55 protein-coding genes (1 of these 55 cut by a window edge) are annotated in these 56359 nt (G+C 70.9%); 27 read left to right on the forward strand and 28 right to left on the reverse strand.

Going from position 1 to position 56359, the window contains the following annotated elements:
• Both MYF83_RS17865 and MYF83_RS43805 read left to right on the forward strand, forming a co-directional pair.
• Nucleotides 1-348 (forward strand): alpha/beta fold hydrolase family protein (locus MYF83_RS17865; protein WP_248961591.1); only part of this gene is annotated, 348 nt, incomplete at its 5' end.
• A gap of 382 nt (nt 349-730) precedes the next feature.
• Nucleotides 731-1951 (forward strand): sensor histidine kinase, encoded by a 1221-nt coding sequence (locus MYF83_RS43805; protein ID WP_248961592.1) that lies wholly within the window; start codon nt 731-733, stop codon nt 1949-1951.
• A 197-nt stretch (nt 1952-2148) separates the two neighbouring features.
• Here the strand turns inward: MYF83_RS43805 and ychF are convergent, their stop codons facing one another.
• Nucleotides 2149-3225, reverse strand: a complete 1077-nt coding sequence (gene ychF, locus MYF83_RS17875; protein WP_248961593.1) for a redox-regulated ATPase YchF — start codon at nt 3223-3225, stop codon at nt 2149-2151.
• 82 nt (nt 3226-3307) lie between these two features.
• Here ychF and MYF83_RS17880 point away from each other — a divergent pair, with 82 nt between their 5' ends.
• From MYF83_RS17880 to MYF83_RS17890, 3 genes are read left to right on the forward strand one after another with little or no spacing between them, the layout of a single operon-like run.
• Entirely contained in the window at nt 3308-4834 is a 1527-nt protein-coding gene (locus tag MYF83_RS17880) for a DNA recombination protein RmuC (protein ID WP_248961594.1), read from the forward strand.
• Nucleotides 4835-4876: 42 nt separating this feature from the next.
• Entirely contained in the window at nt 4877-5434 is a 558-nt protein-coding gene (locus MYF83_RS17885) for a DUF6542 domain-containing protein (RefSeq protein WP_248961595.1), read from the forward strand.
• 8 nt (nt 5435-5442) lie between these two features.
• Nucleotides 5443-6036 (forward strand): AAA family ATPase, encoded by a 594-nt coding sequence (locus tag MYF83_RS17890; protein ID WP_248961596.1) that lies wholly within the window; start codon nt 5443-5445, stop codon nt 6034-6036.
• 53 nt (nt 6037-6089) lie between these two features.
• Here MYF83_RS17890 and MYF83_RS17895 read toward each other — a convergent pair whose 3' ends face one another.
• Entirely contained in the window at nt 6090-7061 is a 972-nt protein-coding gene (locus MYF83_RS17895; protein ID WP_248961597.1) for a 4-hydroxy-3-methylbut-2-enyl diphosphate reductase, read from the reverse strand.
• Nucleotides 7062-7246: 185 nt separating this feature from the next.
• Between MYF83_RS17895 and MYF83_RS17900 the strand changes: the two genes are divergently transcribed.
• From MYF83_RS17900 to MYF83_RS17910, 3 genes are read left to right on the forward strand one after another with little or no spacing between them, the layout of a single operon-like run.
• A complete protein-coding gene (locus tag MYF83_RS17900; RefSeq protein WP_248961598.1) occupies nt 7247-8206 on the forward strand; it encodes a hypothetical protein in 960 nt (319 codons plus the stop codon).
• A gap of 26 nt (nt 8207-8232) precedes the next feature.
• On the forward strand, nt 8233-9444 hold the full coding sequence (xseA, locus tag MYF83_RS17905) for an exodeoxyribonuclease VII large subunit (protein ID WP_248961599.1): 1212 nt from the start codon (nt 8233-8235) through the stop codon (nt 9442-9444).
• A gap of 36 nt (nt 9445-9480) precedes the next feature.
• Entirely contained in the window at nt 9481-9720 is a 240-nt protein-coding gene (locus tag MYF83_RS17910; RefSeq protein WP_248961600.1) for an exodeoxyribonuclease VII small subunit, read from the forward strand.
• Nucleotides 9721-9805: 85 nt separating this feature from the next.
• Here the strand turns inward: MYF83_RS17910 and MYF83_RS17915 are convergent, their stop codons facing one another.
• Both MYF83_RS17915 and MYF83_RS17920 read right to left on the reverse strand, forming a co-directional pair.
• Entirely contained in the window at nt 9806-10363 is a 558-nt protein-coding gene (locus MYF83_RS17915; RefSeq protein ID WP_248961601.1) for a DUF4245 domain-containing protein, read from the reverse strand.
• Between the two features lie 61 nt (nt 10364-10424).
• Nucleotides 10425-11021 carry a TetR/AcrR family transcriptional regulator gene (locus MYF83_RS17920; RefSeq protein WP_248961602.1) on the reverse strand — a complete coding sequence of 199 codons (597 nt, stop codon included), beginning with the start codon at nt 11019-11021 and terminating at the stop codon, nt 10425-10427.
• Nucleotides 11022-11165: 144 nt separating this feature from the next.
• Between MYF83_RS17920 and glpX the strand changes: the two genes are divergently transcribed.
• Nucleotides 11166-12200 carry a class II fructose-bisphosphatase gene (glpX, locus tag MYF83_RS17925; RefSeq protein ID WP_248961603.1) on the forward strand — a complete coding sequence of 345 codons (1035 nt, stop codon included), beginning with the start codon at nt 11166-11168 and terminating at the stop codon, nt 12198-12200.
• 151 nt (nt 12201-12351) lie between these two features.
• On the opposite strand, the gene MYF83_RS17930 is transcribed toward glpX, so the two are convergent.
• Nucleotides 12352-12981, reverse strand: coding sequence for a DUF1707 SHOCT-like domain-containing protein (locus tag MYF83_RS17930; protein WP_248961604.1), 630 nt, complete (start codon nt 12979-12981; stop codon nt 12352-12354).
• Between the two features lie 257 nt (nt 12982-13238).
• Between MYF83_RS17930 and MYF83_RS17935 the strand changes: the two genes are divergently transcribed.
• From MYF83_RS17935 to MYF83_RS17950, 4 genes are all read left to right on the forward strand, one after another.
• On the forward strand, nt 13239-13640 hold the full coding sequence (locus MYF83_RS17935; RefSeq protein WP_248961605.1) for a hypothetical protein: 402 nt from the start codon (nt 13239-13241) through the stop codon (nt 13638-13640).
• Between the two features lie 231 nt (nt 13641-13871).
• Nucleotides 13872-14753, forward strand: coding sequence for an ABC transporter ATP-binding protein (locus MYF83_RS17940; protein WP_248961737.1), 882 nt, complete (start codon nt 13872-13874; stop codon nt 14751-14753).
• Between the two features lie 51 nt (nt 14754-14804).
• Nucleotides 14805-15608 (forward strand): ABC transporter permease, encoded by an 804-nt coding sequence (locus MYF83_RS17945; protein ID WP_248961606.1) that lies wholly within the window; start codon nt 14805-14807, stop codon nt 15606-15608.
• A gap of 342 nt (nt 15609-15950) precedes the next feature.
• Nucleotides 15951-17234 (forward strand): MFS transporter, encoded by a 1284-nt coding sequence (locus MYF83_RS17950; RefSeq protein WP_248961607.1) that lies wholly within the window; start codon nt 15951-15953, stop codon nt 17232-17234.
• A gap of 91 nt (nt 17235-17325) precedes the next feature.
• Here the strand turns inward: MYF83_RS17950 and MYF83_RS17955 are convergent, their stop codons facing one another.
• From MYF83_RS17955 to MYF83_RS17990, 8 genes are all read right to left on the reverse strand, one after another.
• Nucleotides 17326-18135, reverse strand: a complete 810-nt coding sequence (locus MYF83_RS17955; protein WP_248961608.1) for an SAM-dependent methyltransferase — start codon at nt 18133-18135, stop codon at nt 17326-17328.
• A gap of 86 nt (nt 18136-18221) precedes the next feature.
• Entirely contained in the window at nt 18222-20063 is a 1842-nt protein-coding gene (iolD, locus tag MYF83_RS17960; protein WP_248961609.1) for a 3D-(3,5/4)-trihydroxycyclohexane-1,2-dione acylhydrolase (decyclizing), read from the reverse strand.
• Nucleotides 20060-20989: a 5-deoxy-glucuronate isomerase gene (gene iolB / locus MYF83_RS17965; RefSeq protein ID WP_248961610.1), complete on the reverse strand. Its 930-nt coding sequence runs from the start codon at nt 20987-20989 to the stop codon at nt 20060-20062. Before iolB ends, iolD begins: the two co-directional genes overlap by 4 nt.
• Nucleotides 20989-21870 carry a Cgl0159 family (beta/alpha)8-fold protein gene (locus MYF83_RS17970; protein ID WP_248961611.1) on the reverse strand — a complete coding sequence of 294 codons (882 nt, stop codon included), beginning with the start codon at nt 21868-21870 and terminating at the stop codon, nt 20989-20991. The genes iolB and MYF83_RS17970 overlap by 1 nt, the downstream gene beginning before the upstream one ends.
• Entirely contained in the window at nt 21863-22807 is a 945-nt protein-coding gene (gene iolC / locus MYF83_RS17975) for a 5-dehydro-2-deoxygluconokinase (RefSeq protein ID WP_248961612.1), read from the reverse strand. The genes MYF83_RS17970 and iolC overlap by 8 nt, the downstream gene beginning before the upstream one ends.
• Nucleotides 22804-23739, reverse strand: a complete 936-nt coding sequence (locus tag MYF83_RS17980) for a TIM barrel protein (RefSeq protein ID WP_248961613.1) — start codon at nt 23737-23739, stop codon at nt 22804-22806. Before MYF83_RS17980 ends, iolC begins: the two co-directional genes overlap by 4 nt.
• Nucleotides 23736-24719 (reverse strand): Gfo/Idh/MocA family protein, encoded by a 984-nt coding sequence (locus MYF83_RS17985; RefSeq protein ID WP_248961614.1) that lies wholly within the window; start codon nt 24717-24719, stop codon nt 23736-23738. Before MYF83_RS17985 ends, MYF83_RS17980 begins: the two co-directional genes overlap by 4 nt.
• A gap of 202 nt (nt 24720-24921) precedes the next feature.
• The gene (locus tag MYF83_RS17990; RefSeq protein WP_248961615.1) at nt 24922-25224 is read right to left on the reverse strand and encodes a hypothetical protein; all 303 of its coding nucleotides are present in this window, start codon (nt 25222-25224) and stop codon (nt 24922-24924) included.
• A 206-nt stretch (nt 25225-25430) separates the two neighbouring features.
• On the opposite strand from MYF83_RS17990, the gene MYF83_RS17995 reads away from it, so the two are divergent.
• From MYF83_RS17995 to MYF83_RS18015, 5 genes are all read left to right on the forward strand, one after another.
• On the forward strand, nt 25431-27086 hold the full coding sequence (locus MYF83_RS17995; RefSeq protein ID WP_248961616.1) for a fumarate hydratase: 1656 nt from the start codon (nt 25431-25433) through the stop codon (nt 27084-27086).
• A 147-nt stretch (nt 27087-27233) separates the two neighbouring features.
• Nucleotides 27234-28466 carry a serine/threonine-protein kinase gene (locus MYF83_RS18000; RefSeq protein ID WP_248961617.1) on the forward strand — a complete coding sequence of 411 codons (1233 nt, stop codon included), beginning with the start codon at nt 27234-27236 and terminating at the stop codon, nt 28464-28466.
• A 42-nt stretch (nt 28467-28508) separates the two neighbouring features.
• A complete protein-coding gene (locus tag MYF83_RS18005; RefSeq protein WP_248961618.1) occupies nt 28509-30794 on the forward strand; it encodes a serine/threonine-protein kinase in 2286 nt (761 codons plus the stop codon).
• 15 nt (nt 30795-30809) lie between these two features.
• Nucleotides 30810-32216: a class II fumarate hydratase gene (locus MYF83_RS18010; RefSeq protein WP_248961619.1), complete on the forward strand. Its 1407-nt coding sequence runs from the start codon at nt 30810-30812 to the stop codon at nt 32214-32216.
• Nucleotides 32217-32576: 360 nt separating this feature from the next.
• On the forward strand, nt 32577-33674 hold the full coding sequence (locus tag MYF83_RS18015) for a winged helix DNA-binding domain-containing protein (protein ID WP_248961620.1): 1098 nt from the start codon (nt 32577-32579) through the stop codon (nt 33672-33674).
• A 162-nt stretch (nt 33675-33836) separates the two neighbouring features.
• On the opposite strand, the gene MYF83_RS18020 is transcribed toward MYF83_RS18015, so the two are convergent.
• Together MYF83_RS18020 and MYF83_RS18025 are read right to left on the reverse strand one after the other, a co-directional pair.
• Nucleotides 33837-35816: a glycosyltransferase family 2 protein gene (locus MYF83_RS18020; protein ID WP_248961621.1), complete on the reverse strand. Its 1980-nt coding sequence runs from the start codon at nt 35814-35816 to the stop codon at nt 33837-33839.
• A 149-nt stretch (nt 35817-35965) separates the two neighbouring features.
• The gene (locus MYF83_RS18025) at nt 35966-36703 is read right to left on the reverse strand and encodes an aggregation-promoting factor C-terminal-like domain-containing protein (RefSeq protein ID WP_248961622.1); all 738 of its coding nucleotides are present in this window, start codon (nt 36701-36703) and stop codon (nt 35966-35968) included.
• 381 nt (nt 36704-37084) lie between these two features.
• On the opposite strand from MYF83_RS18025, the gene MYF83_RS18030 reads away from it, so the two are divergent.
• Genes MYF83_RS18030 through MYF83_RS18040 form a run of 3 tightly spaced genes read left to right on the forward strand, consistent with a single transcriptional unit; the run spans nt 37085 to nt 39749 of the window.
• Nucleotides 37085-37759 (forward strand): response regulator, encoded by a 675-nt coding sequence (locus MYF83_RS18030; RefSeq protein WP_248961623.1) that lies wholly within the window; start codon nt 37085-37087, stop codon nt 37757-37759.
• Entirely contained in the window at nt 37756-39195 is a 1440-nt protein-coding gene (locus MYF83_RS18035; protein WP_248961624.1) for a sensor histidine kinase, read from the forward strand. The genes MYF83_RS18030 and MYF83_RS18035 overlap by 4 nt, the downstream gene beginning before the upstream one ends.
• A complete protein-coding gene (locus tag MYF83_RS18040) occupies nt 39192-39749 on the forward strand; it encodes a hypothetical protein (protein WP_248961625.1) in 558 nt (185 codons plus the stop codon). The genes MYF83_RS18035 and MYF83_RS18040 overlap by 4 nt, the downstream gene beginning before the upstream one ends.
• Before the next feature lie 100 nt (nt 39750-39849).
• On the opposite strand, the gene phoH2 is transcribed toward MYF83_RS18040, so the two are convergent.
• From phoH2 to abmR, 4 genes are all read right to left on the reverse strand, one after another.
• Nucleotides 39850-41178 carry an RNA 5'-3' helicase PhoH2 gene (gene phoH2, locus MYF83_RS18045; RefSeq protein WP_308201468.1) on the reverse strand — a complete coding sequence of 443 codons (1329 nt, stop codon included), beginning with the start codon at nt 41176-41178 and terminating at the stop codon, nt 39850-39852.
• 251 nt (nt 41179-41429) lie between these two features.
• Nucleotides 41430-42191, reverse strand: a complete 762-nt coding sequence (locus MYF83_RS18050) for an isoprenyl transferase (RefSeq protein ID WP_248961626.1) — start codon at nt 42189-42191, stop codon at nt 41430-41432.
• Between the two features lie 280 nt (nt 42192-42471).
• Nucleotides 42472-44256, reverse strand: a complete 1785-nt coding sequence (locus MYF83_RS18055; protein ID WP_248961739.1) for a phosphoenolpyruvate carboxykinase (GTP) — start codon at nt 44254-44256, stop codon at nt 42472-42474.
• Between the two features lie 382 nt (nt 44257-44638).
• Nucleotides 44639-45142 (reverse strand): ATP-binding transcription factor AbmR, encoded by a 504-nt coding sequence (gene abmR, locus MYF83_RS18060; protein ID WP_248961627.1) that lies wholly within the window; start codon nt 45140-45142, stop codon nt 44639-44641.
• Nucleotides 45143-45338: 196 nt separating this feature from the next.
• Here abmR and MYF83_RS18065 point away from each other — a divergent pair, with 196 nt between their 5' ends.
• Nucleotides 45339-45950, forward strand: coding sequence for an acyl-CoA-like ligand-binding transcription factor (locus MYF83_RS18065; RefSeq protein ID WP_248961628.1), 612 nt, complete (start codon nt 45339-45341; stop codon nt 45948-45950).
• A gap of 9 nt (nt 45951-45959) precedes the next feature.
• On the opposite strand, the gene MYF83_RS18070 is transcribed toward MYF83_RS18065, so the two are convergent.
• A complete protein-coding gene (locus tag MYF83_RS18070) occupies nt 45960-46319 on the reverse strand; it encodes a hypothetical protein (protein ID WP_248961629.1) in 360 nt (119 codons plus the stop codon).
• Between the two features lie 77 nt (nt 46320-46396).
• Here MYF83_RS18070 and MYF83_RS42840 point away from each other — a divergent pair, with 77 nt between their 5' ends.
• Nucleotides 46397-46771, forward strand: a complete 375-nt coding sequence (locus MYF83_RS42840; protein WP_279339704.1) for a phosphatase PAP2 family protein — start codon at nt 46397-46399, stop codon at nt 46769-46771.
• 205 nt (nt 46772-46976) lie between these two features.
• Here MYF83_RS42840 and MYF83_RS18080 read toward each other — a convergent pair whose 3' ends face one another.
• From MYF83_RS18080 to MYF83_RS18105, 6 genes are all read right to left on the reverse strand, one after another.
• Nucleotides 46977-48059: a TIGR04500 family putative peptide maturation system protein gene (locus tag MYF83_RS18080; protein ID WP_248961630.1), complete on the reverse strand. Its 1083-nt coding sequence runs from the start codon at nt 48057-48059 to the stop codon at nt 46977-46979.
• Nucleotides 48056-49030: an MvdC/MvdD family ATP grasp protein gene (locus tag MYF83_RS18085; RefSeq protein ID WP_248961631.1), complete on the reverse strand. Its 975-nt coding sequence runs from the start codon at nt 49028-49030 to the stop codon at nt 48056-48058. The genes MYF83_RS18080 and MYF83_RS18085 overlap by 4 nt, the downstream gene beginning before the upstream one ends.
• A gap of 119 nt (nt 49031-49149) precedes the next feature.
• Complete coding sequence (locus MYF83_RS18090; protein ID WP_248961632.1) at nt 49150-49299, reverse strand: hypothetical protein; 150 nt, start codon at nt 49297-49299, stop codon at nt 49150-49152.
• Between the two features lie 201 nt (nt 49300-49500).
• Nucleotides 49501-50916: a C40 family peptidase gene (locus tag MYF83_RS18095; protein WP_248961633.1), complete on the reverse strand. Its 1416-nt coding sequence runs from the start codon at nt 50914-50916 to the stop codon at nt 49501-49503.
• Between the two features lie 226 nt (nt 50917-51142).
• Entirely contained in the window at nt 51143-51643 is a 501-nt protein-coding gene (gene greA, locus MYF83_RS18100; RefSeq protein ID WP_248961634.1) for a transcription elongation factor GreA, read from the reverse strand.
• 89 nt (nt 51644-51732) lie between these two features.
• The gene (locus MYF83_RS18105) at nt 51733-52170 is read right to left on the reverse strand and encodes a DUF4307 domain-containing protein (protein WP_248961635.1); all 438 of its coding nucleotides are present in this window, start codon (nt 52168-52170) and stop codon (nt 51733-51735) included.
• A 133-nt stretch (nt 52171-52303) separates the two neighbouring features.
• Between MYF83_RS18105 and mca the strand changes: the two genes are divergently transcribed.
• From mca to MYF83_RS18120, 3 genes are all read left to right on the forward strand, one after another.
• Nucleotides 52304-53188 carry a mycothiol conjugate amidase Mca gene (gene mca, locus MYF83_RS18110; RefSeq protein WP_248961636.1) on the forward strand — a complete coding sequence of 295 codons (885 nt, stop codon included), beginning with the start codon at nt 52304-52306 and terminating at the stop codon, nt 53186-53188.
• Nucleotides 53189-53222: 34 nt separating this feature from the next.
• On the forward strand, nt 53223-53465 hold the full coding sequence (locus MYF83_RS18115; RefSeq protein WP_248961637.1) for a hypothetical protein: 243 nt from the start codon (nt 53223-53225) through the stop codon (nt 53463-53465).
• Between the two features lie 94 nt (nt 53466-53559).
• Nucleotides 53560-53874, forward strand: a complete 315-nt coding sequence (locus MYF83_RS18120; protein ID WP_248961638.1) for a GNAT family N-acetyltransferase — start codon at nt 53560-53562, stop codon at nt 53872-53874.
• Between the two features lie 114 nt (nt 53875-53988).
• Here MYF83_RS18120 and MYF83_RS18125 read toward each other — a convergent pair whose 3' ends face one another.
• Together MYF83_RS18125 and MYF83_RS18130 are read right to left on the reverse strand one after the other, a co-directional pair.
• The gene (locus MYF83_RS18125; protein WP_248961639.1) at nt 53989-55134 is read right to left on the reverse strand and encodes a hypothetical protein; all 1146 of its coding nucleotides are present in this window, start codon (nt 55132-55134) and stop codon (nt 53989-53991) included.
• Nucleotides 55135-55567: 433 nt separating this feature from the next.
• Entirely contained in the window at nt 55568-55873 is a 306-nt protein-coding gene (locus MYF83_RS18130; protein WP_248961640.1) for a hypothetical protein, read from the reverse strand.
• Between the two features lie 137 nt (nt 55874-56010).
• On the opposite strand from MYF83_RS18130, the gene MYF83_RS18135 reads away from it, so the two are divergent.
• Nucleotides 56011-56359, forward strand: the 5' end (the start) of a protein-coding gene (locus tag MYF83_RS18135) for a cation-translocating P-type ATPase (RefSeq protein WP_248961641.1). Its footprint extends 4019 nt past the window's final position; 349 of the gene's 4368 nt are visible here — the first part of the coding sequence; the start codon lies at nt 56011-56013; the stop codon falls past the right edge of the window.

Consider the following 56359-nt stretch of genomic DNA (forward strand, 5'->3'; position numbering starts at 1 on the left):
GCCTTCATCACCAAACTGCCGCACTGGTATCTGCGCATGGCGTTTCGTGCCGGCTTCCGCGGGCCGGCCTGGCAGCGAATGCGGCCCCTTCTGGGTGCCTGTCTGGCCGAGCACGAGCAGCTCGCAGCCCAACAGGGCCGGCTCCCCGAGTTCGCGGACGTCACCGCCCCGGTGCTGCTCCTGGTGGGCGGCCGCTCGTCGCGCGAGCACCAGGAGGGGTTCGCCGCGCACCGCGACACCCTTCCCCACGCCACACTCGAAACCATGGACGGGCTCAACCATTTGAGCCCATCGGAGCGGAAATCAGGCCCGGTTGTGGCCGAGCGGGCTCTGGCGTTCTTCCTGTGATGGTTCAGCCAAGCAATCTCGTGATTGTTCCGGAGTCGGCGTTGCCCCCGACGAAACCCCCTGGTCCGTCGCACGGACTAGACAGCTAGACACGCGAGCCCGCCTGGTCGGCCCGTCCTTCCCTCCACACCCGCCTCCGGCAAGGGAACGGTGTGATCCTTGATGTGGAGGGAACCTCGCGTACCCAGCGTGGACCGAGAGGCTGACAGGGTTCTCTTTTCTTAAAGGTTCCAGTCTGGGTGTAACGCCCTCCCCGATATGCGACATATAGTCGTAAAGTGGACATAGATCGACTACTTGGAGACCAAGCCCGGCGGCCCGTCCGAGGAGCGCTGGCCCTGCTGGCAGCCGCGAAGCTAGTGGGTATCGAGGTGAAGCGCGGGTGACTGACTCAGCAGTCGACTACGGGGCGGTGTTCAAGGCCCTCGTGGCCCCATTGCTGGTACTGACGCCGGCCTTCGTCATCGTGGCGGCCAGTGACTCCTATCTGAAGGCGACCGGGCGAGGCCAGGCGGACCTGCTCGGCCGGAGGATTTTCACTGTCTTCCCCCGCAATCCAAACGCCCCCGATGATCTTGACGCGCAGGGGCGGGAGGGTCTGCGTGCTTCGCTGGAACGGGTTGTCGCCACCGGCGAGCGGGACGTCATGGCCATGCAAAGGTACGACGTCGAGGCCACCGGCAGACCGGGCGAGTTCGAGGAGCGGTACTGGAACGTGACCAACTCGCCCGTCCTCGGCCCGGACGGTGAAGTGGAACTGATCATTCACCGTACAGAGGAAGTCACTGACTTCGTCCAGCAGCTCGGGCGGTCCGGCGAACGCGGCGTCACGGGGACGCGGGCGGAGCTGGAGGCGACGAGAACCGACGTCTACGTTCGCGCACGCGAGCTCCTGGACGTCAACGAGCGACTCAAGCTGACCACGTCGGGGCTTCGAGAGGCCATCGAACGGCAGCGGCGGTTTGTCTTCGACGCCTCCCACGACCTGCGCAACCCGATCACCGGGCTGCTGACCGAACTGGAGGTCGCGCTCTCAGAATCCGGCACCGACCTGCACCCGGTCCTGCGCAAATCGCTGCGAGATGCCGAGCGACTCAACGACATTGTCGCCGATCTGCTCGAACTCGCCCGCCTGGACACCGCGACGCCCGCCACCGCCGAACCGGTCGACCTGGCCCACCTCGTGATGGACGAACTGGAACGCCGCGCTCTGACCACCACCGTCCGTACCCATCTCGATGAGCAGGTGGTGGTGCACGCCTCCCGGATCCGGCTGGCCCGGCTCCTGGGCAATCTGCTGGCCAACGCCGAACGGCACACCACTACCAAGATCGAGATCCTCGTCACCACCGACCCCCCCAATGCGGTCCTTGAAATCATTGACGACGGACCCGGCATTGCCCCAGCTGACCGCGAAAGAGTCTTCGAACGCCTCTGCCGCCTGGACGATGCCCGTCGCCAGGACCCCGGAGGCTCCGGGCTCGGTCTGCCCATCGCCCGGGAGATCGCGCAGGGCTACGGCGGTCACCTGTACGCCGCCGACCACCCCACCGGCGCCCGTTTCGTTCTCCGCCTCCCGCTCGCCGCCTCTAGGATCTGTTGAGCGAAGGTGGATCTTGGCGACGTCGTGGCTGAGCGGCTGGGGCACGAGAACGCCAACCTCGTTCTGTCGACCTATGGGCACCTGATGCCAGACTCGGAGGAACGCACCCGTCGAGCGGTGGACGACGCTTGGTCGTGTGCCCCGGATGTGCCCCATGATGAGGACCCAAACGCATGAGCAGGGGGAACAGGGCAGATTCAGACGTTGAAGCGGAACTCCACCACGTCGCCGTCGCGCATGACGTAGTCCTTGCCCTCGATGCGGGCCTTGCCGGCCGCGCGCGCCGCCGCCATCGAACCCGCCTCGACCAGGTCGTCGAAGGAGATGACCTCGGCCTTGATGAAGCCGCGCTGGAAGTCGGTGTGGATCACTCCGGCGGCCTCCGGCGCCGTGGCGTCCTTGCGGATCGTCCACGCCCTGGACTCCTTGGGCCCGGCCGTGAGGTAGGTCTGCAGGCCGAGGGTCTCGAAGCCCACGCGGGCGAGCTGGGTCAGGCCCGACTCCTCCTGGCCGACCGACTGGAGCAGCTCCAGGGCCTCCTCGTCCGACAGCTCGACCAGCTCGGACTCGATCTTGGCGTCGAGGAAGACCGCCTCCGCCGGGGCCACCAGCTCCGACAGGCGGGCGCGCAGGCCCTCGTCGATGAGCTCGTCGGCGTCCAGGTTGAAGACGTACAGGAACGGCTTGGCCGTCAGAAGGTGCAGCTCGCGCAGGTCGGCGAGATCGAGACGCGAGGCGTACAGGGTCGTGCCGCCGTCGAGCACCTTGGACGCCGCCTCCGCCGCCTCCAGGACGACCTTGCGGTCCTTGTTGAACTTCGACTCCTTGGCGAGCCGGGGAAGCGCCTTCTCGATCGTCTGCAGGTCGGCGAGGATCAGCTCGGTGTTGATCGTCTCGATGTCGCGGCGCGGGGAGATCTCGCCGTCGACATGGGTGACGTCGGGGTCGGTGAACACCCGGATCACCTGGCAGATCGCGTCGGTCTCGCGGATGTTGGCCAGGAACTGGTTGCCCCGCCCCTGCCCCTCCGAGGCGCCCTTGACCAGGCCCGCGATGTCGACGAACTCGACCTTCGCCGGGAGGATCTTCGCGGAGCCGTAGATCTCGGCCAGCTTGGCGAGCCGAGGGTCGGGCACGCCGACGATCCCCACGTTGGGCTCGATCGTGGCGAACGGGTAGTTCGCCGCGAGGGCGTTGCCGCTCTTGGTCAACGCGTTGAAAAGCGTGGACTTGCCGACGTTGGGCAGGCCGACGATGCCGATGCTCAGGCTCACGTTCGCCGAGTTTACGGTGCCCCGGCCGCGGCACTGACACCCACTGGGCCGAGGGGACTGGAATCATGCGGAGGTGGACGTCATGGCACTCGCCTTCCAACTGGCCGTGGGGCTGGCCGCCGGGCTCGTCATCGGCTTCGCCCTCGGGCGGTCCCGGGCGGGCGCCCGGACGGCCGCCGCCGAGAGCAGGGTCGCGCTGGCCGAGGCCCGTGCCGAGGCGGCCGAGGAGAAGGTCGCCTACGTCGAGGAGCAGATGACCCAGCGGTTCCAGTCGCTGTCCAACCGGGCTCTGGACGTCAACAACCTGCGCTTTCTGGAGCTGGCCGAGAGCCGGTTCGCCGCCTCGCGCGCCGACGCGGCGGGCGACCTGGAACAGCGCAGGCAGGCCGTCGAGAACCTCGTCGCCCCGCTGAGGGAGACCCTCGCCAAGGTCCAGGAGCAGCTTCGCGAGAGCGAGACCGGCCATCGCGTCGCGCAGGCCGAGCTCGGCAAGCAGATGGAGTTCGTACGCCAGAGCTCCGAGCAGCTCAAGACGCAGACGAGCGCCCTGGTGCGGGCCCTGCGGCGCCCGGAGGCGCGCGGGCGGTGGGGAGAGCTGCAGCTCCGCAGGGTCGCCGAGATCGCGGGCATGTCGAGGTTCTGCGACTTCGACGAGCAGGCCGGCGCCGCCACCGCCGACGGGACGCTGCGGCCCGACATGGTGGTGCGCCTGGCGGGCGGCAAGAACATCATCGTCGACTCCAAGGTCTCGCTCGCGGCCTATCTCGAGGCCGCCGAGGCGGGTGAGGAGGGCGCGCAGGAGGTGCGTCTGGACGCCCACGCCCGCCACATGCGCGACCACGTCGACAGGCTGGCCTCCAAGGCGTACTGGCAGGCGTTCAGCCCCGCGCCCGAGTTCGTCGTGCTCTTCATCCCCGGGGAGGCCTTCCTCGCCCCCGCGCTCGAGCGCGATCCCGGACTGCTCGAGCACGCCATGCGCAAACGCGTCCACATTGCGACCCCGACGACGCTGATCACCATGCTCCGCACCGCGCAGTACGCCTGGCAGCAGGAAGCGCTGAGCGAGAACGCCCGCGCGGTGTTCGACCTCGGCAAGGAGCTGTACGAGCGGCTCGGCGCCATGGGCCGCAACGTCGACGCGGTCGGCAAGGCGCTGAGCCGGGCCGTCGTCGCCTACAACAAGACCGTCGGCTCGCTGGAGAGCCGCGTCCTTGTGACCGCGCGCAAGCTGAACGACCTCGGGGTGATCGACGAGGCCCTCCCCCAGCCCGAACTGGTCGAGGAGCTGCCGAGACGGCCCTCCATGCCCGAACTGGTCGGCGACGGCACCGAACCGGGGGACGTCTTCGACGCCGCCGGGCGGACCACCCGCGGCGATCACGGCGAACCCGCCGGATGGGCCGCCTCCGGCGATGACGGCGAACCCGCCGCCGGCGATGAGCACGACGACGCCGGCGGCGATGGAGATGCCGCCGAGGAGCGGGATGCCGGTGAGGCGGGCTTCCTGGCGCCGGAGGAGGCAGAGACCCCGCAACCGGCTGGTGAAGAGACGGCAAGCCCGTACCCGGCCCCTCGCGTGAACGGTAAGTTGACGCGAGACTTGTCGTAGGGCCGGGACGGCCCCGAGGCCGCGGGCCCGGAGGAGGCGACGGTGGTGACACAGGACCGAGCGCGATCGGGGGTCAGGCTGACCGCCCGGGGCGCCGTCGCGCTCATTTTCGCGATCACGCTCGCCTCCAGGCCCACCGGGTCGATGATGATCATCGGGCTGGTCTTCTGCGCCGCCTGCCTCGCCGCCGTCCTGCTCGTCCAGCCGCGCGACCTGCTGTCCCTGGTCGTCACACCGCCGCTGATCTTCTTCGTCGCCAGCCTGATCAGCGCCGTGTTCGGCACGTTCGGCGCGCCGTCGGTGGTCCAGGCGCTCGGCCTCGGCCTGTTCACCGGGCTGTCGGCGGCCGCGCCCTGGCTGTTCGGCGGCTCGGCGCTCGTGCTCGCCGTCGCCTGGTTCCGCGGCCTGCCCGCGGGCGTCAGCGAGCTGCGGGCGGAACTTCGCGCCGGCCGGGCCCTGGCGAACGCCGGAGTGCCGGGCCCGCGGCCGGGCCGGTCGGCGGCCGGGCCGCGCTCAGGGGACGAACCGGCCTTCGCCCCTGAGCCGGAGGGCTACTTCGAGCCCCGCGTGTACGGGTCTCCGCGCGAGCCGAAGGACTGACCTGCTCCATGCCCGCCCGCCTACCCGTGCGCGAGGCCCAGGAGGCCCCTGCGCCACGCGTGGCGGCGGGCGGGGTCATCGTCGTCGACGGGCCCTCAGGGTCCGGCAAGACGACCCTGGGGCGCGCGCTCGCGGCCGAGCTGGACGCGACCCTGGTCCACATGGACGACCTGTACCCCGGCTGGGACGGGCTGCGCGGCGGCGCCGAGCGGCTCGTCGAGTGGATCCTGCGTCCGCTCGCCGGAGACCGGCCCGCCCGCTGGAGGCGTTACGACTGGACGCTGGCGGCGTACGCGGAGTGGCACGAGGTGCCGCGGACGCGGCCGCTGGTGGTCGAGGGCGCCGGAGCCGGAGCAGCGGCCGCCGGGCCGTACATCTCGCTGCTGATCTGGATGGAGGCGCCGCTCGCCGTACGCCGGGCGAGGGCGCTGGAGCGGGACGGCGACACCTACCGGCCGCACTGGGAACGGTGGGCCCGCCAGGAGGGGGCCTACTTCGCCGCCGACCGCGTGCGCGACCGCGCCGACCTCGTCATCGACACCACCGAGGAGCAGGACGCGCTAGCGGTCGTCCTCGAGGCCGGACAAGCGCGCAACCGGTGAGCCGGCACGCGCCGGCGAGTGTGCGTCCGAGTGCGTCAGCGGGCGCGAGCGGGTCAGCGGGCGGCGGCGCGGAGGTCGCGGCGCAGCTCGTGGGGCAGGGCGAAGCGCACGCTCTCGGCCACCGACTCGACCTCCTGGACGTCGCCGAAGCCCCGCTCGGCGAGGTGCGCCAGCACGCCCTCGACCAGTTCCTCGGGCACCGACGCGCCACTGGTGACGCCGACCGTGGTGACGCCGTCGAGCCACTCGTCCTGGATGAAGGAGGCGTTGTCCACCAGGTAGGAGGCGTCGGCCCCGGCGTCCATGGCGACCTCGACGAGGCGCTTGGAGTTGGAGGAGTTGGTGGAACCCACGACGATGACGAGCTGCGCCTCGTGGGCGATCTCCTTCACCGCGATCTGGCGGTTCTGCGTGGCGTAGCAGATGTCGTCGCTCGGCGGGTCGATGAGCTTGGGGAAGCGCTCCCGGAGCCGGGCGACCGTCTCGTTCGTCTCGTCCACCGACAGCGTGGTCTGGGAGAGCCAGACGAGCCGCTCGGGGTCGCGCACCTGGACGCGGTCGACGCCCTCGACGCCGTCGACGAGCTGGATGTGCCGGGGGGCCTCGCCCGCGGTGCCCTCGACCTCCTCGTGGCCCTCGTGGCCGATGAGCAGGATGTCGTAGTCGCTCGCGGCGAAACGCTTGGCCTCGTTGTGCACCTTGGTGACCAGCGGGCAGGTGGCGTCGATGGTCTTCAGGGACCGCTGGGCGGCCTGGTCGTGGACGACGGGGGCCACGCCGTGGGCGGAGAAGACGACGATCGCGTCCTCGGGCACCTCGTCGGTCTCGTCCACGAAGATCGCGCCACGCTCCTCGAGCGTCTTGACCACATGGGTGTTGTGGACGATCTGCTTGCGGACGTAGATGGGGGCGCCGTACAGCTCCAGAGCCTTCTCCACCGCCTGAACTGCGCGGTCGACCCCCGCGCAGTAACCGCGCGGCTTGGCCACCAGGACACGACGGGTCGCAGAGGTCTCCGAAGTCATGCGTTCATGCTATGCGCTCCGGATTCCTCGGTGGCCATGGGCTTGGGTTCCGGCGTCACGCACCCTTTATCTGCTTTCCTATGCTTGAGGGCGTGTGCGACGGCCCTGTCCGTCCGCCCCTTGACCTCATGCGGCACAGTCTGGTCAGACTGGTCGTCCAATATCAGACCCTCTAGGGAGCCGGCATGTCACTGACCGACATCGTCCGCACCATAGCCAAAAACGTCCGACAGACCGTCTCCGACCCCAAAGAGCTGAAGGAAAAGGCCAAGGACCTTCCTCTCAACGTTCTGCAGACCGCGCTCACCGGAGTCGGCCAGGCCCTCATGCTGACCGACCGCATCAGAACCGGCATCAAGCGGCTGGTGACCGACGAGGACAAGGCGGCCTACGAGCCGCCGGCGCCCGCGGCCACGGCGGCCCCGCAGGTCGCCAAGGAAGAGCGGGAGGAGAAGCCCGCCAGGCGCGAGCCCGTCATCTTCGCTCCCCGTCCCAGCGCACCCGTGGAGGGCCAGAACGGAGCCGCGCCGAAGGCCGAGCCCGCCGCCACCGCGCCTCCGGCGCCACCGGTGAAGCCGGCTCCCGCCGAGGCGAAGCCGGTCGCCACCGAGCCCGCGAAGCCCGCGACCCGGACGGCCGAGCCGGCGAAGCCGGCCGCCGAACCCGCGAAGCCCGCGACCGCCGAGCCGGCCGCCGCCACCGCGCAGCCCGCCGCCGAGACCGAGACGGCTGCCGAGATCGCCGAGCCGGTGAAGCCCGCCACCAGGGCCCCGAGGTCCCGGACGAGCACGGCGACGCCGAAGGCCAAGGCCGCCCCGGCCGCCGCAAAGGCGGAGAAGGCCGCGCCGAAGCCGAGGACGCGCAAGCCGAAGGCCGAGGAGGGCAAACTCGCCGACGCCGCCGTCGCCGGCACCGTCGCGCCGTCCGAGGCCGCCGTCTCCTCGCCGGCCGGCACGACCTCGACGCTCGCCGAGCCGATGCCCGGGTATTCCGAGCTCACCATGGCCTCGCTCCGCGCCCGGCTCCGCGGCAAGTCCGCCGACCAGATCCGCTCGCTGCTGGAGTACGAGAGGAAGACCACCGCCAGGGACGACATCGTCCAGATGTACGCCAAGCGCCTCGCCAAGCTCGAAGAGGCGGGATAGGCCGGGATGGTTTGTAGGCTGCCCGCATGACGGCCAAGACCTCACCTGAGCAGCCACTGCCCATCCGCTCGGTGCTCCAGATGGTGGCGCAGTGGATCGGCAAGCTCGGCACCGTCTGGGCCGAGGGGCAGATCACCGAGCTGTCCTCCCGCGGCGGCACGGTGTTCCTGACCTTGCGCGATCCCGTCGCCAACGTGTCGGCGCGCGTCACCTGCCCGCGCAACGTCTACGAGGCCACCGTTCCCCGGCCCGTGGACGGCGCGAGGGTCGTCGTGCTGGTCAAGCCCGACTTCTGGGTCAACAGGGGCTCGTTCGCGTTCACCGCCCTGGAGATCCGGCCGGTGGGCATCGGCGAGCTGCTGGCCCGGCTCGAGCGGCTGCGTCAGATCATCGTGGCCGAGGGCCTGGCCAACGCCGAGCGCAAGCGCCGGCTGCCCTTCCTGCCGGGCACGATCGGCCTGGTCTGCGGACGCGACTCGGCGGCCGAGCGCGACGTGCTGGAGAACGCCCGCCGCCGCTGGCCGGCCGTGCGCTTCAAGGTCGAGACGGTGGCCGTCCAGGGTCCCTACGCCGTGGGCGAGGTCACCGAGGCGCTGCGCAAGTTCGACCTCGACCGCGAGATCGACGTGATCATCATCGCCCGGGGCGGCGGCTCCCTGGAGGACCTGCTGCCGTTCTCCGACGAGTCGCTGGTACGCGCCGTCTCGTCCTGCCGCACGCCCGTGGTCAGCGCCATCGGCCACGAGCAGGACAACCCGTTGATCGACCTGGTCGCCGACGTCCGCGCCTCCACGCCGACCGACGCCGCCAAGAAGGTCGTCCCCGATGTCGGCGAGCAGCTGACCCTGGTCCGCCAGCTCCGCGACCGTGGGCGGCGCGTGGTGGTCGGCCGGCTCGACCGCGAGCTGTCCTGGGTGGCCGCCGTGCGCTCCCGTCCCTCCCTGTCCGATCCCGTGCGGGAGGTCGAGCGCCGGGCCGAGCAGGTCGACGGCCTCCGCGACCGTGCGCGCCGCTGCCTGACCTCCTCCCTCGACCGGGCGGAGGACTCCCTGGAACACCTTCGCGCCCGCCTCGTCGCCCTCTCCCCCGCGGCGACGCTCGAGCGGGGATACGCCATCGTGCAGTTCCCCTCCGGCGAGGTCGTGCGCCGTGCGGCGGGCCTCGGCCCCGGCGAGGAGCTGAGCATCCGGTTCCCCGACGACCGGGTCGAGGTCACCGTGGCGAAGCCGTCCACCTGAGGGCCATCACTCCCCGGCTGCCCGTAGGGTGGTTCCGTGGCTGAGGAGAAAGATGGGACGCCGTCGTACGAGCAGGCCCGCGAGGAGCTGTCCGAGGTCGTCCGGCGTCTCGAGGCAGGCGGCCTGACCCTCGAGCAGTCGATCGAGCTGTGGGAGCGCGGCGAGAAGCTCGCCGCCATCTGCGAGGAGTGGCTCCAGGGAGCGCGGGTCAGACTCGCCGCCGCCATGGCCCAGCGTGAAGACCCCGGCCCCACCCCGGAGGCCGCCCCCTTCTAGCCGCGGCCGCCCCGGCACACAGACGGTCCGTTCTCTCGGAGTGGTGGCCGAGGCGCCGGCTCAGGCTGCGGAGGTCGCGCCCGGCTCAGCCGGTGGAGGTCGCGCTCGGCTCAGGGGTGGTAGTGACCTTGGGCTGGGGCTTCAGAGAGGCTGCGAGCTGGGTCAGCTCGTCCCAGTCGGCCAGGCCGGTGACCACGACGGTCACGCCGGGCTCTATGCGCACCAGCGAGCGCTGGTTCTTGTCCGAGCGGAAACGCTCTTCCCAGGTCTCGCCGTTGATCTGCCGGCTTCCGGTCGCCTTGTCGGTGTTGGCGAGGCGCGAGGCGAACGTCTGCCCCGGCTCGTCGCTCTGGGCGAGGAGGGCGTGGGAGCGCTTGGCCGTCGCGAACCCCAGCCGCCAGGTGACGTGCCCCTTCTGGTCGACCTCTGAGCTGTTGGGCACCCAGCGGGCGGGCACCGGATCGGGCACCCGGACCTCGTAGGGCGCGACGCGACGCAGGTTGGCGAGGGTGATCGTGTAGTCGACCCTCGGTATGTGCTCGGTGCGGCTCTGCGGCGCGATGAGCAGGAAGATGCCCACGATCGCCAGGCAGAACAGCACGGCGAACGCGTACCCGTAGAAGCCTTGGGTGAACCGGTGCACAACCAGGGAGAATACCGGCCGGGCGGACGGCCTGGGACGCGGTCCCGATCTTCGTGGCCGGCTAAGGCAGCGGGATCCGCTCGATGATGGCCAGGACGTCCTCGCTGAGCCTTCTCGCGGCGGCCACATCGTCCGAGAGCGCCACCTCGGACACGGCGGCGGCCAGCGCGCCGGTCACGACCACGACCAGGGCTCCCTTGTCGTCCTCGAAGAGTGCCGCGTTGCGCCGCGCCCACTGGCGCATGCGGTCACGCATGATCACCTCGAAGCCGGGAGGGCCGTCTCCCCGCAGGAACAGGGCGGCGAGCTCCCGCTCGTCGAAGCAGCCTTCGAGGTAGGCGCGGGCGCCGGCGATGAACAGCCGCATCGGGTCGGACTCGCCCTCGCCGCGGACCGCCTGGACGGCATGCTTGGTGCGCTGCGTCTGGCGGCTCTGGAACTCCTCGAAGAGGGTGAGGTACAGGTCGGCCTTGCCGGAGAAGTGGTGGTAGAGGCTGCCGACGCTTGCGCCCGCGCGGGAGACGACGTCGGTGACCCCGGCCTCGGCGAAGCCGCGTGTGACGAAGATCTCCCTGGCGGCCTCCAGGAGGGCGCCGCGCGTGGCGGCACCACGCTCCGAGGTGCGCACAGTCACCGGTCGTTCCGTGTCGCTGCTCATGCAGGCGACAGTATCCCTCCGTCGGCCGCCGAAGGGGGACAACTACGATCGTTGCCATCGGCTGGATTAGAAGGTGGGGAGCCTGGTAGGTCCAGTACAGGGCGTCCCGCTCGCCGTTCGCACAACTTAGAGGGGCTTGTCACCATGTCGGAGCAGACGTCTGTACCGCCCGCGCTGGCCACCGAGGAGCGCGCGCCCGATCGCAACCTGGCCCTGGAACTCGTCCGCGTCACCGAGGCGGCCGCGATGGCCGCGGCCCGCTGGGTGGGCAGGGGTGACAAGAACGGCGCGGACGGCGCGGCGGTCAACGCCATGCGCCAGCTGATCAACACGGTCTCCATGGACGGCTGCGTGGTGATCGGCGAGGGCGAGAAGGACAACGCCCCCATGCTGTACAACGGCGAAAGCGTGGGAGACGGCAGCGGCGCCCAGTGCGACGTGGCCGTCGACCCGATCGACGGCACCCGGCTGACCGCGCTCGGCATGCCGAACGCGATCTCTGTCATCGCGGTGAGCCCGCGCGGGTCGATGTACGACCCATCTGCGGTCTTCTACATGGACAAGCTGGTCACCGGCCCGGAGGCCGCGGACGCCGTCGACATCGACGCCCCGGTGGCCGCGAACATCGACGCCGTCGCCCGGGCCAAGGGATGCTCGCCGTCCGACGTCATGGTGGTCCTCCTCGACCGGCCCCGCCACGAGCGGCTCGCCAAGGAGATCCGCGACACGGGCGCGCGCATCAAGTTCATCACCGACGGCGACGTCGCCGGCGCGATCATGGCGGCTCGCCGGGACACCGGCGTCGACCTGATGCTCGGCATCGGCGGCACCCCCGAGGGCATCATCGCGGCGTGCGCGCTGAAGTGCCTCGGCGGCGTGATCCAGGGCAAGCTGTGGCCGCGCGACGAGGATGAGCGCCGCCGGGCCCTGGACGCCGGGCATGACCTCAACCGCATCCTCACCACCGACGACCTGGTCACCTCCGACGATGTCTTCTTCGCCGCCTCGGGCATCACCGACGGCGAGCTGATGGGCGGCGTCCGCTATCGCGGGGGCGTCGCGGTGACCCATTCCCTGGTCATGCGCGGCAGGTCCGGCACGGTGCGCAAGGTGGAGAGCGAGCACCAGCTGTGGAAGCTCCGGGCGTACAGCGCCATCAACTTCGACACCGCCACCTGACCGGGCAGCGGAGGACGTGGACCGGTGAACGACGCGGACTGTGAGCGACGCGGGCCGGTGAACGACGCGGACTGTGAGCGACGCGGCAGCCGGTCGAGGACGGGCCCTGTGAGGGGCGGAGCCGGTGAGGGGACGGAGTCGGTGAGGGTGGTCAGGGCTTGCGGCGCCGGGCCCAGCCGCGCCTCGGCGGCTTCGGGGACTTGGCCACGACGTTGCCCATCATGATCATGCCGGTGATCTCGATCACGGGCGCGTCGGGCGGGGCCGCCGCCACCGGCACCTGGTTCTTCTTCCCGGCCAGCACCGCGGACGCGGGCATGATCACGCGCACGCCCTCTGGGACGATCAGCGTCAGCGTCGCCCCGACCACGGTCGCCTGCACCGTGATGTGGCTGCTCTGCAGCAGTGCCTCGCGCAGATCGAGCGTGACGCCGCTGCCGACCGCCGTGACCGAGTACCGCGACGGCACCACCCAGCGTCCGTCGCGCTGCTCGGAGCGGAACAGCGCCATCACCGGCCGCCCGTCGGCCCGCAACGGCTGGAGGTGCTCGGGCAGCAGGTCGGTGGTGAGAGCGGCCAGTTCGCCCAAGGTGCGGGCGCCATAGACTCGTTCGACCCGCTCTTCGTGCTCGGCCAGGGTCAGCCTGCCGTCCGCGACGGCGTCGCGCAGCACGGCGACCACGCGTTCACGGTCGTCGTCGGAGGCCCTCAGATCCTGCGGCGCGGGCCCCTCACCGCTCTGTTGCCCCTGGAGAATGCCGGACAGGAACTGCCGCAGCACAGGAGCCCCTTGCTGCTGCCAGCGGTTGTTCCAACGGTCATAACGCGCTCCGCGTTCGGCTTCCACGTCTCGACACTAACCTCCGCGGGACCCCCGGACCTACCCCTGTCACCAGGACCTGGCACAACACCACCACTTACGAAACACATCGGGACGGGAGATCGGTCAGAATCATTCTCTCGGCCCTGTTCCGGCCGCCTCGCTCCATTGGAGGCCGCCGCGATGACCGCCGGCCAGCGTACGAAGGAGCCCACACCGTGAATCACCGGGACGACGCCGCGTTCTGGGCTTGCCCACACGGGCATGACGCCCGCCACGGCTGTGTCGCCTGCTACGAGGAGTCGGCCGATCCCGATCTGGCGGCGCCCCTCTGGGAGGTCGCCGTGTGGTTCACCTCCCGCCGGCCGATCCCGATCAAGGCGCTGAAGGACGTCCACCGGCACGGGCGCCGCTTCCTGCTGGACAAGCTCTCCGCTCCCTACATCTACCTGCTGACCGGCCAGGCCCGCGTCGAGCAAGGCGTTCAGGCCGTCGCGGGGCTGGTCGGCTTCCTCGTCCACAACCGGCACGTGGTGGACGACTTCGCCGTCCAGGAGACCCGGGCCGTCCAGCTCTCGCCGTCCCCGGACACGCCCAGCGCCGACCGGGTCTGGCCCTGACCCCCGCCCCGGCCCAGGAGGGGGACAGGGACCCGTAGGCGGGCGTGGAGGGGCAGGTCAAGCGGAGGACGGAGGCCGTGAAGAGGCGAGGACGCGCGGGGGCCGGGGGCGGAAAACCCTTGGAGAAGTGTCGGTGCCGTTTCCTATCGTGGTCACGTGGCCACTTCACGTATCGCCTCCAGAGACAGCCTCGTCCTCGACCACACCACGAGCGCGATCTCGCTCAAGGGCGTGGTGAAGCGCTATGGCGACATCTCGGCGGTCGACGGTCTCGATCTGGAGGTGCCCCACGGCATCTGCCTGGGCCTCCTCGGCCCGAACGGAGCGGGCAAGAGCACGACGATGCGGCTGCTGACGGCCCAGTCACGGGCGGACGAAGGCGAGATCACCGTTCTCGGGCATCCGCTGCCCCGCGCGTCCAAGAGGGCCCGGGCGCTCATGGGCGTCGTCCCCCAGCAGGACAACCTCGACGAGGAGCTGACGGCCCGGCAGAACCTCGAGGTGTTCGCCCATCTCTACCGCGTGGCGAAGGCCGACCGCCCTGCCGCGGTCGATCGGGCTCTGGGGGTGGCGCAGCTGACCGACCGGGCCGACACCAAGGCCGACGACCTCTCCGGCGGCATGCGACGCCGGCTGCTCATCGCCCGGGGCCTGGTCCATCGTCCCCGCCTCGTGCTGCTGGACGAGCCCACCGTGGGGCTCGACCCGCAGGTCCGGCAGGAGCTCTGGTCGCTCGTCGCCGCTCTGCGCGCCGAGGGGGTGACCACGCTCATGTCCACCCACTACATCGAAGAGGCCGAGCGGCTGGCCGACGAGTGCGCCCTGATGTCCCACGGCCGGGTGGTGGCACGCGGCACGCCGGCGGCGCTGATCGCCGAGCACGCGGGAGCCCAGGTCGACGAGCACTACGGGCCGCCTGAACGGCTCGCCGAGGTGGAGCGCCTGGCGAGGAAGGCCGGGCTGACGACCCGGCGCACCGGCCCGTCGGTCTCGATCCTCGCCGCCGAGCGGCAGCCGGTGTCCCTGCGACTCGACCTCGGCCCGGCCGGCGTCCGCCGCGCCGCCAGCCTGGAGGACGTCTTCGTCACCCTGACCGGCGAGAGCGTCGAATGACCCCGTCCCGCCTCCGCACCGATGGCCGGTTCTTCTGACTGGAGGTTTGTGATGTCCGCGAGTTCGAGCGGCCCGCAGGAGGCGACCCTGCGGTGGTTCGAGTGGGCTCCTGTGCGCGGGGTGTGGCGGCGCGAGATGGCGCTCTACCGGCGTTACTGGCCATCCACCTCCTTCGCCTCGCTCGTCGAGCCGACGATCTACCTGCTCGCGTTCGGCTTCGGTTTCGGCTCGGTGATCGGCGCGGCCTACGGCTACAACTACCGGGACTTCGTGGCGACCGGCGTGGTGGCCACCTCCGTGCTGTTCATCAGCGCCTTCGGTTCCATGTTCGGCACCTTCATCCGCCGCACCTTCCAGCACACCTACGACGCGGTGCTGGCCGCGCCGGTCGACGTTCACGAGCTGGTGACCGCCGAGGCGTCGTGGCTCGCCGTCAAGGCCGGGGTGTACGGCTGCGCCCCCGTGATCGTCGGCATGGCCTTCGGCCTCTCGCCCAGTCCGGGCATGCTGCTGGTGCCGTTCGTCGCGTTCCTCGCCGGGCTGGCGTTCGCGCTGTTCGGCATCTGGGTGTCGGCCATCGTTCCGTCGATCAACACCTTCGACTACGTCATCAGCGGCGTGCTGGCGCCGATGTTCCTGGTCGCCGGCACCTTCTTCCCCGTGGACCAGTTACCGTCCTTCGCCGCGGCCGCGGCGAGGGTCAACCCGCTGTACCACTGCGTCGAGCTGGTCAGGGATGCCGTCTTCAGCGACCTCGGCCTCCACGACCTCGTCCACGTGGGCGTCCTGCTGCTGTTCGCCGCCCTGATGTGGTCCCTCGCCGTCTGGAAGATGACCGCCCGCCTGATCGACTGAGATGGTGTGAAACGGCGCCCACACCTGCTTAATGCGTCGTCGTCTGCGGCACGCACCTGAAGCACCTGCGGGAACACCAGCCCGTGCGACGACACGACACACGCGTCTTCCTCTCACTGGACCAGCGCGGTGTCCGGCGAGCGACCTGGCGGCGCTCGCAGGTCATGGGTCCGCTCGTACGGTTCGGTCGCCTTGTGAGGCTTACGGAGGAAGCCTCGGACGTGGTACGACGGGATTCGCCCGGGTGGCCATCACGGTCGCCGGGGGCATTGACCGGCGTGGGGCGCGACCGTAACCTGTCGCAAACCTGAGATCGCCTCATGTTCCCTCCCGGAGGCCGCAGTGCCCACCCCCCGTGACCGGCGTGCGCGCCTTGCCACATTCGCCGTGTTCTTCGTGCAGGGCTTGACCTTCGCCACCTTGCTCACCCAGGTGGCGGCGCTCCAGAAGAAGCATGGGCTGAGCGACGGCGAGCTGTCGATCCTGCTGCTCGTGGTCCCGGTGATCGCCGGTGCCGGCAGCGTGCTCGCCGGTGAGATCGCCAAGCGGTACGGCAGCCGTTGGGTGCTCCGCGTCGCGCAGCCCTTCGCGGGGCTGGCCGTGGTGCTCGCCGGGCTCGCCGGAAACGTGCCGCAACTCGTCGGGGCCAACGTGCTGTTCGGCCTGTGCCTCGGCGCGGTGGACGCGGGCATGAACATGCAGGCCGTCACGGTCGAGCGAAGGTACGGCCGGGCCGTCCTCACCGGTTTCCACGCCCTGTGGAGCGCGGCCGCGGTCATCGGCGCCGTGTGGGCCTCGGCGGCCGGAGGCATGGGGCTGGACCTGCCGGCCACCTTCGCCGTCGCCATGGTGGCGGGGGTGGCCATCGCGGTGGTCGCCGGTCCGACCCTGTGCTCGGCCGAGGAGGAGCACGCGGACCCCGCAGCGGGCGCCGTGCCCGCGAGCGAGCACGCCGCCACCACGGCGGACGCCGTACTCGGCAGGGAATCCGCCACGGCCGCGGGAGACGGCCGAGAAACCGCCGCGGCGGGGAGCGGGGCCGCCAAGGCACGCTTCCCGTGGCGGCCGATCTTGCCGTTGTGCCTGGCGATGGCGTTCCTCTACGTCGGAGACGCGTCGATCTCCAACTTCGGGTCCGTCTACATGGACAAGATCATGCACGCGACGGCCGCCGTCGTCCCTCTGGCGCTCGGGGCCTACCAGGCGACCACGTTCCTGGTCAGGATCGGCGGCGACCTCGCCGTCCGCAAGTACGGGCCCGCGGCGATCGTGCGCGCGGGCGGCGCGCTGGCCGCGCTGGGCTTCGCCGGGATCGTCGCCGCGCCGAACGAGCCCCTCGCGATCGTGGCCTTCGGCATCACCGGGGTGGGCCTGTCGGTGGTGGCCCCGCAGTCGTTCTCGGCCGCTGGACGGCTCGACCCGGCCGGTACGGGCGTCGCCATCGCGCGGGTCAACATGTTCAACTATGTCGGCTTCATCGTGGGCGCCGCCCTGGTGGGCGGCATCGCGGACGCCGCGAACTACCAGGTGGCCTTCGCGGCGCCCCTCGTGCTCGCGGCGGCCATCGTCCTGCTGGCCCGCGGTTTCCAGCCCAAGGTCCGCACGGTGGCGCTCGAGCCGAGATGAGCCCGGCCCGCCCGGCCGGGCGCGCTCTCAAGGTGACCAGCGCGCCCGCAAGGTCGCCGGCACGTGTTCAGGCGACCACCGTGACGAGCGGTCAGCGGATCAGCCCGACCCCGCTGAAGCCGTCGACGCCGGGGAGCACGGGGAGTTTGGGCTGGTCCTCCTCCGGACGCCAGTCGTCGGTGGAGACCAGGCCGGGCTCCACGACCTCGAATCCGTCGAAGAAGCGCAGGATCTCCGCTCGCGACCGGGGCGTCGCGGAGCCCGCCGAGGTCCGGGCGTAGAGCTCCCGGCCTTCGCGCAACCGGTCCTCGTCGAGATCTCCGAAGGAGAGGTGGCTGATCGCCATGCCGCTTCCCGGGGCGAGCCGGTCGCGCAGCGTCGTGACGATGCTCTGGGCGACGTCGTTCTCGGGGATGAAGTGCAGCACGGCCAGCATGAGCAGGCCCACCGGCCGATCGAAGTCGATGACCTTGCAGACCTCGGGGTCCGCGAGGATCGCACCGGGGTCCCGCAGGTCGCCGCCGACGACGATGGTCTGCGGGTTGTCCGCCAGCAGCGCGCGTCCATGGGCGAGCACGATGGGGTCGTTGTCGACGTAGACGACGCGGGACTCGGGCGCCACGGCCAGCGCCACCTGGTGCACGTTCTCCTGGGTGGGCAGGCCGGCTCCGATGTCGAGGAACTGGCGCACCCCGTTGTCGGCCAGGAAGCGCACTGCTCGGCGCAGGAAGCGCCGGTTGGCCTGGACGCCCTCCTTGACGTTGGGCGTGAGCTCGATCACCTTCTCCGCCGCCGCCCGGTCCGAGGCGAAGTTGTCCTTGCCCCCGAGGAGGTAGTCGTAGATCCGGGCCACGCTGGGAATGGTCGGATCGACCCCGTGCGGCGCTTGCTCCGTGCTCATCGTGCCTGTCCCTCGGTTCGAGCTTTTGATCTTAAGCTAGCCGATGAGTCCGGAATTTCGGCGTATTAGGCCGGATATTCGGAGATCTACAGGTACGGGCGCTGGGCGGCCTTGGCTTCCTCGTACTTCTCACGCAGCTCGGGGGTGCCGGAGACCTCGGCGATGGGCACGTCCCACCACGCGCTCGTCTCGGGGGACGGGCCGGGCACGGTCTCGACGTGGACGACGGTCGTGCCCGTCGCCTCCCTGGCCTTGACCAGCGCGACGCGCAGCGACTCGGGGCCTGCTGCGCGCAGCACGTCGGCTCCCAGGCTCGCCGCGTTGGCGGCGAGGTCCACCGGAAGGTACCCGCCGTCCAGCCCGCCGCCCGGGGAGCGCATGCGGTACGCCGTGCCGAGCCGCCGGGCGCCCACGGACTCCGAGAGGCCGCCGATGGACGCGAAGCCGTGGTTGTCGACGATCACGACGACCAGCTTGACGCCCTCCTGGACGGCGGTGGCGATCTCCTGCGCCATCATGAGGTACGAACCGTCGCCGACGAGTACGAACACCTCCCGCTCGGGCGCGGCGAGCTTCACGCCCAGGCCGCCGGCGATCTCGTAGCCCATGCAGGAGTAGCCGTACTCGACGTGGTAGGCCTTCGGGTCCGCGGCGCGCCACAGCTTGTGCAGGTCGCCCGGCATCGACCCCGCGGCGTTGACGACCACGCCGTCCGATCCGGCGACCTCGTTCAGCACTCCGAGCATCACCGGCTGCGTCAGCTCGTCTCCGGCGTACAGCGCGGACACCCGGGCCTGCCAGTCGCGGCCCAGCTCGGCGGCCCGGGACGTCCACGCCGGGTCGGCCTTCCAGCCCGCGAGGTCGAGCACGGCCAGCCCCTCACGAGCGTCGCCGACGAGCATGGCGCCGGCGTGCTTGGCCGCGTCGAAGGCCGCGACGTTGAGGTTCACGAAGCGCGCGTCACCGAACAGGGTGCGCGAGGCGGTGGTGAAGTCGGTGTAGCGGGTGCCGACGCCGATGACGAGATCGGCTTCGCGGGCCAGCGCGTTGGCGGCGGCCGTGCCGGTGTGACCAATGGCGCCGAGCGCGCACGGGTGGTCGTACGGCAGGACGCCCTTGCCCGCCTGGGTCTCGCCGACCGGGACGCCGTGGGTCTCGGCGAAGGCGGCCAGTTCCTCCCACGCCTCGCTGTACACCACGCCGCCGCCCGCGACGATGAGCGGGCGCCGCGACGCCTTGATCGCCTCCACGGCCCGTTCCACGGCGGCCGAGTCGGGGACCGGCCTGGCGACGTGCCACACCCGCCGCTCGAACAGCTCGGCGGGCCAGTCGTGCGCCTCGGCCTGGACGTCCTGGGGCAGGGCGATGGTCACCGCGCCCGTCTCGGCGGGGTCGGTGAGCACCCGCATGGCGGCCATCAGGGCGGAGGGCAGCTGCTCGGGCCGGTTGATCCGGTCGAAGAAGCGCGACACCGGCCGCAGGCAGTCGTTGACGCTGATGTCGTAGGAACGGGGGTCTTCCAGCTCCTGCAGCACGGCTCCGGCGGCGCGGGTGGCGAAGATGTCGCCCGGCAGCAGAAGCACCGGGATCCGGTTGATCGTCGCCAGCGCCGCGCCGGTCACCATGTTCGTCGCGCCCGGGCCGATCGAGGTCGTGCAGGCGAAGGTCGACAGGCGGTTGCGCGTCTTGGCGAAGCCCACGACCGTGTGGACCATGGCCTGCTCGTTCCTGGCCAGGTAGTACGGCAGCGGGTCGCCGAGGCCCGCGCCGCGCTCGGCGAGCGCCTGGCCGATGCCGGCGACGTTCCCGTGGCCGAAGATGCCGAAGCAGCCTTCGATGAGCCGCTGCTCGACGCCGTCGCGCTCGCTCCACTGCTCGGCGAGGAACCGTACCAGCGCCTGCGCCACGGTCAGGCGGATCGTCGTCATGCCTGGGTCTCCCTCGTACCGTTCGCGGAGGATTCCGGGGATGCCGGGGTCGCCGGGGATGCCGGCGACGCGGTGAGTGACGTGGACGGCGCGCCGGCGGCGGCCGAGGTCATCGGGACGCGGGGGTCCACGGCCTGGCCGTCCCAGCTGGACCGGATCCAGGCGTGCCGGGGGTCGTCGCAGAAGGCCATGGACCGCTCCTCGGCCGGCCCGGCGAGCACGTTCAGGTAGTACAGGTCGTAGCCGGGCGCGGCCATCGAGGGGCCGTGGTAGCCGTGCGGCACCAGCACGACGTCACCGCAGCTCACCTCGGCGAGCACGTCGATGGGCCTGCCCGGCGAGCCGTACACCCGCTGGTAGCCGGGGCCGCCCTCGAAGTAGTAGATCTCCTCCAGGACGGCCTCGCCGTCGCCGGGCGTGTCGTGCTTGTGCGGCGGGTAGGACGACCAGTTGCCCTCGGGGGTGAGCACCTCGACGGCGACGAGCTTGTCGCAGTCGAAGGCGCCGGGCGCGCAGAAGTTGTTGACCTGGCGGCTGGCCTGCCCGGCCCCGCGCACCTCCACCGGCACCTGCTCGGCCGGGCCGTACCGGACCGGGAGCCGCCGGGTGGCGCGGGCGGACGGCAGGGCGAACCGCCCCTCGCCGCTGACCCGCACCGTGGCGCCGATGGGCACGTACGCGAAGTCGGAGACGCCTTCGAACACCGACGGGCGGCCGTGGAGCTCGAGGCGCGTCCCGTCGCACTCGACGACGCAGGCGCCCGACAGCGGGAGGACGAGCATCTCCTCCGCACCGGTGGCGAACTCGACGGTCTCCCCGGAGAGGTTGAGGGTGCGCAACCCGGCGTAGGTCCATCCGGCGAGCTCCGGCGAGACGCGTACCGCCCAGGGGGCCTCGGCGGTCGAGCCCGCCGGGATGTAGGACATCAGGACACCTCCAGCAGCCCGGCGGCGGTGTCGACGGCCGCCGCCACGTCGTCGTCAGGAGGGTAGAGGAGCGCGCGGCCGACCATGAGCCCTCGCACGCCGGGCAGCCGCAGCGCCTTGGCCCACGAGCTGTACACCTCGTCGGGCGCCGCGGTGGGGTCGCCGCCGAGCAGCAGGGTGGGGAGGGTGGTGGACTCCATGACCCGTTCCATCTCGGCGATCACGGGGATCTTCAGCCAGGTGTGCGCCGAGGTCGCGCCCAGCGCCTGTCCGACCTGGATGGCGTGGATCATGCCCTCCGGGGACAGGTCGTGGTGCACGACGCCCTCGTCGCGGTGGGACCAGAACGGTTCCACCATCGCGACCAGGCCCTGTGTGGCGAGGCTGGTGACCGCCCGGGCGCAGGACTCCAGCGTGGCCGCCGTCTCGGCCGAACGCAGGCCGATGCGGCAGAGCATCTTGCCCCCGTCGAGCCGCATCCGGACGATCGACTCGGTGTCGTAGGCGGTGAAGCGGTCGTCGAACTCGAACGCGGTGCCGTGGAGCCCGCCGCGGTTCATCGACCCGATCACGACCTTGCCGTGGAGGGCGCCGAGCAGCAGCAGGTCCTCCACGATGTCGGGCGTGGCGAGCAGCCCGTCGACGCCGGGCCGGGCCAGCGCAACGCACAGCCGGTCGAGCAGGTCGATGCGATTGGCCATGGCCATCGGCCGTCCTCGCACGCCGAGCGCGCCCCTGGCGGTGTGGTCGGCCGCGATGATCAGCAACTGCTCGCGGTCGCCGAGCAGCGGCCTGCGGCGGCGTTCCGCCGCGGCCTGTGCGATCTTCTCCGGATACCTGGCGCGGTATTCCGCCAGTCTCCTGCGGTCCTCGTCAAGCATTGGCTTCCCCCGAGAGCACGGCCTCGACCTCCTTGACTGTGGGCATGGCCGGGGCGCAGGCGAGCCGCCCGGCCACGATGGCGCCGGCCGCGTTGGCGAACCGCAGCGTCTGTTCCAGGTCGCGCCCGGCGAGCAGGCCGTCGCACAGCGCGCCGCCGAACGCGTCGCCGGCGCCGAGTCCGTTCACCACCTCGACGGGCACGGGCGGGACCTCCACCGTCTCCTCGGCCGTCATGCCGAGCACGCCGCCGGAGCCTTGCTTCACCACCGCGAGCCGGACGCCGAGGTCGAGCAGCGCCCTGGCGGCCTGCCGCGGCTCGCGCGTGCCGGTGGCCACCTCGCACTCGTCGAGGTTGCCGACGGCCACGGTGACGTGCCGCAGGGCCTTGCGTACCCATTCTCCCGCCGCCTGCGCCGAGTCCCAGAACATGGGGCGGTAGTCGAGGTCGAGGACGGTCAGCGGCGCCCGCCCGCGTGCCTCCCAGGCGGCGAAGTGGGCGCTCCTGGACGGCTCCTGCGACAGCCCGGTGACCGTCGCCCAGAACAGGCCCGCGTCCCTGATCGCCTCGAGATCCAGCTCGTCCGGGCGGATCTCCAGGTCCGGCGCCTTGGGAAAGCGGTAGAAGTACAGCGGGAAGTCCTCCGGCGGGCGGATCTCGCAGAACGTCACCGGGGTCGGCAGGCCCTCGACCTCGGTCACGTAGCGGTCGTCCACGCCGTAGGAGCGCAGCGCGTCGTGGATGAACGCGCCGAACGGGTCGGCTCCGGTGCGGGTGATCACAGCGGCGTCGCGGCCGAGCTTGGCGGCGGCGACGGCGACGTTGGTCGCGCTGCCGCCGAGGTACTTGCCGAAGGTCTCCACCTCGCGCAGGGAGACGCCGACCTGGAGAGGATAGATGTCGACGCCCACCCTGCCGATCGTGAGCACCTCGGTCATGAGAGCGCCGCGAGGTAGGCGAGGCTCTCGCGGACCGAGGCCTTGGGACCCTCGCCCTCCGGCGGGTCCCCGTCGAGCACGACGTCCTGTTCCATGACGTACCAGCCCTGGTAGCCGGCCTCGCCGAGCCGCGCGACGATGCCCGCCACGTCGACGTCGCCCCGGCCGAGGGGCCGGTAGACGCCGGCGCGCACGGCGTCGGTGTAGGTCAGCTTTCCGGCGCGTACCTGCTCGGCGAGCGTGGCGTCCACGTCCTTGAGGTGCACGTGTGCGACCCTGGCTGCTGCCCTGGACACCAGGTCGAGCGGGTCGGTGCCCCCGATGAGTAGGTGGCCGGTGTCCAGGCAGAGCGGCATGGCCGATCCGTCGAGCACCCGCTCCACCTCGTCGCGCGTCTCGATCATGGTGCCGACGTGCGGGTGGAGCGTGACGGAACGGCCGAACGACCCGGCCTCCTCGATCAGCCGCCCGAGGTTGCCCAGCAGCGCCGCCCAGCCTTCGGCGTCGAGCACGGAGCGCTCGTCGTAGCCGTCGGCACCGGTCGCCGCGGCGAGCACGACCGTCTCCACGTCGCCCTCGGCGAAGGAGCGGAACGTGGCCCGCGCCTCGGGCACCGGGTCGTACGCGGGATCGTGCAGCACCACCGGGACGAACCCCCCGATGGCCCGCAGCCCGTACTGGTCGAGCAGCGCGCGGCGGTGTTCGGGGGACGGCGGGAGGAACCCGTCGGGGCCCAGTTCGGTGGCGGTGAGGCCGATCTCGCGCATCTCGCCGAGGACGCGGTCCCTGTCGAGCTGGTGACCCCAGCCCGGCACCTCGCACACGCCCCAGGAGATCGGCGCGCCGGCGATCCGCGGCGGGACGCCCGCCCCGCCCGCGCCGCCCGCGCCACCCGTGCCGGCCCGTCCGGTGACGTCCGAAGGCCCGTTCACGCCGCCACCTCCGCGACCCGCACGGGACGACCGTCGCGGCGGGACAGCTCGGCCGCCTCGGCGACGCGCAGGGCGGCCAGGGCGTCGTGGACGCTGCACAGGCTGGGCCCGCCGTCGCGCACGCAGGCCAGGAAGGCGTCGATCTCGTCGACGTAGGCGGCCTCGAAGCGGGCTCCGAAGTCCGGCCATGGCTCGCCGCCGGGGAAGGCGACGCCGGGCTCGGCGGAGGTGAGGGGGACGCGCTCGTCGAGCCCCACGGCGAAAGTGCGCCGGGTGCCGGCCAGTTCCATCCGCACGTCGTAGCCGGCGCCGTTGTAGCGGGACCCCTGCATCGTCACCAGGGTGCCGTCGTCCAGGGTCAGCAGCGCGGCGCTGGTGTCCACGTCGCCGGCCTCGGCGAAGAACGCGGCGCCCCGGTTGGCGCCGGTGGCGTAGACGGACTCGACCTCGCGGCCGGTGACCCAGCGCAGAATGTCGAAGTCGTGGATGTGGCAGTCGCGGTAGATGCCGCCAGAAAGCGGGATGTAGTCGGCGGCGGGCGGCCGGGGGTCGGCCGTCAGCATGTGCACGCGATGCAGGTCGCCGACTTCGCCGTTCTTCAGCGCGCGGCGCGCGGCGGCGTACCCCGCGTCGAAGCGCCGCTGGAAGCCGATGTGGACGAGCGTGCCGCCGCGGTCGGCGGCCTCGACGACCCGCGCGGTCTCCTCGATGCCGGGCGCGACCGGTTTCTCGCAGAACACGGGGATGCCGGCCTCGCAGGCCCGCAGGATCAGCTCCGCGTGGGTGGACGTGGGTGTGGCCACGATCACGGCGTCGGCCCGGAAGGCGTCTCCGACCAGCGCGCCGACCCGGCCGGCCACCTCCTTGGCCCGGACCTCGTCGGCGTCCGACACGATCAGCTCGCCTACCTCGGGATGGGCGGCGAGCGTCGTCGCGTGGAACGCTCCGATGCGGCCAAGACCCAACAGACCCACACGCATACTGCCTCCGCGGCTCAATCAGCTCATGACACCCGTCCCCAGTTCTAAGTACCAGAATGCCGAGAGTCAAGACTTTGTCCTGACATTCAGACGAACTATCGTCGTGGCGGCGATCGGCGCGAGCGGGCCGCCACCGGCCCTTCCATGGACGAGCCCGGCATCCGCGCAAGGGGATGGCCGGGCTCGCGGGCCGCGGCCGGTGTCACCACCAGCGCGCCCGTCCTGGCATGGCGTGCTTCTCCTGGTGGGTGCCGGCGGGCCGGAGGTCGTCCCCGGCCAGTTCCCGGCCGGTCCACTCCGGGTGCTCGCCGCCTCGTTCCTCGGCCGGCGGCGCTGTGACCTGGCGTCGGCCTTGGTGCCGGCGCTCCCAGTCGTCGGGGCTCACGGGCCATTGGACGGGCTCGCGCCTGATGCCGCGGAGCACGATGGTGACGAGCCCGACCCCGAGGATGGCAGCGACCACTATCACGCCGAAGATGACCACCACAATGTAGCCCGGATCCATGATTCCCCCCGATCTCGGACACGCGCGTACGTCCATTATCGAACGCGTATACACAGGGCTTCGACCTGCGCGCACCCCGTGGAGGCCACGGCACGCCCATGATTGCGCCAACACCGCGCAACCCCGCGTCAGCGACGGGCCGGCGCGAGCCGTACCCTGCAACAGGACGGCGGCGAGCGCGCCACGAAAACGGAGGAGCAGAGGCGATGCCCGAGTTCGACTACACCGACCTTCTCCCGATGGGGCCGGATGAGACGGAGTACCGTCTGGTCACGGCGGAGGGGGTGCGGAAGGTCGAGGCGGCGGGCCGCACGTTCCTCGAAGTGGATCCCGAGGCGCTCCGGCTGCTGACCAAGACGGCGGTGCACGACATCTCCCACTACCTGCGGTCATCGCACCTCGCCCAGCTCCGCAAGATCATCGATGATCCGGAGTCCAGCGGCAACGACAGGTTCGTGGCCCTCGACCTGCTCAAGAACGCGAGCATCTCGGCCGGCGGCGTGCTGCCCATGTGCCAGGACACCGGCACCGCCATCGTGATGGGCAAGCGCGGCCGCCACGTGCTCACCGACGGCGCCGACGCCGAGCACATCTCGCGCGGCGTGTACGACGCCTACACCGAACTGAACCTGCGCTACTCGCAGATGGCCCCGCTGACCATGTGGGACGAGAAGAACACCGGCAGCAACCTCCCGGCCCAGATCGAGCTGTACGCCGAGGACCCGCACGGCCACCCCGACGAGTACAAGTTCCTGTTCATGGCCAAGGGCGGGGGAAGCGCCAACAAGTCGTTCCTCTACCAGGAGACCAAGGCCGTCCTGAACGAGAAGCGGATGCTCCAGTTCCTGGAGGAGAAGATCCGCTCGCTCGGCACGGCCGCCTGCCCGCCGTACCACCTGGCGGTCGTCGTGGGCGGGACCAGCGCCGAGTTCGCGCTGAAGACCGCCAAGTACGCCTCCGCCCGCTACCTCGACGCGATCCCGGCCGAGGGCTCGGCCTCCGGCCACGGCTTCCGCGACCTGGAGATGGAGAAGAAGGTCTTCGAGCTGACCCAGAAGCTCGGCATCGGCGCCCAGTTCGGCGGCAAGTACTTCTGCCACGACGTGCGGGTGATCCGCCTACCCCGGCACGGCGCCTCGTGCCCGGTGGCCATCGCCGTCTCCTGCAGCGCCGACCGGCAGGCCCTCGCCAAGATCACTCCCGAGGGCGTCTTCCTGGAGAAGCTGGAGACCGACCCGGCCCGCTTCCTGCCCGAGACCACCGACGAGCACCTGTCGGACGACGTGGTCTCCATCGACCTCAACCGGCCCATGAGCGAGATCCTCGCCGAGCTCACGCGCTACCCGGTCAAGACCCGGCTGTCCCTCACCGGCCCGCTGGTCGTCGCCAGGGACATCGCGCACGCCAAGATCGCCGAACGGCTCGACGCGGGCGAGGAGATGCCGCAGTACCTCAAGGACCACGCCGTCTACTACGCCGGACCGGCCAAGACGCCCGAGGGCTACGCCTCCGGGTCCTTCGGCCCGACGACGGCCGGCCGCATGGACTCCTACGTCGAGCGCTTCCAGGCGGCGGGCGGGTCCCTGATCATGCTGGCCAAGGGCAACCGGTCCAAGCAGGTCACCGAGGCGTGCCAGAAGCACGGCGGCTTCTACCTCGGCTCCATCGGCGGCCCGGCCGCCCGGCTCGCCCAGGACTGCATCAAGAAGGTCGAGGTCCTGGAATATCCGGAGCTCGGCATGGAGGCCGTCTGGAAGATCGAGGTCGAGGACTTCCCCGCCTTCGTCGTGGTCGACGACAAGGGCGACGACTTCTTCCAGGACACCAGTGGTCCCGTGCTCACCATCGGTCGCCGAATCTGACATTCTGACCGAAGATCTCAACAGAGAATCGGCATGGCCTCTACAGGCGGCGATGAACAAATCGGTAAGCTGCCACCCATGCGCGCGCCAGCCGGATACGAGCTAGCCTCGCGATACCGGCTTGTCGAGCCGGTGGGACGTGGCGGCATGGGCACTGTGTGGCGCGCCCACGACGACCTCCTCGACCGTGACGTGGCTGTCAAGGAGGTCCGGCTCCCGCTCGTCCTCGACGAGGAGCTGCGCGCCGAGCTGTGCGCGCGGACCGAGCGCGAGGCCAGAGCGACCGCCATGGTCGCCCACCCCTCGGTGATCACGGTCTTCGACGTCGTGACCGAGGACGACCGTCCCTGGATCGTCATGGAGCTCGTCCACGCGCGCTCGCTCGAGGAGCTGATCAAGCAGCACGGGCCACTACCCCCGCGCCGCGTGGCCGAGATCGGCCGCCAGGTGCTCGGGGCGCTGCGCGCCGTCCACGCCAAGGGCATCCTGCACCGCGACGTCAAGCCCAGCAACGTCCTGGTGACCGAGGACCGCGCGGTGCTGACCGACTTCGGGCTGGCCGCGCTCGAAGGCGACGCGTCGATCACCCAGGCCGGCATCGTCCTCGGCTCGGCCGGTTACATCGCGCCCGAGCGCGTCCTCGGCGACCGGGCCAGCCCGTCGGGCGACCTGTGGTCGCTCGGCGCGACCCTGTACACGGCCGTCGAGGGCCGCGGCCTGCACGGCCGCCGCACCGCCGCCGCCGCGCTGGCGGCCCTCACCAGCGGGGAGCCGATCCCCATGGAGCGCGCCGGGCCGCTCGCCCCGATCTTGCGCGGCCTGCTGCAGATCGACCCGGACACGCGACTGGACGGCATGCGCGCCTCGCTCATGCTCGCGCGCGTCGCCGCGGGAGGCTCGGCCGAGGAGCCGCTCGGCGGCCCCGCCCATCGCACGGCCCGCCCGCAGGCGACGGCCACGACGGCCGGACCGCGCGGCAACGGGAACGGGAACCGTAACGGCGACCGGAACGGCAACGGGAACGGCGCGCCCGCGGGGTCGCGCAGCGCCGCGAGCGGCATGCCGACGGGCTCGCGCACCGCCGGCGACGCCACGTCGCCCTCGCCGTCCCCGCGCAGGGCGTCCCATCGGGGGCAGCACCGCGCCGACGCCCGGTTCGACCGCGCGGTCTACGTGCCCGCGGACACCCCCGACCCGGTGCCCGCGTCCCGCACGGCCCGCAGGTCCGCCGAAGGGCTGCACCGCAAGCCGGAGAGCCCCACGCCCGGGCGCCGCAGGGCTCCGGCAAATCCGGAGACCAGCCCGGTGATCCGGCAACTGTCCGACATCATGCGCATGGTCCTGCCTCGTCGCTTCTGGCCGAGAAATATGCGCAAGTGAGGCGAAAGCAATTCTCAAGTCACTATCGCTATCTTCTTACACATGCCCGAACAGCAGAAGCGGCTGCTCGCCGACAGATACGAGCTGATCGCTCCCCTCGGCCGGGGGACGATGGGCACGGTCTGGCGAGCTCACGACCGCCTCCTCGGCCGTGACGTCGCCGTCAAGGAGATCCGCCAGGATTCGGGGCTGAGCAAGGAGCAGCGCGCCGAGCTGCGAGAACGCATGATCCGCGAGGGACGGAACGCCGCCAAGATCGCACATCCGTCGGTGGCGACGGTGCACGACGCCATCCTGGTCGAAGGCAGCCCGTGGATCGTCATGGAGCTGGTCGAGGCCAGGTCCCTGGAGCAGGTGATCGACGAGGAGGGCCCGCTGCCGCCCCGGCTCGTCGCCGAGATCGGGCTCGACCTGCTCGGCGCGCTCGGCGCCGCCCACGAGCAGGGCGTCCTGCACCGCGACGTCAAACCCGGCAACGTGCTGCTCACCGACACCGGCCGGGTCGTCCTCACCGACTTCGGCATCGCCAAGTCCGAGGGCGACAGCAACATCACCAAGACGGGCATGGTCATCGGCTCCCCCGGCTACACGGCCCCCGAGCGGGCTCGCGGAGACCACACCGGCCCGGAGTCGGACCTGTGGTCGCTGGGCGCCACGCTGTACTTCGCGGTCGAAGGGCGGCCCGCGTACGAGCGCGCCTCGGTCAGCGAGACGCTGGCGGCGTTGATGACCGAGCGGGCCGACCCGGCGACGCAGGCGGGACCGCTGCGCCCGGTGCTGGAAGGCCTGCTGGAGAAGGACTACACCAAGCGGCTCACGTACGACGGGGCTCTGAGCATGCTCCGCAAGATCGCCAAGACGTCCGCGGCCTTGTCCCCCGCGGCCAAGGCCCCCCAGCCGGCCAAGCCGGTCAAGCCGGTCAAGCCGACGACGCCGGCCGAGGCGGCCGGTCCGGCGCAGGGGGCCGCGCAAGATCGGGCCACCGCGCAGGTCGCCGACACCGACCAGACGATGATGGTCATCCGGCCCAAGGGCGGCCTGCGCATCCCCGGCGTCGACTCGCCCCCGGTCCCGGCAGGCGGCACGTCCGAGCCCGCCGCCGGCGGCAAGCCCGGCAGCGGCGCAGGAGGCGCGTCCGGGCCCTCCTCCCGGCGTACCGCCGCCGCACCGCCGGCCTCGGCCGCCGCCTCCGCCCGGCCACCGGGGGACGTGGAGGTCGACGAGGACGGCGATGCGACCATGGTGGGACGGCTCGCGCCGATCCCGGCCGCCATGCCCGAACCGCCGCCCTCCGCCCCGCGCCCGTCCGCGCCCCACCCGTCCTCACGGCGCCCATCCGGTCCCCCGTCCCGCCCCGGCCCTCCGCCGAGGCCGGGTCAGGGCTCGGGAAACGGCACGGGCCCCGTCCCGCACCGGGTCTCGCCCGCCCGGCCCCCACAGGCCGCGGTGGCCGCGCCGCCACGGCCCGCCCCTGGAACGATCTCGCCGCAGGCGGCGCCGTACGCGGGCGGCGGCGAGGCCACCGAGGTGGAGCCCGGCACGCCCGAGACCGGGCTCGGCACCGACCTGTTCGCCTTCCAGGGCACCGCGCCCCCAAGGGGCAACAGCCCGGTCGGGATGATCATCCTGGTCGTGATCGCCCTGCTCGGGCTCGCCACCATCGTCATGCTCGTCGCCTCCGCGCTCTCGGACGGCGGCCCGGCCACCCGCGCCACCGGGGCGAAGGCGGCGGCCGGAACACAGCCGGGCGGGACCACCGCGACCGGTGCCGACGCCAGCACGACGATCGGATCCGGCGGCACCACCCTCAGGGGCGACACGTCGCCCGGAACCAGCGGGGACGTCGCCCCCGCGCCGGCGCCCGGCCTGCGCCGCCATACCGACAAGACCGGCTTCGTCATCGACGTCCCTGCGAAGCTCAGCGCGGTCGCCAAGGGCGCCGGTGTCGGCTTCAGCGCCGCGGGCGACCCCCGTACGATGCGGGTCAGCCGGTCGGACAAGGGCAGCGCCGATGTGCTGAACTCGGCGAAAGCGGCCGAGACCCGGGCCCTCGCCGCCGGCACCTACCCCGGGTACAAGCGCATCCGCATCGGCGCGACCCGCCCGGCGCCGTACACGGGGACGGACGTCGCGGACTGGGAGTTCCGCTACACCTCAACGACGGGGCCGGTCCGCGTGTTCTCGCGCTGGGTGTCGGTGCCCGGCGGCCCGCTCTACGCGATCTACTGGTCGGCGCCCGAGGCGCGCTGGCAGGCGCAGCGCGCCCAACTCGGCACCGTCCTGTCCTCATTCCGCCCCGCCCGCAAGAGCACATCCGGCGGCTCGTAGGGCAAGACTGGAGTCATGGAGGATTTCCGGATCGAACATGACTCGATGGGTGAAGTACGCGTCCCCGCGGCCGCCAAGTGGCGGGCGCAGACGCAACGGGCGGTGGAGAACTTCCCGATATCGGGGCGCGGCCTCGAACCGGCCCACATCGCGGCACTCGGGCTGATCAAGGCCGTGGCCGCCGAGGTGAACGGCGAGCTGGGCGTCCTCGACGCCGAGATGGCGGAGGTGATCTCCGAGGCCGCGACCGACGTGGCCGAGGGAGAGTGGAACGACGAGTTCCCGATCGACGTCTTCCAGACCGGCTCGGGCACCTCGTCCAACATGAACGCCAACGAGGTGATCGCCACGCTCGCCGAGAAGCGCCTCGGCCGCCCGGTGCATCCCAACGACCACGTCAACGCCTCCCAGTCGTCCAACGACGTGTTCCCGACGTCCATCCACGTGGCCGCCATGGTGGACGTGGTCTACGAGCTGATCCCGGCGCTGGACCATCTGGCCATCGCGCTGCGCCAGAAGTCCGTCCGGTTCGAGAAGACGGTCAAGGCCGGGCGTACCCACCTGATGGACGCCACGCCTGTGACGCTCGGCCAGGAGTTCGGCGGGTACGCCACCCAGATCGAGAACGGCATCGCGCGGCTCCGCTCGACGCTGCCCCGCGTCGCGGAGCTGCCCCTCGGCGGGACGGCGGTGGGCACGGGCATCAACACCCCGCCCGGCTTCGCGCAGAAGGTCGTGGAGAAGCTCAGGGAGGCCACCGAGCTGCCGTTCCTCGAAGCGCGCGACCACTTCGAGGCCCAGGGCGCCCGCGACGCGCTCGTCGAGCTGTCCGGGCAGCTCCGCGTGATCGCCGTGTCGATCAACAAGATCGCGAATGACCTGCGCTGGATGGGATCCGGGCCCAGGGCGGGGCTGGGCGAGATCAACCTTCCGGACCTCCAGCCCGGCTCCTCGATCATGCCGGGGAAGGTCAACCCTGTCGTCCCCGAGGCGGCCTGCATGGTGGCGGCTCAGGTGATCGGGAACGACGCGGCCGTCACGTTCGCGGGCGCGTCGGGGAACTTCGAGCTCAACGTGATGATGCCGGTCATCGCACGCAACGTGCTGGAGTCGATCAGGCTGCTGAGCAGCGTCTCGCGGCTGCTCGCCGACCGGTGCGTCCACCGGATCACCGCCAACGCCGACCGGCTGCGCGAGTACGCCGAGTCCTCACCGTCCGTCGTCACCCCGCTCAACCGCCACCTGGGGTACGAGGAGGCCGCGAGCATCGCCAAGCAGGCGCTCAAGGAGCGCAAGACCATCAAGCAGGTCGTGATCGAACGCGGCCACGTCGCCGCCGGCAAGCTGACCGAGGCCCAACTCGACGCGGCCCTCGACGTCCTCGCCATGACCCGCCCGCCCCAAGCCACCAAGCAGGAATAGCCACGAAACCGCCTGCGCGGTGTCCACGAAAGTCGGCCGAGTTGCTCGACGTACGGCGGCGCCGCTCCCGCCACACCACGTCTCGCCGACCCGGCGCCGGCCATCCCAGCACCACACCCGGGAGAAGCGAGGACCACGAAGGTCGCCGCGCGACGTCCCTGCGGGCGGGAAAGTCGCCGCAGGAACGGGCATGTCGCCGCGAGACCGGGGACGTCCCTGCGGGAGCGGGAACGTCCTTGCGGGGGCGGGGAAGTCGCTGCGGGGGCGGGGATTGTCGGGGGTGGTCGGTAGGGTCCTGGGGGTGGTGGGGGCCGGGGTGTCTGGCCGTCGCTTCAGTCGGCCGGCACGAAGGATCCCCCCATGACGCAGCTGAGCAGCAGAGCGGTCAATCGCGCCACGCTCGCGCGCCAGATGCTGCTCGAGCGCGCCTCGATCTCCGTCCCGGAGGCGATAGAGCGCCTTGTCGGCATGCAGGCCCAGGCGCCCTTCCCGCCGTACACAGGGCTGTGGACGCGGCTGGCCGATTTCCGGCCCGACGATCTCGCCAAGCCGCTCATCGACCGCGGCGTCGTGCGCGTCGTCCTGATGCGCAGCACGGTCCACCTGGTCACCGCCGCGGACTGCCTGGCCCTCAGGCCGGTCGTCCAGCCGATGCTGGAGCGCGCCCTGCGGGGCTCCTACGGCAAGCAGCTGGAGGGGCTCGACCTCGAGGCCGTCGCCGCGTTCGCCCGCGAGCTCGTCGAGGAGAAGCCGCGCGGCACCACCGAGCTGGCCCGGCTGCTGCTCGGCCGATGGCCCGACCGGGACCGCTCGGCGCTCGGCAACACGGCCCGCACATTGCTCCCGCTCGTCCAGGTGCCGCCCCGGGCGGTCTGGGGAAAGAGCGGCCACCCGACGGTCACCACGGCCGATTCCTGGCTTGATCGTCCTCTGGCGACCGAGACCGCGCCCGACGCGATGGTCCTGCGCTACTTCGGCGCGTTCGGCCCGGCGACCGTCGGCGACGCGCAGAAATGGTCGGGTCTGACCCGCCTCCAGGAGGTCGTCGACCGGCTGGGCCCGAAGCTGCGGGTGTTCCGCGACGAGCGCGGCGCGGAACTGTACGACCTGCCCGACGCGCCGCGTCCCGATCCCGGCACTCCGGCGCCCGTGCGGTTCCTGCCCGAGTTCGACAACCTGCTGCTGTCCTACGTGGACGGCGGCCGGGTCCTGGCACGCGAGCACCGGCCGGCCCTGTTCACCGTCAACGGCATCATCCGCTCGGCCGTGCTGGTCGACGGGGTCGCGCAGGCCGTCTGGAAGATCACGCGAGCGAAGCGGGCGGCACGGCTGGTGGTCGAGCCGTTGACCCCGCTCTCGCCCGGGCAGCGGTCCGCGATCGAGGACGAGGGCGCCCGGCTCCTCGCCTTCGCGGCCGCCGACGCCGGCACCCACGACATCGAGTTCTCAGCGCCCTAGTGTGCGTTGTCCACGCACCTTCACCGGGGCGGCCTTCCTTTCCGTCCGCCTCTCCGTCCGCTGTGGTGGTCGGGCGTTCGGCGCCGCGACGGCGAGAAGCGGTACGGCGGTGCCGGCGCCGCCGTACGGCGGCCGGCCCGGCGGGCGTTCGCGGACACCGCCTCAGCTGGAGGGGGCCGAGGGCAGGTAGCGCTCCTGGATGGCGTGGGCCAGGCGCAGGAGGTGCCGGCCGCCGGGGAGGTGGGTCGCCACTCTGGCCAGCACCGAGCGTTTGGGCGACAGGGTGCCCGGCTCTCCCCCGGCCTCGACCCGCACCCGGCCTCCCCTGCCCATCTCCAGGACGAACCGCAGGTCGGCCTCCTTCTCACTCACGCGCAGGCGCGGCACCCAGATGCCGGGGCCGATGTGCCCGTCGCCGGCGAACCGGCGTACCGGCACCTTGGCGACGAGCTGCCCCGGGAAGCGGCCCGGCACGCCCGGTTCGACGAGCGCGGGCACCGAGACGACCCGGCCCCGGTTGGCGAGGTGGCGCAGCACCAGCTCCGCGGGAGGGCCGCCGCTCGGCGGGACGTACGGGACGGGCAGCACGACGAGGACGCTGCCGTCCCGGTGGGTGACCGACGCTCCGGGCGAGACCAGCACGATCGACTCGGCGAAGGACCGCGGCTCCACGCACACGCTCAGCTCGCGCTGCTCCGACCAGCAGGGGATGATGAGCTTGCGCGGCTCGCCGGCGAGCACGCCGACGCAGCTGAGCTGGGCGCCGCGGTGTCCGGCGACGCGCGCGCGGGCGTGGTGGGCGCCGCTGTGCATGCGCACGTGCACCTCCCACTCGCCTGGGCGAAGGGGACGGGCGAGCCCGGCCGTGCTCACGTCCAGCCGTGCCCGCCCGACGGCCCACAGGCGCACCGTGTCGCCTTCCTGCGACCGGCACACCTCGCCCGACACCGGGATGAAGAAGATCAGCCCGTAGTCCGCGTGCCGGACGTAGACCTCCATCCGGGCCCGGTCCACCGCCTCGGTCACGTCGGTGACCCGCGACGGCAGGACGAGACCGTCCAGCGGCGGGTTCCACAGGAGCCGGTCGCCTTCCGCCTTGAAGGTGATGGGCGCCCCGCCGGCGTCGACGATCTCCACGGCGAGGTCCAGCAGGAGGATTCCGTCCTCCCAGCGCACGTCACGGAGCTCCGCACGCAGGGAGATGCCCCTGGAAGCCTCGCTGAGGGCCACCAGGCGCCCGAGTTCGCCGGATCTGACCAGAACCGCCCGGGCGCGTAGATGGACCGGCAGATGAGCGTCCAGCTCTTCGGGGAACCGTTCGCGGATCAGGTGGCGCATGGCGGCGTAGAGCGCCGCGCGCTGGTCCGCGCGGGCGGACAGCAGGGGGCGCCCGCCGAGCAGGCGGAGCACGCCCGTGCGGAACCAGTGGGCGTACAGGCGCTCCCGCTGCTCGCCGGGGTCGCAGTGGGCGTCGATGGTGTCGAGGATGAGGCGGATGCCGTCGGCGTGCGCGCGCGGATCCACCGGGCGGTCGGGCTCGGGGCCCACGTGGCAGCAGATCTGGTCGGCGAGGACCGCGATGACCTTGGCGGTGAGGTAGGCCTTGACGACGAACGCCTGCTCCGACAGCTCGGGTTCGATGTCGGCGAAGCGGATCTCGCGGGAGTCCAGGAAGGCCCGGCGGAACAGTTTGTGCGCCGTGGGCACGCCGAGCAGGCGGTCCCCGAACACGTCGGCGCGTTCCCGGTTGCGGGCGAAGGCCCTCGGCGGCGGGCTGTCGCCGTGGACGAGCCGGCCGATGAGCACGTCGGCGTCGGTCTCCACGGCCGTGCGGTACATCGCCTCCAGCGCCACCCGCTCGAGGCGGTCGCGCTGGCCGAGCAGGTACACGTACTCGCCGCGCGCCACGGCCAGGCCCACGTTGCGTCCGCGCGCGGGCGAGCCGGTGTGCTCCAGGTGCAGGACCCTGATGTTGGGCCGTACTGCGGCGACGGCGTCGAGGCGTTCTCGCGTGCCGTCCCCCGACCTGTCGTCCGCGAAGATCACTTCGTACTCGTCCGACGGCATCGTCTGCTCCAGCAGCGAACGTACGCACGCGTCGAACGCGTCATCGTCCGGGCCTGGCTCCGCTACCGGCACCACCACGCTGACCTTCACACCCATAGGGCCAGCGTGGCTGTGGGGACCGCCGCGGCGCCGCCAGGCTTGCCGAAACCTCGAACAACCCTGACTAAGAGTTCGCGCGGATCATTACCGTTCTGGACCGTACGGCCGGTGGGAAGGCGAGACGGTCAGTACCAGCCCACCGACTGGGAGTGCGCCCACGCGCCGCACGGCGACTTGTAGCGGGCCGCGATGTAGCCGAGGCCCCACTCGATCTGGGTGGCGGCGTTGACCTGCCAGTCGCCGCCGGCGCTGGCCATCTTGCTGCCGGGCAGCGCCTGGGGGATGCCGTAGGCGCCGCTGCTGCGGTTCATGGCCCGCTCGTTCCAGTGGCTTTCCCGGTCCCAGAGCTTCTCCAGGCAGCCCCACTCGCCGCTCCAGCCGCGCGCGGCGGCCATCTTCTGGCCGAGCGCCTTGTTGCTGCCGGGGTTGGGCTTGGATCCGGGCGGGAACGCCTGCGGGTTGAAGCCGCCGCCGCCGGGCGCCTGCTTGACGATCTTCACGCGGTCCCAGTCGGGGGCCGACTTGGTGCGGGCGGCCTTGATGTCGTGCGCCCGCTGGGCCTGGGCGGCGACGGCCTTCAGCGCGTCGGCCTCGGGGTCGGCGGCGAAGGGGTCGCTCATGCGGGTGAGCTCGTTGAGCGTCAGCGGGGTGGCCGGGGTCTCGGCGTTCTCCCGCATGGTGTTGACCGTGAAGACGCCGAGCGCCGCGACGACGGCGACGGAGAGGCCGACGACCAAGAGGCGCTTGGGGGTCAGCCACGACGCCCGCGAGGGCCGCTGACTGGCGCGGCCACGTGGCGGCGCGGCGTCGTACGCGCCGTCCCGCCTGCTTTGCCTGTCTCGTAACTGCTGACCTGAGCTCACGGCCTATGAGCTTGCCGTGAAACAGGGGGTGGTTCGCAACCCAAACGTGGAAGTTATTTGACGGTTACATGACCTAACCGGCGAGTAACGTGCGGTTTCCTGGCTGGATGTGACTTTCGTCACACCGACCGCACCGGCTCCGCCCTCCGGACCCCCGGACCGGAGGGCGGCGGAGCGGCGAACCGCCCTTTGCGGTACATCCGCGGAAGCCCCGCCGGCGGCACGCCCGCTGCGGAGGCATAGGCCTTCGCCGGACGGCATGGCCGGCTGAACGGGCACGGACGCCCTCAGCGTGCCTGCCTACTGTCGGGTTTCCGTGGGTGCCAGGTCACAGTTCTGTGACACAGAAGGGGATAACGGACTATCAGCCATAATGTGCGGGTGGCCGGCATCCTCCTCGTCGAAGACGATCCCTCCGTGCGGACGGGCCTCGAGCTGGCGCTCACGCGGCAGGGGCACTCCGTCACCGCCTACGCGACCGGCGAAGAGGCCCTCGACCATGTGCGCGCCCGCCGGCCCGAGATCGTCATCCTCGACGTCATGCTGCCCGGAATCGACGGCGTCGAGGTGTGCCGCCGCATCCGCAGGCTCGACTCCCTGCCGATCATCCTGCTCACCGCACGCGGGGACGACCTGGACATGGTGGTCGGCCTGGAGGCGGGAGCGGACGACTACGTGGTCAAGCCGGTGGAGCCGCGCGTGCTCGACGCGCGCATCCGGGCCGTCCTGCGCCGCCTGGAGTCGGCCTCCGCCGACCGCATCAGCTTCGGCGACCTGGTGGTCGATCGGGGCGCGCTGAAGGTGACCCTCGCCAACCGTGAGATCCACCTCACCCCCACCGAGCTGCGGCTGCTGCTGGAACTGGTCCGCCATCCCGGGCAGGTCCTCAACCGCCGCTACCTGCTGCGCGCGGTCTGGGACCACAACCACGTCGCGGACTCCCGCCTCGTGGACGCCTGCGTGCAGCGGATCCGCGCCAAGATCGAGCCGGTGCCGGCCGAGCCGGTGTTCATCCACACGGTCCGCGGCTTCGGCTACCGCTTCAGCCCGCCGTGAACCTCGGCCGCCGCCGTCCCACCGGGCTGCGCGGCCGGCTGGTCATCACCTTCGTCCTGGTCGCGGTGACCGCGTCGGCCCTGGTCGCCGGCATCGGCTACCAACTCGTCCGCCGGGCGCTGCTGGACCGCGTGGAGACCGGCGCCGTCGTCGACGTCCGCGACGTCCTCCAGCGGATCTCGCTGCCGATCGGCACCAGCGACCTGCTGTGGCCCACGGACGCGGTCGTCACAGAAAGCGACCTCAACACCTTGGCCGAGTCCCTCGGCGGACCCGACCGCCAGGTGATCCTCCGGTACGGGGAACAGGAACGGCTCAGCACCGGCACGACGTTCGGGCTCGACGACGTCCCCGCGGACCTGCGCAAGCAGGCCTCGGGACGCATGGTCCGCCAGCGGATGCTGATCCGGGACGAGCCCTGGCTGCTGATCGGCACCCAGGTCCACCGGCTGACCCGCACGGGGGCGGTCCGGCCGACCGGCATGACGATCTTCGTATTCGTCTCGCTCAAGGAGGAGGACGGCGTCCTCGCCCGGCTGCGCACCGCCCTGGCGCAGGCCTCGGGGATCACGCTGGCCATCGCGCTCACCGTCGCGCTGGTCTCCGCGCGGAGCGTCCTGCTGCCGGTGCGCAGGCTCGGCGACGCCGCCCGCGCCCTCGGCGCCGGGCACCTGGACACCCGCCTGCCCGTGCACGGCCGCGACGAGCTGGCGGGGCTGACCGCGACGTTCAACGACACCGCCTCCGCCCTGGAGCAGACCGTGTCGGAGCTGCGCGCCCTGGAGGCCATGTCCCGGAGGTTCGTGGCGGACGTCTCCCACGAGCTGCGCACGCCCCTCACGGCGATGACCGCCGTGACCGACATGCTCACCGAGGAGGCCGAACACCTGCCCCCGGACGCCGGCAAGGCGGTCGAACTGGTGGTCCGCGAGATCAACCGGCTGCGGATCCTGGTGGAGAACCTCATCGAGGCGAGCAGGCTGGATTCCGGCGCCGCCGTGCTGACCCGGGAGAACGTCGACGTCGGCGTGGCCCTGGCCGACTGCCTGGAGATCAGGGGCTGGACGGGCCGCGTGCGCCTGGACGTGCCGCGCGGCCTGTCGTTCTCCCTGGATCCCCGGCGCTTCGACGTGATCGTCGCCAACCTGATGGGCAACGCGCTGCACCACGGCGCGCCGCCGGTGACCGTGACCGCGCGCATCCTGCGCAGCGGCCTGGAGGTGAACGTGCGCGACCGGGGCAAGGGCATCCCCCTGCACGCGCTCCCCCACGTCTTCGAGCGCTTCTACAAGGTCGGCGCCGGGCGCGCGCGCAGCGAGGGCAGCGGGCTCGGGCTGGCCATCGCCAAGGCCAACGCCGAGCTGCACGGCGGCACGATCAGGGGCGAGCTGTGCGACCCGGGGACGCGGTTCACGGTATGGATCCCGCACCCATGACCCGCCGGATCTCCCGCCTCGCCGTAACGGCCGTGGTCCTCGCCCTGGCCGGGACGGCGGCGTGCGGTGTCGACGCGACGGGTGTGGTCGACGCCGGTGCCGCGCCGGTGATCAGCGCCCGGGGCTCGGTCGCGAACGTCTACCTGCTCCGTAGCGGGCGCCTCACGTCCAAGCAGGTCGCCACGGCCTCCGACGCCGCCGCGGACGTCATCGGCGCGCTCTTCGAGGTGAGCAAGCGGTCCGGCGACGGCTTCGGGTCCGCCCTCAGCGGCTTCCGGCTGGAGCAGAGCGTGCTCGGGCGGTACGGGGTGGACAGCGGCGTGCGCAACGATCCCGAGAACCCCGTGGGCCTGCGGCTGCACGTCATCGTGAACGGGCCGGGGCGGCTCGGCAGGACGGCGATGGCCCAGATCACCTGCACAGCGCGGCTGCGCGAGGAGATCTGGGCCGTGAAGATCACTCAGACCACGGCCAAAGGGCCGCTGGCGCTGGGTGAGCACACCTGCCGCGAGTACCACGACCTGGCGGCCCCCACCGTCAACCTGCCCCCGTGAGGCGGCCCCCACCGCCGACCTGCCCGCCGTGAACCCGGCCGCCTGACCGGGTGCCTCGGTGGGCCCGTCTCCGTGGACGCCGCCGTAGCGGCCGCGGGGGTCAGACCGTGATGTCCTCCAGCATCTCGGTCACCAGGGCCGCGATCGGCGAGCGCTCGGAGCGGGTCAGCGTGACGTGGGCGAACAGCGGATGCCCCTTGAGCTTCTCGACCACGGCCACCACGCCGTCGTGCCGGCCCACCCTGAGGTTGTCGCGCTGGGCGATGTCGTGGGTGAGCACCACGCGCGAGTTGGCGCCGATGCGGGACAGCACGGTGAGCAGGACGCCTCGCTCCAGCGACTGCGCCTCGTCCACGATGACGAACGCGTCGTGCAGGGACCGCCCGCGGATGTGCGTGAGCGGCAGCACCTCGAGCATGCCCCGGTCGAGGACCTCCTCGATCACCTCGGGTGTGGTGACGGCGCCGAGGGTGTCGTACACCGCCTGCCCCCACGGGCCCATCTTCTCGTTCTCCGAACCGGGCAGGTAGCCGAGCTCCTGCCCGCCGACCGCGTACAGCGGGCGGAAGACGATGACCTTGCGGTGCTGGCGGCGCTCCAGGACGGCCTCCAGGCCCGCGCACAGGGCGAGGGCGGACTTCCCCGTGCCCGCCCGGCCGCCGAGCGAGACGATGCCCACCTCGGGGTCCATGAGCAGGTCCAGGGCGATGCGCTGCTCGGCGGAGCGGCCGTGCAGGCCGAACACCTCGCGGTCGCCGCGCACGAGCCGCACGGACTTGTCGGGAAGCACCCGCCCGAGCGCCGAGCCCCGGCTGGACAGCAGCCGCAGCCCGGTGTGGGCGGGAAGCTCGCGCGCGTCCTCCAGGTCGAGGTTGCCGTTCTCGAAGAGCTGCTCGACGTCCTCGGTGGTCACCTGCAGCTCGGCCATGCCGGTCCAGCCCGACTCCACCACCAGGTCGGCGCGGTATTCCTCCGCGGCGAGCCCGATGGAGGCGGCCTTGACCCGCATCGGCAGGTCCTTGGACACCAGCACCACGTCGCAGCCTTCAGCGGCGAGCGATCGGGCGACGGTGAGGATGCGGGTGTCGTTGTCGCCCAGCCGGAAGCCGGCGGGCAGGATCGCGGGGTCGCTGTGGTTGAGCTCGACTCTGATCGTGCCCTCTCCAATGGGCATCGGCTCGTCCAGCCTGCCGTACTGCACACGTAGGTCGTCCAGGAACCGAAGCGCCTTACGGGCGAAGTACCCCAGCTCAGGGTGGTGCCGCTTGGCTTCCAGCTCGGTGATGACGACGATCGGTAGGACGACTTCGTGCTCGGCGAAGCGGCTCATCGCCGCAGGGTCGGCCAGGAGGACAGAGGTGTCCACTATGTAGGTACGCCTGGACGGCGTCGGGCTACTGGAGGTAGTGGACGGGTTGCTCGAGGACACTGCCACGCGTTCTCCCCCGGGCGCCAGGAGTAAGCGCCCTGCCTATGAGGTGGTGAGCGGACCGGGCCCGGTCATGCGCCCCCACCTGCGCGAGGCGACGCCGGATCCCGGCCCCCCTCGTCAAAAGGCGACGCAAGGGCGGACCCTCTCCCGAAGTAGGCCGTATGGACTGCCTACTCCCTACGGTACGTCGTGGACGCCCCCTACCCAACAGCTCGACCAGGGCTGATAGGGGGTGTTCACGGGGTGTTTCAGTTTCCGTACCGCCGGTGCCGCGCGGCGTACGACCGCAGCGCCCGCAAGAAATCGACCCTGCGGAAGTCAGGCCAGTAGGCCTCGCAGAAGTAGAACTCGGAGTGGGCGCTCTGCCAGAGCAGGAATCCGGAGAGTCGCTGCTCTCCCGAGGTGCGGATGAGAAGATCCGGGTCGGGGAGGCCGCGCGTGTAGAGATGCTCCGCGATGTGCTCCACATCGAGGACCTCGACGAGCTCCTCGATGCTCGCGCCCTTGCTGGCGTGCTCCTGGAGGAGGGAGCGCACCGCATCAGCGATCTCACGTCTTCCTCCATACCCAACTGCAACGTTCACAATCAGCCCAGGACGGCGTGATGTTGCTTCTTTCGCATCTTTGAGGATTCGGGCCGTTCGATCGGGCAAAAGGTCCAGCGCACCCATGGGGTTCACCCGCCACCCGCCGGCGACCAGGCCCTGGACCGTGTCTTCGATGATCTCCATGAGCGCGTCGAGCTCTTCTTTGGGGCGGGTGAGGTTGTCGCTCGAGAGCAGCCACACCGTGACGAACTCCACGCCGGCCTCGCGGCACCACACGAGCAGCTCGGAGATCTTGTCGGCGCCCTTCTGGTGGCCGCGGCTGACGTCGCGCAGCCCCATGGCCCTGGCCCAGCGACGGTTCCCGTCGACGATGACGCCCACGTGGCGGGGTATCTGGTCGGCGGACAGCTTCGTCTCGAGACGGCGCTCGTACAGCCGGTACACGAGATCGCGCACGCCCATGGAGACCTCCCCTTCGCCGCCCGTCCGCTGTCGGGACGTTGACAACACGCAATTATCACGTGCCCGGACGCCTGCCCGCCCCCCGCTTCGGTTGCTGTTGCGTCCCGGAACGGGGTCGCCCCGGCTCCGTACCGGGACGAAGCCTCGTCCCGGTACGGGAAACGAGCGACGTCCCGGTACGGAACGAACGGCCGGAGAATGCTGTGCGTCGAACGGGAACGCGGACCGGCCCGGGCGGCCGGAGGACATCCGTCCTGCCCGGGCGGTGCACCGGGGATGCTCAGCCCAGGCGGCCGACCAGGGACTCGTGCTCGTCCCACAGCTCCTTGGGCAGGTGGCTGCCGAAGGTCTTGAAGAAGTCGGGGACCAGGGCGGCCTCCTGCTTCCACACCTCGCGGTCGACCGACAGCAGCGTCGCCAGGTCGGCCTCGGAGACCTCCAGGCCCTCGGTGTCCAGGGCGTCCTGCGGCGGCAGCAGCCCGATGGGCGTCTCCACCGCCTCGGCCCGGCCGTTCAGCCGCTCGACGATCCACTTCAGCACGCGGCTGTTCTCGCCGAACCCGGGCCACAGGAACCGGCCGGAGGCGTCCTTGCGGAACCAGTTGACGTAGTAGAGGCGGGGCAGTTTGCCCGCGTCGCCGGTCTTACCGACCTTGATCCAGTGGGCGAAGTAGTCGCCCATGTTGTAGCCGCAGAAGGGCAGCATCGCGAACGGGTCGCGGCGCAGCTCGCCCACCGTGCCCTCGGCGGCGGCGGTCTTCTCCGACGCCACGTTGGCCCCGAGGAAGACGCCGTGCTGCCAGCTGAGCGACTCGGTGACCAGCGGCACGGCGGTCGCGCGGCGGCCGCCGAACAGGATCGCGGAGATCGGCACGCCCTTCGGGTCGCTCCATTCGGGGGCGATCGTCGGGCACTGGGACGCCGGGGTGGTGAAGCGGGCGTTCGGGTGCGCGGCGGGCTCGGCCGAGTCCGGCGTCCAGTCGCGGCCCCGCCAGTCGATGAGGTGGGCCGGAGGCTCGTCGGTCAGGCCCTCCCACCAGACGTCGCCGTCGTCGGTCAGCGCCACGTTGGTGAAGATGCTGTTGCCCCAGAGCGTCTTGATGGCGTTCGCGTTGGTCGACTCGCCGGTGCCGGGGGCCACGCCGAAGAAGCCGGCCTCGGGGTTGATCGCGTACAGCCGGCCGTCCTCGCCGAAGCGCATCCAGGCGATGTCGTCGCCGACCGTCTCGACCTTCCACCCTGGGATGGTCGGCTGGAGCATCGCGAGGTTGGTCTTGCCGCAGGCCGAGGGGAACGCCGCCGCGACGTAACGGGTCTCCCCGTCCGGCGGGGTGAGCTTGAGGATGAGCATGTGCTCGGCGAGCCAGCCCTCGTCGCGCGCCATCACGCTGGCGATGCGCAGGGCGTAGCACTTCTTGCCGAGCAGCGCGTTGCCGCCGTATCCCGAGCCGTACGACCAGATCTCGCGGCTCTCGGGGAAGTGGCTGATGTACTTGGTGGTGCTGCACGGCCAGGGGACGTCCTCCTGGCCGGGCGCCAGCGGGGCGCCGACCGAGTGGACGGCCTTCACGAAGTCGCCCCTCTCCTCGATCAGCCGCAGCGCGCCCTCGCCCATGCGGGTCATGATCCGCATCGAGACGGCGACGTAGGGAGAGTCGGTGATCTCGACCCCGAGCTGGGAGATGTCACCGCCGAGCGGGCCCATGCAGAACGGCACGACGTACATCGTGCGACCGCGCATGCAGCCACTGAACAGCTCGTCGAAGGTGGCGCGCATCTCCTTGGGAGCGATCCAGTTGTTGGTCGGGCCCGCGTCCTCGGGGTTCTCCGAGCAGATGAAGGTGCGGTCCTCTACTCGCGCCACGTCGCTCGGGTCGGATACCGCGAGGAAGCTGTTCGGGCGGGCGGCGAGCCGGGTGAGGGTGCCCTGCTTGACGAGCAGGTTGGTCAGCCGCGTCCATTCGGCCTCCGAGCCGTCGCACCACTCGATGCGGTCCGGACGGGTCAGCTCGGCGATCTCCTGGACCCATGCCACCAGCTCGGCGTGGGACGTCGGGGCGGTCATCTCAATGGAAACTGACACGGGGCCGGCTCCTTACTCTCAGGCCAAACATCATTAACGACAAACCGCGCCGGATCCAATTGGCATAGACCAGTCAATGAAAGGAGAGCCCAAGAACTCCTCAAAAGAGAAGATCCGTCTCCCTCATTTCGATGCTGTTTCATGCCTGTGAATTCGACGCGCCGCCGTGGCCCCTGTCCACTGCCCGTCCGTACGACGTCACGGCAGGCAGGGACCGCGAAGGTTCGTGGGAGTTTACCCACCCTTGGCCAAGATAAAAGAACCCGTTCCCGGCCGGCGGACCGCCCCTCCGCCGGCGCCGAGAAACATTGGTATAGGCCAATCCGAATGGTCTAGGCCTGTTGACGAATTGGTTCAGTCCAATCTACGCATTGACGTCGGGGCCCGCCGAACGCACCCGATCGACGTGCTGGAGGGCATCTCGCAGGTCAGCGAGCCAGGTGTCGGTGTGGCTGCCCACCAGCCGCACGCACCACGCGAGCGCGTCGCTGCGGCTGCGCGCGACACCCGCCGCGACCAGCGTGTCGAGCACGCGCCGCTCCTGCTGACGCAGCCGCGTCATGACGGGGATGGAAAGCGTGGTGAACATCACTGTCTCCCCCTCGCAGGAGACGCCCCAGGACACCTTGCGGCGGAAGCGGTGCTCGGCCTCGCGGGCGATCTCGATGCGCCGCTCGCGGGTCTCCTCCCTGAAGCGCTGGATGTGCCCGTCGAGCAGGGCCGCCCGCTCGGCTCCGGACGCCGACTCGGCGGCGGCAGGCACGGGAAGCGTGCCGATCACCGCGATCTCCTCGCGGTCGAGGACGAACTCCTGCTCCCCGGAGAACCACTCCTCGGGCAGGCGCCCGGTGAACCATGACGTGATCACTGATTCATCTGTTTCCATGTAATGAAGATTACACCCATACCTCCGGACCTCAAAGAGGCAGTTATTGACACTTGCTCGTTTCCTTCGGCGTCGCCACCGCGGCGGCCGTAGCCGAGCAGCCCGTCAGGCCGGCCGAGGTCACATCGAGCCCTCGTGGGGCGAGACCGTAACCCCGTCGTCAAGCGAGAATTGGAAGATGAGCTCACCTGCCCGCACCGAGCAGCACCGTCACGGTCTTCGCGAGCGCAAGAAGGCCAGAACCCGGCGGAGCATCCAGGAACACGCCATGCGGCTGTTCGTCGAGCAGGGCTACGACAACACCACGATCGAGCAGATCGCCGAGGCGGCGGAGGTCTCGCCCAGCACGTTCTTCCGCTACTTCCCCACCAAGGAAGACGTGGTCATCCAGGACGACTACGACCCCATGATCGCCTCGGCCTTCCTCGCGCAGCCCGCCTCGCTCACCCCGCTCGCCGCGATGCGCGCGGCGGTACGCCAGGTCTTCGCCGAGGTGTTCCCCGAGGACGAGGAGACGATCCTCCGGCGCATCCAGCTGGTCTGGTCGATCCCCTCTCTCCGCGCCCGGCAGGTGGACGGCCAGATCGACACCATCGCCATGCTCAGGCGCGCCATCGCCGAACGCTCCGGCCGACCCGCCGACGACTTCCGGGTGCACGTCCTCGCGGGCGCCGTCGTGGGCGCCTGGGTCGCCGCCATCGAACGCTGGGTCGAGTCCGACGGACAGGAGCCCCTCGTCGGCCTCATGGACCGTGTCCTGGTCCTCCTCGAAGAGGGCCTGCCTCTCTGACCCGCGGTCTCACCGGGAAGTCGTCATGATCGAGATGACCATGACGACGATCATCAGCAATCCTACGAGGACCGCCGCGACGCGTACTTTCGCGAGGTCGGCGTCGTCCTTGTCGCGCCCGACCTTCTGAGCGCTCTCCCTCAACATCACGCCGCTCATCAAGACGGCGGCGACCACGGCCGTCCACAGCGCCCCTTTAGCGCTCGGCCCGCCGTGGTCGTCGGCCAGCAGAAAGAAGTACACGAATTCGGCGATGGCAAGCCCGGCGACACCTAGAAGCACCCACCGCGCCCAGCGTCCTCCGGGCAAGATCACCTCACTGGCGATGAAAAGTGCACGGCGATCCCGCTCACTACGTGGTCGGGTCATCGTGGTCCGGTCACATCATGGTCGGGTCAACGTGGTCCGGTCACATCATGGTCGGGTCAACGTGGTCCGGTCACATCATGGTCGGGTCAACGTGGTCCGGATCATCGTGGCCGCATCACCTCGTTGTACGGAAGACGATTTCACGCCTCGCGAAGGTTCCCGGAAGGGGGCTCGCGTCCGCTCCGGCCCGCGGGGACGGCGCAAACCTGTATTCGGCAATGCCCAGCATGCACGTGGGGTGGTCGTTGTGGTGCGCGTATGCCGTGTGGTGCGCGCTGCGGGCCTCCCATCCGCGATCGGCGTTGCTGTCGTGGATCTTTCCGCTGGGTATGGTGACAGTCGTGCTCATCACGGGGAACCACTACGTGCTCGACATCGCCGGAAGCACCGTGTTGCTGGGCGTCTCCATCGCTGTACGGCGGATAGTCGCTCTTGGACTGTTCCGCGGCTGAATGCTCCTGTTCACGACCCGGGTCTTAGGCTCCGGTCAAAGGCGCCGGGTACACCCGGAAAGGTGTTGACGCCCCCGTCGACTCGCCCGTGCTCCTTCCGGCCGACACGCTCGCGCGCCATCCCGTCGACAATTCGTGACAGCTCACCCAGCGCGACTGCCCTACCGTGTTTCCTCCCCAGGGCTGAAGCCCGGGGTCTCCACGCTCAAGGGCGATTCGATGAGCCGGTGCGGTCGGTGGTGCCCCAGAACCACTCGATCTTGGCCGTGCTCCTGCGCCGCTCGATCCACTCGGCGAAGAGCCGCCGCTCGATCTGGTCCCGCACGGGCCCGTCGAGGACGGCGGGCACGATGGCCAGCACCTTGAACAGCACGGGGCCGTCCCCGGTCTCGACCGGCCCGACGACCGTGCCGGGAGCCGCCCCGAACACCCGCTCGGCCGCCTCCGGGCTCAGCTCACCTCGCCGTAGCGTCACGAACAGCGGCCCCGGCAGGGCCTCGCCCTTCGCGAACGCCCGCTCGGCCGCTCCCAGGAAGGCGCCGGGAGGCGTCGCTTGCGCAGGTTCCGGTTCGGTGAGCTCGGGGACGAGCCGGTCGGCGTCGGTGAGGGTGAGCTGGACGACGCGGGCGATGTCGAGTTCGGGGCCGTGTTCGGCGAACCACTCCTCGACGTGCCCGGCGGCGACCCGGGTGCGCAGCCGGGCCACCGACGCCTCGGCGATGACCAGTTCCTCCAGCTCCGCATGGGTGATGCGGTTGCGGTCCATCCAGGTCCGGGTCGCCTCGGCGGTCAGCAGGCCGCGGGCCCGGCGGAAGGCGTTCATCGCCTCCTGCAGCTCCGCGTCGGTGAACCGCTCCGGCGCCTCCTCCAGCACCTCACGGACCAGGCTGTCGGTGACGAGCCGGTCGGCCACCCTGGACTCGTCCCAGATGAAGTCCAGGCAGGCGATGGCCCTGGCGACCGGGGTGTCGACGCCGTTGACCCGCAGCAGCAGGTGCTCGGCGGCCCTGTGCACGCCCCGCAGCGGCCAAGGCAGGGCCGTGCCGGGGCACCAGGACAGGGAGACGGTGGAGCCGGCCTGGTCCTTGACGAGCAGGGCGTGGTGCAGCGATCCGTCGTACTCCTCCCGCTGCCTGATCAGGCGTGCCCGCACCTGCGGGTGATCAGCGCGGAAGGCGTCCAGGTCGCGTTCCGCCGTGCCGCCGCTGAGCAGGCGGACCGCGTCGGCCAGCACCTGCCCGTCCGTCATCGTGGGGACCGCGTCGGCCGGCACCTGCCCGTCCGTCATCGCTTCTTCCCCTCCATGAGAAGGTCGCCGACCGCCGCGCTGATGGGCAGGCCGGTCGCCGCCTCGATCCACAGGAACTGCCCGTTCGGGTTGATCTCCAGGAAGACGTACCGGCCGTCGGGGGTGAGGATCAGGTCGATCGCCCCGTAGGTGAGCCCGAGCGATTCGACCAGGGCCACGCAGCGCGCGGACGTCTCGCCGGGCAGGTCGTGCTCCATGATCGGTGTGGCGCCGGGGTCGTAGTGCCGCCAGTCGTACTTGGTGTGGTTGCTCACCTGCGAGTGGATCTCCGCCGCGAAGACCCGCGTCCCGGCGACCGTCACCCGGATCTCGACCCGCTTGGGCACGTAGGCCTGCGCGATGACCGGGCAGAAGCGCAGCGCGCCGGCGTAGCCCACATCGGCGGTGGACACCGGGGCGGCGAACCGGCCGAACCGCTCGTCCGTGCCTTCGGGCTGGTTGCCGTGGACCGGCTTGGTGATCACGCGTCCCTCGTGCCGGTCATAGAAGTCCAGGAACGTCTCGGGGTCGGTCGTCACGAGCGTCGCGGGAAGCTCGAAGCCCAGCCGCCGGGCCTGTTCAAGCTGGTACGGCTTGCGCCCGGCGCGGTCGATGACGGGCCTGGACGCGGGGACCGCGAGGCAGTCGAGGCTGTCCCACAGGCTCTCGGAGACGACGCGGCACTCCTCTTCGACGTACGCGGCGTAGGGCCGGGACGCGATCTCCGGGTGCGCGACGGGATTCATGGGGCGCCGGTACCAGAACGCGGTCACCTCGTCGAGGGCCACCCGGCGGCCGCCGCCGTGGAGCACCCTGCGCGCCGGCCCGGTCTCCGGGTGGGCGATCTCCAGGGTGGCCTGGGTGGGATAGGCGGCCGGGTCGAAGACGACGACGTCCGCTCCGCCAGCCGACAGGAGGTCGACGACCTGTTCGGCGTGCTCGTCGCCGTCACAGGTCAGAACGAGAATCATCGGCGAGCTCCCCCGGTCTCCGCTGCTCTCTGACTCGATCGGCCGGGAGGAGGGAGCTTGCCGGCTCCCCGGTCCCCCCGGGGACGGGGGCGCGGCGACGGGCCGCGCCCCCTGCCACCTCAGTTCGAGTCGCCCGAGGTGTGGGTGTGGCCACCGTGGATGACGATGACCTGGCTCTTGGCGCCGCCGCTGACCTGCAGAAGCTGGCTCTCGTCGAGCTCGGCGCCCAGCGCCGCGATGTCGTTGAGTGAGGTACGCGTCTTGCTCATGGCAATCCACCCGTCTGTCGTTCGTACGGAACACCCGATGTGTCCCGTTCCCCGGAAGAAATTAAGCGGGTGGCACACTCAGGAGCGTCCCTCGCGCGGATGATCGCCGATCACCCGTCAGGCGGACGGATCCGAACTCGAGCGGACGTCTCGCCCCGATCAGTAGGTGTCAGGCCGGACGAAGCCGGCCGAGCGGGTGGGTCAGCGGACGCGGGCGGCCACCCAGGGGCTCACGCGGACGACTCCGGCGAGGTTCTTGGTGTAGACCGGGGCGATCTTGACGACGTCGCCGGTGTGGGGGGCGTGCAGCATCTTGCCGTCGCCCCAGTAGATGGCCACGTGCGAGATGTACCCGGGGTTGGTCGGGTCGTTGCGCCAGAACAGCAGGTCTCCGGGCTGTGCCTGGGCGAGGGGGATCTGCGGCCCGGTCACCCACTGCTGGTGGGTCACCCGGGGCATGCGCACCCCTGCCTGGGCGAACGCCCACTGCACGAGCCCCGAGCAGTCGAAGGTGTCCGGCCCCTCGGCGCCCCAGACGTACGGCCGGCCGAGCTTGCCGACCGCGGCCGTCAGGGCCACCCGCATCTGGTCCTGCGACATGAAGGAGCTGACCGGCCAGTTGGTGCGCGCCTTGGCCGGAGGGGTGAGGACGGGGTTGATCAGGGCGACCTGGCTGCCCTTCGGCAGCACCTTGAGCAGCTGGAGGCGGAGCCGGGTCGAGTCGGCGCCGGGCGCGCTGACGACGAGCGCGTTGTGCTCGGGGATGCCCAGCGACTTGGCGACGTCCCGGGACACCACGGCGTTGATCATGCCCATGCCCATGGTGGCGTACGCGCCGACGCGGAGCTTCCTGCCGCCCCCGTTGACGGTGGAGCCGAGCGCCACCCCGCCGTCGTTGCCGAGGATGAACGAGACGGCGACGTCGCCCGCCGCGACGCTGTTCCACAGGACGTCGGAGCGGGCGGTGGCGCGCGGGGTGTACGCGCGGAACGTGGAGGGGTTCACACCCATGGTCTGCACGCGTTTGCCGTCCATCATCACGTCGGCGGCGTCCACGACCTCGACCGCCTTGACCCCCTTGCGCGCCTTGACCCTGTGGACGGCCGCCGCGGACAGCGGGCGGGGCGCGACGACGAACAGCTGGGGCTTGCGCAGCTCGGCCAGCGGCGTGACCTGCGTGGTGGTGGAGGCGAGCGGCGGGTCGGCGGCGCGGGCCGCCACGAGATCACGAGCCGCGAGATCGCGCGTGGACGCCAGGTCGCGCGCCTCGACGTACCCCGACTCGCGCTTGGCCGCGGCGTGCTGCGACGCTGCGACCGCCCGCGGATCGCGCTTGCCGAGTTCTCCGATGACCATCAGGTCGGCGGCCAGGACCGCGACGAGCCCGGCGGCGATGACCGGCACGGCGTGGCGCGGCAGCCGCGCCCGCGTGCGGCGGCGGCGCGGGACCCGGGGCCGGTAGCTCAGGTCCTCGCGGGCCTCCGCGAGCGCGCCGCTCAGGTAGCCGCGGGCGGAGCTCACGCTGCGGGTGAGGCTCTCTCGGACGACGGTCGAGCCACGCGGTCGCCGATCGAGCACGTTCCACCCCTTCTCGCGCTGATTTTCACGGTCGAGCATCGCCGATGCATCAACGAGGGTGCCGCATGCCCGCTGGATACGTCCAGGCGTGCACCGGAACGTGCGGGCGTATGTCGTCCCCGTCCATGCCTGATTGTCCCGAAGTCGGCGCCGGATGTCCGGTGATTGGCCCACAATCAGCCGAGATCCGCCGGAGTCGTACTCCGGCGGATCATGTCACGGGCTCTGGACGCGCCCGTCGACCGGGCGGGATCGGCCGCCGGGCTCAGTTGCCGATGTACGGCACGGCCTCGAGGATCTCCACGGTGTTCTGCCTGCCGTTGGGCAGCGTATAGGTGGCCCTCTCGCCGATCTTCTTGCCGTTGATCGCGGCGCCGAGCGGGGAGCGGGGCGAGTAGACGTCGATCGGGGCGCCGCTCTCCTCGCGGGAGGCCAGCAGGAAGGTGACCTCGTCCTCGTCGCCGTCGAACCGGATGGTCACGGTCATGCCGGGGCCGACCACGCCCTCGGCGCGGGGGGCCTCGCCCACTCTCGCCTGATCGAGGAGCTGGCGGAGCTGGAGGATGCGGCCCTCCATCTTCCCCTGCTCCTCCTTGGCGGCGTGGTATCCGCCGTTCTCCTTGAGGTCGCCTTCTTCGCGGGCGGCTTCGATCTTCTTGGCGATGTCGACGCGCCCGGGCCCCGAGAGATACTCAAACTCCGCCCTCAGGCGGTCGTACGCCTCCTGGGTCAGCCAGGTGACGTTCTCTTCGCGGGAGTCGACCACGGGTTCTCCTTGCGTACTCGTGAGAGCTGCGAGCGTCCGAATTCCGGGAGACTAACAAATTAACCCGGCCGGACGCTTTCCCAAAAGTCTCATTGTACGAGATAGCAGTACTGGACGTGGCCCGAAGTGGCGCGAGCGCTGGTGTGCAGCCGCTCCGTCAGCCGGACGTCGGACTCTCCTCGGGGGAGGGTGACGTCGCGGGTGCCGACCTCGACATGCTCGACGTCGGTGGCCCGCAGCCTGCACACCGCCGCCTGGTCGGCGGGCTTGTGCGCTTGGAAGGTTACCGTGACCAAGCTCGGATCGACGACTTCGAAAGAGATCACTTCCGTGAGCACGTCCGGATTTCCCCTCGCGGCCATCATGACGTAGCCCCAGCCACCCATGGCGAACGCGATAAAGATCCCGATGACGACGAAGGCAATCGATCGTCCGGTGCGCCCGGAAGTGGTGGGACGCTCCGGGAAAGAGTCTGGGGTCCCTAGGATCGGCCCGTCCACGTGCGGACCGACGACTCTATCGGTCATGGTGGAATCTCCCAGCGGTCCCTCGTCGTTGCACGAGACAATTGTCCCCTGCGGAGGCTCCGCTCTACGCGCCGCCCCCAGAGAAAATAGCCTCTCTGGGGTACCGGCCTGGACACTTGAGGAGAACCGAGCCGTGAGTGCACCACTGAGGTTGATGGCCGTTCACGCCCATCCCGACGACGAGTCGAGCAAGGGCGCGGCCACGATGGCCCGCTATGCGGCCGCGGGCGCTGAAGTGCTGGTTTGCACATGTACAGGTGGCGAACGCGGCTCGATCTTGAATCCCAAGATGGAGCGGCCGGACATCCTTGAGAACATCACCGAGGTGCGCCGCCAGGAGATGGAGCGAGCCAGGGAGATCCTGGGCGTCCAGCAGAGCTTCCTCGGCTTCGTCGACTCGGGGCTGCCCGACGACGAGAGCGAGCCGCTGCCTGAGGGATGTTTCGCGCTGCAGCCGCTGGAGGTGGCCACCGCCCCCCTTGTCGCGGCCGTACGGGCGTTCAGGCCGCATGTGATCTTGACCTATGACGACGACGGCGGCTACCCCCACCCCGACCACATCATGACGAACAAGGTGTCGGTGGAGGCCTTCGAGGCGGCGGGCGATCCGGACCGCTATGTCGGCCTCGGTGAGCCGTGGCAGCCGCTCAAGCTCTACTACCACATGGGCTTCACCCGGGCGCGGTTCGAGGCGCTCCACGACGCCATGAACGACCGCGGCATGGGCTCGCCGTACGGCGACTGGATCGCCCGCTGGGAGGACCGCCCCCAGAAGTGGGAGGTCACCACCCGGGTGCCCTGCGGCGACTACTTCGAGACCCGCGACCTGGCGCTGCTCGCCCACGCGACCCAGGTCGACCCCGACGGCTTCTGGTTCGTCTGCCCCCGCGAGCTGCAGGAGGAGATCTGGCCGACCGAGGACTACCACCTGGCCCGGTCGCTGGTCGACACCGAGCTGCCGGAGGACGACCTGTTCGCCGGCATCCACGCGGGTGAGGTGTCACACGCCAACCGCTGACAGGGGTGAGGCCCCCAGGTGGGAGACTTGACGCGTGACTGATTTCACCGCACACGCCGCCGCCACCACGCTGGGGGCCGCCGCTCCGGCCACTCCGGTCGGTCCCGGTCTCCTCGGCTTCCTCGTCGTGGCCGCGATCGGCGTCGCGCTGTACTTCCTGGTGAAGTCGATGAACCGGCAGATGTCCAAGATCGAGGTCCCGCACGAGGCCGATCTGGACAAGCCCGGGCACGCCGAGACGCCAGGATCCACGCCGCGGGCCGACGGCTCCCACTGAACGACGGATCCCGCCGGCCTGGCCGATCCCGGCCGGCGAGTCCCACTGATCACCATGCCCGGCTGACCGCCGCGCGCCGCGAAAGGATGCTCGCTTGAACGACACGGTCGAGGTGGCCGACAACCCCGGCGCGGACCGCTACGAGATCACGGTGGGCGGCCGGCTCGCCGGCTTCGCCGAGTACCGCAGGCGGCCGGGACGGATCGTCTTCACCCACACCGAGGTGGGCGACGAGTTCGAGGGCCAGGGCCTGGGGAGCCGCCTGATCGGCGACGCGCTCGACGCGGCGCGCGCCGCGGGCGTGTCGGTCGTGCCCGTCTGCCCCTTCGTCGCGCGCTACATCGAGCGCCACCCCGAGTACGGCGACCTGGTCGCGAAGCCGTCCGGCTCGGCGGAGCACACGCACTAAGACTCGGCGGAGCACACGCACTAGTCTAGGAGCGGAGGCCGGCGAGAGCCGGGCGTCCCGAAGCCGAGGTCAGACAGGCGGAGAGCCGGGACCGGCCGGAGGGCCGGGCCGGGCTCACTCGGGCGACCACGCCCGTTCCAGGGACTTCGGCAGGCCCCACCAGCCGAGCGGGGTGAGGATGTCCTTCTCGTCCACGATGCCGAGCTCCTGCCACAGTGGCGTCACGGACGTGAACAGCGTCTCGGTGGTCTCCAGGTCCTCGGGGTCGTCCATGTCGACGTCGATGTCCGTGGACTCGGCGACCAGCCGCGCGATGCGCTCCGGCGACGCCAGCACTCCGGGGCCGCGCCGGGCCAGCGCCGCCACGGTGGCGAGCCAGTCGGCGTGGTGGATGGTGCAGAGGGCGGCGAGCGCCGCGTCCTCCTGGCTGAGCTCGCCTTCGAGGTCCCAGAACTGGTGCTCGTCGTCCTCCTGCAGGTCGGAGACGGGCGAGGCGACCCCGGCCGCGACCGTGAGCCACAGTTCGGTGTCGTTCTCGGGCAGCGGCCCGCCGTCGAGCCCGGCGCAGGCCCGCAGCACGTTTCCCGGGTAGCCGGGCTGTGACAGCAGCGCGCGGAGCCGGTGGGCCGCGGCCTCGAGGTCGGCCGAGGGCAGGGTCGGCTCGGGCAGGTCGGCGAGGACGCGGTGCAGCTCGCCGAGCGCGAACGCCTCCTCCTCGTCCCAGGAGGCGAACAGTTCCTCGTCCAGCTCGTCGCTGACCACGACGATCGGGACGCGGCCGTCGGGCAGGGCGGTGGCGAGCCAGCGGTCCTGGATGCGCTCGTAGACGTCGCGGGCCTCCGCGTCGCCGGCCGCGAGCCGGTCGGGGTCGATCTCGCCGGCGGCGACCTGTTCCTCCAGGTGGGCCACGAGCCGGTCGTACAGCTCCGAGGCCACGGGGCCGCGCTCGTCCTCCTCGGGCCAGACGAAGTAGGCGCGGGTGATCAGGATCGGCTCGGTGCCGGTCGCCTCGAGCCACCGCTGGACGTCACCGACCGTCGCCACGCCGTTCTCGATGCCGGCGAGGGCGGCCTTCGCGGATTCCCAGAACGCGACCGACAGGGGATTGCCCGCCGCCATCATCGCGCGGCGAAGATCGGGGATGGCCACCAGTGCCTGGCCGCTGGGGACGGCGAGCAGCGCCCGGGCGACGTCCCGCCGGGTCAGGCGAGCCGGGGGCCTACCTGCGTGTTCGCTGACGAAGTCCAGATCCACTGTCACGTCCCGTGAGCCTACGCCCCTGCGCGGAATGGCGACAGCATGACGATCCCGGGCACACGGCGACCGGCGGCGGCCGGGATCCATCAACCGGACGATGAGCCACATAAGGGGACGAAAGTCCCTAGTAACGGTCACTGGACTGGGCAAAGGGTGAATAGAGGAGATTGCTTCCGACCCGAGGAGGGGCCATGACCGTGAGCCAGACGTCGCGAGAGAGCCGTGGCACACCATCGACGTCCGCTTCCGACGGCGATCTCATCCACCTGGACACTCCTGTCGTCAGCCTCCACGTCCACCGCCCTCACATGCCGAAGATGCCTCGCATGCTGGGCATGCGCCGCATGTCGCGCGAGCCGACCCCTCGGGGCCAGGAGATGAACCGCGCGGTGGAGACGGCCAGGACGTTCCTCCCGCCGCCGGACCGCCTCGCGTACTACAGCGGGCTCACCCTGCTCGCGGCCTTCGGGCTGGTGGAGTGGCCGATCGCGGCCGCGATCGGAGCCGGGACCGTCATCGCGACACGGGCCTGCTCCCGGCAGCAGCCCTCCATGGGGGCCGCCGAGCCCACCACGAGGCCGTCGTCGCGGGCCCGGACCACCACGCCGACGACCACCGAACCGACTGCGCGGCCGACCACACGGACGCGAGCCCGGACGACCACCCCTTCCGCCCGTGCCACCCGGGCGACCACCGCCACGCCGCGGACGTCCAGGACGGCCACCCGGTCCGCCACTCGCACAGGAACCGCAACGACCAAGCCAGCAAGTGAGACGTAGAGGGTTCAACTCCCTGACCTGGGCATACTTAGGGTCGAATGATCAGGTCGCCTGCCAGGCAGCCTGATCGGCGTGTCTGCTCGGGGTCCCTGGAGGCGTTGTGTCCCTGCTTCGTGAGCTCAGGGGTTCGGTCGGAATGCTGGCCTCGCTGCTGCCGGAGACGGTCCGCGGAATGCTGCCCCTCCCTCGGGGGCTCCACGACTGCCCGGGCGGCATCACCGTCGAACTGCGCCACGTCGGCGGCCCGGGCACGGACCGTGAGGCACGGATTCTCGAAGAGCGCCTGTGCGAGATCGGCGGGGCCGGCCGGGCGGAGGTCAACGGGGCCCTCGGCTTCGTCTTCGTCGCCTGTGACCGCGAGAACGTCGACGTCGGCAAGCTCGTGTCGCTGGTCGAGGAGTACGACGTCATCGAGCAGGGCGAAGGCGGGGGTCGCACCGGCCGCCACG

The organism is Sphaerisporangium perillae, assembly GCF_023276435.1.
In the GTDB taxonomy this organism is placed as follows: domain Bacteria; phylum Actinomycetota; class Actinomycetes; order Streptosporangiales; family Streptosporangiaceae; genus Sphaerisporangium; species Sphaerisporangium perillae.

What these genes read in the sequence shown, in the direction of transcription:
- MYF83_RS17880 (WP_248961594.1), top strand. Translation starts at nt 3,308, where the DNA reads ATGGCACTCGCCTTCCAACTGGCCGTGGGGCTGGCCGCCGGGCTCGTC.
- MYF83_RS17890 (WP_248961596.1), top strand. Translation starts at nt 5,443, where the DNA reads ATGCCCGCCCGCCTACCCGTGCGCGAGGCCCAGGAGGCCCCTGCGCCA.
- MYF83_RS17895 (WP_248961597.1), bottom strand. Translation starts at nt 7,061, where the DNA reads ATGACTTCGGAGACCTCTGCGACCCGTCGTGTCCTGGTGGCCAAGCCG.
- MYF83_RS17900 (WP_248961598.1), top strand. Translation starts at nt 7,247, where the DNA reads ATGTCACTGACCGACATCGTCCGCACCATAGCCAAAAACGTCCGACAG.
- xseA (WP_248961599.1), top strand. Translation starts at nt 8,233, where the DNA reads ATGACGGCCAAGACCTCACCTGAGCAGCCACTGCCCATCCGCTCGGTG.
- MYF83_RS17920 (WP_248961602.1), bottom strand. Translation starts at nt 11,021, where the DNA reads ATGAGCAGCGACACGGAACGACCGGTGACTGTGCGCACCTCGGAGCGT.
- glpX (WP_248961603.1), top strand. Translation starts at nt 11,166, where the DNA reads ATGTCGGAGCAGACGTCTGTACCGCCCGCGCTGGCCACCGAGGAGCGC.
- MYF83_RS17945 (WP_248961606.1), top strand. Translation starts at nt 14,805, where the DNA reads ATGTCCGCGAGTTCGAGCGGCCCGCAGGAGGCGACCCTGCGGTGGTTC.
- MYF83_RS17955 (WP_248961608.1), bottom strand. Translation starts at nt 18,135, where the DNA reads ATGAGCACGGAGCAAGCGCCGCACGGGGTCGATCCGACCATTCCCAGC.
- iolD (WP_248961609.1), bottom strand. Translation starts at nt 20,063, where the DNA reads ATGACGACGATCCGCCTGACCGTGGCGCAGGCGCTGGTACGGTTCCTC.
- iolB (WP_248961610.1), bottom strand. Translation starts at nt 20,989, where the DNA reads ATGTCCTACATCCCGGCGGGCTCGACCGCCGAGGCCCCCTGGGCGGTA.
- MYF83_RS17970 (WP_248961611.1), bottom strand. Translation starts at nt 21,870, where the DNA reads ATGCTTGACGAGGACCGCAGGAGACTGGCGGAATACCGCGCCAGGTAT.
- iolC (WP_248961612.1), bottom strand. Translation starts at nt 22,807, where the DNA reads ATGACCGAGGTGCTCACGATCGGCAGGGTGGGCGTCGACATCTATCCT.
- MYF83_RS17985 (WP_248961614.1), bottom strand. Translation starts at nt 24,719, where the DNA reads ATGCGTGTGGGTCTGTTGGGTCTTGGCCGCATCGGAGCGTTCCACGCG.
- MYF83_RS17990 (WP_248961615.1), bottom strand. Translation starts at nt 25,224, where the DNA reads ATGGATCCGGGCTACATTGTGGTGGTCATCTTCGGCGTGATAGTGGTC.
- MYF83_RS17995 (WP_248961616.1), top strand. Translation starts at nt 25,431, where the DNA reads ATGCCCGAGTTCGACTACACCGACCTTCTCCCGATGGGGCCGGATGAG.
- MYF83_RS18000 (WP_248961617.1), top strand. Translation starts at nt 27,234, where the DNA reads ATGGGCACTGTGTGGCGCGCCCACGACGACCTCCTCGACCGTGACGTG.
- MYF83_RS18005 (WP_248961618.1), top strand. Translation starts at nt 28,509, where the DNA reads ATGCCCGAACAGCAGAAGCGGCTGCTCGCCGACAGATACGAGCTGATC.
- MYF83_RS18010 (WP_248961619.1), top strand. Translation starts at nt 30,810, where the DNA reads ATGGAGGATTTCCGGATCGAACATGACTCGATGGGTGAAGTACGCGTC.
- MYF83_RS18015 (WP_248961620.1), top strand. Translation starts at nt 32,577, where the DNA reads ATGACGCAGCTGAGCAGCAGAGCGGTCAATCGCGCCACGCTCGCGCGC.
- MYF83_RS18040 (WP_248961625.1), top strand. Translation starts at nt 39,192, where the DNA reads ATGACCCGCCGGATCTCCCGCCTCGCCGTAACGGCCGTGGTCCTCGCC.
- MYF83_RS18050 (WP_248961626.1), bottom strand. Translation starts at nt 42,191, where the DNA reads ATGGGCGTGCGCGATCTCGTGTACCGGCTGTACGAGCGCCGTCTCGAG.
- MYF83_RS18055 (WP_248961739.1), bottom strand. Translation starts at nt 44,256, where the DNA reads ATGACCGCCCCGACGTCCCACGCCGAGCTGGTGGCATGGGTCCAGGAG.
- MYF83_RS18065 (WP_248961628.1), top strand. Translation starts at nt 45,339, where the DNA reads ATGAGCTCACCTGCCCGCACCGAGCAGCACCGTCACGGTCTTCGCGAG.
- MYF83_RS18070 (WP_248961629.1), bottom strand. Translation starts at nt 46,319, where the DNA reads ATGACCCGACCACGTAGTGAGCGGGATCGCCGTGCACTTTTCATCGCC.
- MYF83_RS42840 (WP_279339704.1), top strand. Translation starts at nt 46,397, where the DNA reads ATGGTCGGGTCAACGTGGTCCGGATCATCGTGGCCGCATCACCTCGTT.
- MYF83_RS18080 (WP_248961630.1), bottom strand. Translation starts at nt 48,059, where the DNA reads ATGACGGACGGGCAGGTGCCGGCCGACGCGGTCCCCACGATGACGGAC.
- MYF83_RS18085 (WP_248961631.1), bottom strand. Translation starts at nt 49,030, where the DNA reads ATGATTCTCGTTCTGACCTGTGACGGCGACGAGCACGCCGAACAGGTC.
- MYF83_RS18090 (WP_248961632.1), bottom strand. Translation starts at nt 49,299, where the DNA reads ATGAGCAAGACGCGTACCTCACTCAACGACATCGCGGCGCTGGGCGCC.
- MYF83_RS18095 (WP_248961633.1), bottom strand. Translation starts at nt 50,916, where the DNA reads ATGCTCGACCGTGAAAATCAGCGCGAGAAGGGGTGGAACGTGCTCGAT.
- MYF83_RS18105 (WP_248961635.1), bottom strand. Translation starts at nt 52,170, where the DNA reads ATGACCGATAGAGTCGTCGGTCCGCACGTGGACGGGCCGATCCTAGGG.